The sequence below is a fragment of the Streptomyces sp. CBMA152 genome, assembly GCF_014596475.1.
In the GTDB taxonomy this organism is placed as follows: domain Bacteria; phylum Actinomycetota; class Actinomycetes; order Streptomycetales; family Streptomycetaceae; genus Streptomyces.
In genome coordinates this window covers 1-56,438 of the sequence record NZ_MECJ01000029.1, presented here as the reverse complement: position 1 = coordinate 56,438, position 56,438 = coordinate 1, and the positions used below count along the sequence as shown (strand labels likewise).

Annotated in this window: 53 protein-coding genes, 1 pseudogene and 1 riboswitch (1 of these 55 running past the window's edge); of the genes and pseudogenes, 23 read left to right on the top strand and 31 right to left on the bottom strand. The window is 70.5% G+C overall.

Annotated elements, in window-relative coordinates:
• The 4 genes from BG418_RS27255 to BG418_RS27240 form a co-directional block, all read right to left on the bottom strand.
• On the bottom strand, positions 1-64 hold the start of the coding sequence (locus BG418_RS27255; RefSeq protein ID WP_188276652.1) for an NUDIX domain-containing protein. It extends 419 nt beyond the left edge of the window; 64 of the gene's 483 nt are visible here — the first part of the coding sequence; the start codon lies at positions 62-64; its stop codon lies off the left edge, out of view.
• Positions 65-125: 61 nt separating this feature from the next.
• Positions 126-1,022 (bottom strand): LysR family transcriptional regulator, encoded by an 897-nt coding sequence (locus tag BG418_RS27250; protein WP_188276651.1) that lies wholly within the window; start codon positions 1,020-1,022, stop codon positions 126-128.
• Positions 1,023-1,231: 209 nt separating this feature from the next.
• Positions 1,232-2,380 (bottom strand): cystathionine gamma-lyase, encoded by a 1,149-nt coding sequence (locus BG418_RS27245; RefSeq protein ID WP_317453771.1) that lies wholly within the window; start codon positions 2,378-2,380, stop codon positions 1,232-1,234.
• Between the two features lie 3 nt (positions 2,381-2,383).
• Positions 2,384-2,764: a phage holin family protein gene (locus BG418_RS27240; protein ID WP_188276650.1), complete on the bottom strand. Its 381-nt coding sequence runs from the start codon at positions 2,762-2,764 to the stop codon at positions 2,384-2,386.
• A 49-nt stretch (positions 2,765-2,813) separates the two neighbouring features.
• On the opposite strand from BG418_RS27240, the gene BG418_RS27235 reads away from it, so the two are divergent.
• From BG418_RS27235 to BG418_RS27220, 4 genes are all read left to right on the top strand, one after another.
• Positions 2,814-3,131: a cupin domain-containing protein gene (locus tag BG418_RS27235; protein ID WP_188277230.1), complete on the top strand. Its 318-nt coding sequence runs from the start codon at positions 2,814-2,816 to the stop codon at positions 3,129-3,131.
• Between the two features lie 151 nt (positions 3,132-3,282).
• A complete protein-coding gene (locus BG418_RS27230; protein ID WP_188276649.1) occupies positions 3,283-3,501 on the top strand; it encodes a DUF5326 family protein in 219 nt (72 codons plus the stop codon).
• Between the two features lie 188 nt (positions 3,502-3,689).
• Positions 3,690-4,460, top strand: coding sequence for an IclR family transcriptional regulator (locus BG418_RS27225; RefSeq protein WP_188276648.1), 771 nt, complete (start codon positions 3,690-3,692; stop codon positions 4,458-4,460).
• Positions 4,461-4,560: 100 nt separating this feature from the next.
• A complete protein-coding gene (locus BG418_RS27220) occupies positions 4,561-4,998 on the top strand; it encodes an SsgA family sporulation/cell division regulator (RefSeq protein WP_188277229.1) in 438 nt (145 codons plus the stop codon).
• A gap of 16 nt (positions 4,999-5,014) precedes the next feature.
• On the opposite strand, the gene BG418_RS27215 is transcribed toward BG418_RS27220, so the two are convergent.
• Positions 5,015-6,349 carry a YibE/F family protein gene (locus BG418_RS27215; RefSeq protein ID WP_188276647.1) on the bottom strand — a complete coding sequence of 445 codons (1,335 nt, stop codon included), beginning with the start codon at positions 6,347-6,349 and terminating at the stop codon, positions 5,015-5,017.
• A 71-nt stretch (positions 6,350-6,420) separates the two neighbouring features.
• A riboswitch (TPP riboswitch) is annotated at positions 6,421-6,555 on the top strand.
• Between BG418_RS27215 and thiC the strand changes: the two genes are divergently transcribed.
• Complete coding sequence (thiC, locus tag BG418_RS27210; RefSeq protein ID WP_188276646.1) at positions 6,548-8,326, top strand: phosphomethylpyrimidine synthase ThiC; 1,779 nt, start codon at positions 6,548-6,550, stop codon at positions 8,324-8,326. (Overlaps the previous riboswitch by 8 nt.)
• Positions 8,327-8,403: 77 nt before the next feature.
• On the opposite strand, the gene BG418_RS27205 is transcribed toward thiC, so the two are convergent.
• From BG418_RS27205 to BG418_RS27195, 3 genes are all read right to left on the bottom strand, one after another.
• On the bottom strand, positions 8,404-9,249 hold the full coding sequence (locus tag BG418_RS27205) for a hypothetical protein (protein WP_188276645.1): 846 nt from the start codon (positions 9,247-9,249) through the stop codon (positions 8,404-8,406).
• Between the two features lie 170 nt (positions 9,250-9,419).
• Positions 9,420-10,604 carry a metallophosphoesterase gene (locus BG418_RS27200; RefSeq protein WP_399000896.1) on the bottom strand — a complete coding sequence of 395 codons (1,185 nt, stop codon included), beginning with the start codon at positions 10,602-10,604 and terminating at the stop codon, positions 9,420-9,422.
• A gap of 160 nt (positions 10,605-10,764) precedes the next feature.
• Entirely contained in the window at positions 10,765-11,943 is a 1,179-nt protein-coding gene (locus tag BG418_RS27195; protein WP_223185514.1) for a LacI family DNA-binding transcriptional regulator, read from the bottom strand.
• Positions 11,944-12,347: 404 nt separating this feature from the next.
• On the opposite strand from BG418_RS27195, the gene hisC reads away from it, so the two are divergent.
• Entirely contained in the window at positions 12,348-13,427 is a 1,080-nt protein-coding gene (hisC, locus tag BG418_RS27190; RefSeq protein ID WP_188276643.1) for a histidinol-phosphate transaminase, read from the top strand.
• A gap of 16 nt (positions 13,428-13,443) precedes the next feature.
• Here hisC and BG418_RS27185 read toward each other — a convergent pair whose 3' ends face one another.
• Positions 13,444-13,812, bottom strand: coding sequence for a cyclophilin-like fold protein (locus BG418_RS27185; protein ID WP_188276642.1), 369 nt, complete (start codon positions 13,810-13,812; stop codon positions 13,444-13,446).
• Positions 13,813-14,062: 250 nt separating this feature from the next.
• Between BG418_RS27185 and BG418_RS27180 the strand changes: the two genes are divergently transcribed.
• The 5 genes from BG418_RS27180 (at position 14,063) to BG418_RS27160 (ending at position 23,262) form a co-directional block, all read left to right on the top strand.
• Positions 14,063-15,571, top strand: coding sequence for a cytochrome ubiquinol oxidase subunit I (locus BG418_RS27180; protein WP_188276641.1), 1,509 nt, complete (start codon positions 14,063-14,065; stop codon positions 15,569-15,571).
• Between the two features lie 18 nt (positions 15,572-15,589).
• Positions 15,590-16,591 (top strand): cytochrome d ubiquinol oxidase subunit II, encoded by a 1,002-nt coding sequence (cydB, locus tag BG418_RS27175; RefSeq protein ID WP_188276640.1) that lies wholly within the window; start codon positions 15,590-15,592, stop codon positions 16,589-16,591.
• 63 nt (positions 16,592-16,654) lie between these two features.
• The gene (gene cydD, locus BG418_RS27170; RefSeq protein ID WP_188276639.1) at positions 16,655-20,170 is read left to right on the top strand and encodes a thiol reductant ABC exporter subunit CydD; all 3,516 of its coding nucleotides are present in this window, start codon (positions 16,655-16,657) and stop codon (positions 20,168-20,170) included.
• Positions 20,171-20,281: 111 nt separating this feature from the next.
• A complete protein-coding gene (locus BG418_RS27165) occupies positions 20,282-22,012 on the top strand; it encodes a GAF domain-containing sensor histidine kinase (protein WP_188276638.1) in 1,731 nt (576 codons plus the stop codon).
• Between the two features lie 143 nt (positions 22,013-22,155).
• Positions 22,156-23,262 carry a M23 family metallopeptidase gene (locus BG418_RS27160; protein WP_188276637.1) on the top strand — a complete coding sequence of 369 codons (1,107 nt, stop codon included), beginning with the start codon at positions 22,156-22,158 and terminating at the stop codon, positions 23,260-23,262.
• 22 nt (positions 23,263-23,284) lie between these two features.
• On the opposite strand, the gene BG418_RS27155 is transcribed toward BG418_RS27160, so the two are convergent.
• Complete coding sequence (locus tag BG418_RS27155; protein WP_317453770.1) at positions 23,285-24,154, bottom strand: Cof-type HAD-IIB family hydrolase; 870 nt, start codon at positions 24,152-24,154, stop codon at positions 23,285-23,287.
• Positions 24,155-24,244: 90 nt separating this feature from the next.
• On the opposite strand from BG418_RS27155, the gene BG418_RS40605 reads away from it, so the two are divergent.
• Together BG418_RS40605 and BG418_RS27150 are read left to right on the top strand one after the other, a co-directional pair.
• Entirely contained in the window at positions 24,245-24,379 is a 135-nt protein-coding gene (locus BG418_RS40605) for a hypothetical protein (RefSeq protein ID WP_262928615.1), read from the top strand.
• 50 nt (positions 24,380-24,429) lie between these two features.
• Entirely contained in the window at positions 24,430-25,326 is an 897-nt protein-coding gene (locus tag BG418_RS27150) for an LLM class flavin-dependent oxidoreductase (protein WP_188276635.1), read from the top strand.
• Positions 25,327-25,376: 50 nt separating this feature from the next.
• Here the strand turns inward: BG418_RS27150 and BG418_RS27145 are convergent, their stop codons facing one another.
• The 3 genes from BG418_RS27145 to BG418_RS27135 all read right to left on the bottom strand — a co-directional run bounded on the left by BG418_RS27145 (position 25,377) and on the right by BG418_RS27135 (position 27,122).
• Positions 25,377-25,838, bottom strand: a complete 462-nt coding sequence (locus BG418_RS27145) for a hypothetical protein (RefSeq protein ID WP_188277228.1) — start codon at positions 25,836-25,838, stop codon at positions 25,377-25,379.
• Between the two features lie 100 nt (positions 25,839-25,938).
• Positions 25,939-26,517, bottom strand: a complete 579-nt coding sequence (locus tag BG418_RS27140) for an RNA 2'-phosphotransferase (protein WP_188276634.1) — start codon at positions 26,515-26,517, stop codon at positions 25,939-25,941.
• Positions 26,518-26,606: 89 nt separating this feature from the next.
• A complete protein-coding gene (locus tag BG418_RS27135) occupies positions 26,607-27,122 on the bottom strand; it encodes a PadR family transcriptional regulator (RefSeq protein ID WP_188276633.1) in 516 nt (171 codons plus the stop codon).
• 110 nt (positions 27,123-27,232) lie between these two features.
• Here BG418_RS27135 and BG418_RS27130 point away from each other — a divergent pair, with 110 nt between their 5' ends.
• The gene (locus tag BG418_RS27130; RefSeq protein WP_188276632.1) at positions 27,233-27,787 is read left to right on the top strand and encodes a hypothetical protein; all 555 of its coding nucleotides are present in this window, start codon (positions 27,233-27,235) and stop codon (positions 27,785-27,787) included.
• 73 nt (positions 27,788-27,860) lie between these two features.
• On the opposite strand, the gene BG418_RS27125 is transcribed toward BG418_RS27130, so the two are convergent.
• From BG418_RS27125 to BG418_RS27110, 4 genes are all read right to left on the bottom strand, one after another.
• The gene (locus BG418_RS27125) at positions 27,861-28,781 is read right to left on the bottom strand and encodes a MerR family transcriptional regulator (RefSeq protein ID WP_317453809.1); all 921 of its coding nucleotides are present in this window, start codon (positions 28,779-28,781) and stop codon (positions 27,861-27,863) included.
• A 169-nt stretch (positions 28,782-28,950) separates the two neighbouring features.
• Positions 28,951-29,880, bottom strand: coding sequence for a metal-dependent hydrolase (locus BG418_RS27120; RefSeq protein ID WP_188276631.1), 930 nt, complete (start codon positions 29,878-29,880; stop codon positions 28,951-28,953).
• The gene (locus BG418_RS27115) at positions 29,877-31,661 is read right to left on the bottom strand and encodes an SDR family oxidoreductase (protein WP_317453769.1); all 1,785 of its coding nucleotides are present in this window, start codon (positions 31,659-31,661) and stop codon (positions 29,877-29,879) included. The genes BG418_RS27120 and BG418_RS27115 overlap by 4 nt, the downstream gene beginning before the upstream one ends.
• Positions 31,658-32,506, bottom strand: a complete 849-nt coding sequence (locus tag BG418_RS27110) for a M24 family metallopeptidase (RefSeq protein ID WP_188276630.1) — start codon at positions 32,504-32,506, stop codon at positions 31,658-31,660. The genes BG418_RS27115 and BG418_RS27110 overlap by 4 nt, the downstream gene beginning before the upstream one ends.
• A 269-nt stretch (positions 32,507-32,775) precedes the next feature.
• On the opposite strand from BG418_RS27110, the gene BG418_RS27105 reads away from it, so the two are divergent.
• From BG418_RS27105 to BG418_RS27085, 5 genes are all read left to right on the top strand, one after another.
• A complete protein-coding gene (locus BG418_RS27105; protein ID WP_188277225.1) occupies positions 32,776-33,792 on the top strand; it encodes an ABC transporter ATP-binding protein in 1,017 nt (338 codons plus the stop codon).
• Positions 33,785-34,669, top strand: a complete 885-nt coding sequence (locus tag BG418_RS27100) for an ABC transporter permease (protein ID WP_188276629.1) — start codon at positions 33,785-33,787, stop codon at positions 34,667-34,669. The genes BG418_RS27105 and BG418_RS27100 overlap by 8 nt, the downstream gene beginning before the upstream one ends.
• A 49-nt stretch (positions 34,670-34,718) precedes the next feature.
• The gene (locus BG418_RS27095) at positions 34,719-35,630 is read left to right on the top strand and encodes an ABC transporter ATP-binding protein (protein ID WP_188276628.1); all 912 of its coding nucleotides are present in this window, start codon (positions 34,719-34,721) and stop codon (positions 35,628-35,630) included.
• Positions 35,631-35,647: 17 nt separating this feature from the next.
• Positions 35,648-36,367 (top strand): ABC transporter permease, encoded by a 720-nt coding sequence (locus BG418_RS27090; protein WP_188276627.1) that lies wholly within the window; start codon positions 35,648-35,650, stop codon positions 36,365-36,367.
• Between the two features lie 77 nt (positions 36,368-36,444).
• The gene (locus tag BG418_RS27085) at positions 36,445-37,119 is read left to right on the top strand and encodes a rhomboid-like protein (RefSeq protein ID WP_188276626.1); all 675 of its coding nucleotides are present in this window, start codon (positions 36,445-36,447) and stop codon (positions 37,117-37,119) included.
• A 138-nt stretch (positions 37,120-37,257) separates the two neighbouring features.
• On the opposite strand, the gene BG418_RS27080 is transcribed toward BG418_RS27085, so the two are convergent.
• From BG418_RS27080 to BG418_RS27040, 9 genes are all read right to left on the bottom strand, one after another.
• On the bottom strand, positions 37,258-38,076 hold the full coding sequence (locus tag BG418_RS27080; RefSeq protein ID WP_188276625.1) for an HAD family hydrolase: 819 nt from the start codon (positions 38,074-38,076) through the stop codon (positions 37,258-37,260).
• Entirely contained in the window at positions 38,073-39,362 is a 1,290-nt protein-coding gene (serS, locus tag BG418_RS27075; RefSeq protein ID WP_188276624.1) for a serine--tRNA ligase, read from the bottom strand. Before serS ends, BG418_RS27080 begins: the two co-directional genes overlap by 4 nt.
• A 561-nt stretch (positions 39,363-39,923) precedes the next feature.
• Entirely contained in the window at positions 39,924-40,859 is a 936-nt protein-coding gene (gene pheA, locus BG418_RS27070) for a prephenate dehydratase (RefSeq protein ID WP_188276623.1), read from the bottom strand.
• Positions 40,860-40,909: 50 nt separating this feature from the next.
• Positions 40,910-42,166, bottom strand: coding sequence for an iron uptake transporter deferrochelatase/peroxidase subunit (gene efeB, locus BG418_RS27065; protein WP_188276622.1), 1,257 nt, complete (start codon positions 42,164-42,166; stop codon positions 40,910-40,912).
• Positions 42,167-42,177: 11 nt separating this feature from the next.
• Positions 42,178-44,097, bottom strand: a complete 1,920-nt coding sequence (locus tag BG418_RS27060) for a copper resistance protein CopC (RefSeq protein ID WP_188276621.1) — start codon at positions 44,095-44,097, stop codon at positions 42,178-42,180.
• A gap of 21 nt (positions 44,098-44,118) precedes the next feature.
• Positions 44,119-44,577 carry a copper chaperone PCu(A)C gene (locus BG418_RS27055; RefSeq protein ID WP_188276620.1) on the bottom strand — a complete coding sequence of 153 codons (459 nt, stop codon included), beginning with the start codon at positions 44,575-44,577 and terminating at the stop codon, positions 44,119-44,121.
• Complete coding sequence (locus tag BG418_RS27050) at positions 44,574-45,233, bottom strand: SCO family protein (RefSeq protein WP_188276619.1); 660 nt, start codon at positions 45,231-45,233, stop codon at positions 44,574-44,576. The genes BG418_RS27055 and BG418_RS27050 overlap by 4 nt, the downstream gene beginning before the upstream one ends.
• A 39-nt stretch (positions 45,234-45,272) precedes the next feature.
• A complete protein-coding gene (locus BG418_RS27045) occupies positions 45,273-46,007 on the bottom strand; it encodes a YcnI family protein (protein WP_188276618.1) in 735 nt (244 codons plus the stop codon).
• Between the two features lie 144 nt (positions 46,008-46,151).
• Positions 46,152-47,000, bottom strand: coding sequence for a hypothetical protein (locus BG418_RS27040; RefSeq protein WP_188276617.1), 849 nt, complete (start codon positions 46,998-47,000; stop codon positions 46,152-46,154).
• A 283-nt stretch (positions 47,001-47,283) separates the two neighbouring features.
• On the opposite strand from BG418_RS27040, the gene BG418_RS27035 reads away from it, so the two are divergent.
• Entirely contained in the window at positions 47,284-47,748 is a 465-nt protein-coding gene (locus BG418_RS27035; protein WP_188276616.1) for an ATP-binding protein, read from the top strand.
• A 41-nt stretch (positions 47,749-47,789) separates the two neighbouring features.
• Here the strand turns inward: BG418_RS27035 and BG418_RS27030 are convergent, their stop codons facing one another.
• Positions 47,790-49,256 (bottom strand): aminopeptidase P family protein, encoded by a 1,467-nt coding sequence (locus BG418_RS27030; RefSeq protein ID WP_188276615.1) that lies wholly within the window; start codon positions 49,254-49,256, stop codon positions 47,790-47,792.
• A gap of 101 nt (positions 49,257-49,357) precedes the next feature.
• Complete coding sequence (locus tag BG418_RS27025; protein ID WP_188277224.1) at positions 49,358-50,857, bottom strand: PP2C family protein-serine/threonine phosphatase; 1,500 nt, start codon at positions 50,855-50,857, stop codon at positions 49,358-49,360.
• 422 nt (positions 50,858-51,279) lie between these two features.
• Between BG418_RS27025 and BG418_RS27020 the strand changes: the two genes are divergently transcribed.
• Positions 51,280-52,002, top strand: a complete 723-nt coding sequence (locus BG418_RS27020) for a bifunctional DNA primase/polymerase (RefSeq protein ID WP_188276614.1) — start codon at positions 51,280-51,282, stop codon at positions 52,000-52,002.
• Between the two features lie 230 nt (positions 52,003-52,232).
• Entirely contained in the window at positions 52,233-52,865 is a 633-nt protein-coding gene (locus BG418_RS27015; RefSeq protein WP_188276613.1) for a hypothetical protein, read from the top strand.
• A 217-nt stretch (positions 52,866-53,082) separates the two neighbouring features.
• On the opposite strand, the gene BG418_RS27010 is transcribed toward BG418_RS27015, so the two are convergent.
• From BG418_RS27010 to BG418_RS27000, 3 genes are all read right to left on the bottom strand, one after another.
• Positions 53,083-54,072 (bottom strand): DUF5926 family protein, encoded by a 990-nt coding sequence (locus BG418_RS27010; RefSeq protein WP_188276612.1) that lies wholly within the window; start codon positions 54,070-54,072, stop codon positions 53,083-53,085.
• A gap of 180 nt (positions 54,073-54,252) precedes the next feature.
• Entirely contained in the window at positions 54,253-54,888 is a 636-nt protein-coding gene (locus BG418_RS27005) for an anti-sigma regulatory factor (protein WP_188276611.1), read from the bottom strand.
• A 98-nt stretch (positions 54,889-54,986) separates the two neighbouring features.
• Positions 54,987-55,814 (bottom strand): glycerophosphodiester phosphodiesterase, encoded by an 828-nt coding sequence (locus BG418_RS27000; RefSeq protein WP_399000441.1) that lies wholly within the window; start codon positions 55,812-55,814, stop codon positions 54,987-54,989.
• Between the two features lie 315 nt (positions 55,815-56,129).
• On the opposite strand from BG418_RS27000, the pseudogene BG418_RS26995 reads away from it, so the two are divergent.
• Positions 56,130-56,438 (top strand): annotated as a pseudogene (locus BG418_RS26995) (protease); the annotation flags it as partial.

The window sequence follows — 56,438 nt, the reverse complement described above, 5'->3', positions numbered from 1 at the left end:
TCAGGTCGTCGCCGTCCAGGAGGACGGCTCGTGCGGTGCGCTTGACCACGGGTCGGACGGTCATGGGAGGAATGTGGCCCGTGACGACGGCCGCGAAACTTGCTCGGCTCCGGTCAGTACGTCGCTCAGCTCCAGTCGACCGCGGCGCGCAGCAGCCACTCCTGCGCCCGGGCGATGTGCGGCCGGGCCAGTGTGCCCGCCCGCACCGCCAGGAAGTACGTCCGCAGCGGTGGCACCGGCGGGTCGAGCAGCGCCACGAGCTCGCCCCGCTCCAGTGCCCCCTCGCACAGATAGCGCGGCAGTACGGCCAGCCCCGCGCCCGCGATCACCGTCTCCAGGACCGCCCGCAGGTCGGGTGCGACGACCGTGCCCGCGGTGGTCGGTTTGGTGTCGAAGACGGCGGCCCAGTAGCGCGACACCAGCGGCAGCGACTCGTGCACCTCCACCACCGGGATGTGCTCCAGTACGCCGGGGCCCCCGCGCCGCAGCGCACCCGGCGCGAGCCGTCCGGCCCAGCGCACACCCGCGACCAGCACATGCTCCTCGTCGCACAACGGGGTCGAGCTGAGCAGCCGGCCGCGCGGGCGGGCGGTGGCGATGGCGAGGTCGTGGTGGCCCGCGGCCAGGCCCTCCAGGGTCTCCTCGGCGTTCCCGAAGGAGGCGCGCAGGGCCAGACCCTGCGGGACGAGTGCGGTCAGCGCGGGCAGTGCACGCAGCGAGGTGAACTCGGGCGGCCCCGCGAGGTGCAGGGTGCGTATCCCCGAGTCCTCGTACACCCCCGACTCGGCGATCTCGACCAGCGCGTCCAGATGCGGGGCGGCCCGCTGCGCCAGCTCGTCGCCGATGGTCGTGGGGGTCACGCCCCGGGCCTGGCGCAGGAAGAGCGGGCGGCCCAACTGCCGCTCCAGCGTGCGGATCTGGCTGGTCACAGCGGGCTGCGAGAGGCCGAGCAGAGCGGCGGCCCGGGTGAAGGAACCTGCCCGGTGCACCGTCACGAACGTACGCAGCAGGGCGAGGTCCATGGGCGCCCTCCCGTCCCGAACTGCCTCACACCGTCTCCGGCCGGACACAACTATAAATATGTCGATAGGTCTCTGTCGCTACCGTGATTGGACACTGACACAGAGTCAACTAGCCTTGGTGGCGCGGTTCTTCGCGCGTGGAACCGGGGCGGTCCGAGCCAGGAGGGGGGAGGCTCGGACCGTCCGCCGCCGCTGCGGCGCGCAGCCCACTACGAGACAGCCGCTTCGTCCAGCGCACGGCGTACGTCCGCGACCAGGTCGGCGGTGTCCTCGGCTCCGGCGGAGAAGCGGATGAAGCCCTCCGCGACCTTGTCACCGCCCCAGCGACCGCGCCGCTCGGCCGTGGAGCGCACCCCGCCGAAGCTCGTGGCGTCGTCCACCAGCCGCAGTGCCGCGAGGAACCGCTCCGCGTGCGCGCGATCGGGCAGGTCGAAGGAGACGACGCAGCCGAAGCGGCGCATCTGCGCGGCGGCCCGGCGGTGCGAGGGGTCGGACGGCAGCCCGGGATGGCGCACCCCCGAGACCTCGGCCCGATCGGACAGCGCCTGGGCGACGGCCAGCGCGTTCGCCGACTGGCGGTCGGCGCGCAACTGGAGGGTGGCCAGCGAGCGATGGGCCAGCCAGGCCTCCATCGGCCCGGGGATCGCGCCGACGACCTTGCGCCATTTCCGTACGCGCGCGGCGAGCTCGGGATCGCGGCACACCACATAGCCGAGCAGCAGATCGCCGTGGCCGGTCAGGCCCTTGGTGCCGCTGGCCACCGCGAAGTCCGCGCCCAGTTCCAGCGGGCGCTGGCCGAGCGGGGTGGCCAGGGTGTTGTCGACCGCGACCAGCGCGCCCGTCTCGTGCGCGGCCCGGGCGAGCCGGCGGATGTCGCAGACGTCCAGGCCAGGGTTGGACGGCGTCTCGATCCACAGGAGTGCGGCGCCCTCCAGGACGTCCAGCTGGGCGTCGCCGGCGGTCGGCGCGGTGCGCACCTCGACGCCGTACGCCGCCAGCTGCTCGCGCACCAGCGGCAGCGCCTGATAGCCGTCGTCCGGCAGCACCACGGCGTCGCCCACGCGCGCGTGGGAGAGCAGTACCGCCGAGACGGCCGCCATGCCGGAGGCGAAGACGATCGCCTCGGCGGGCTCGTCCGGCGACTCCAGCTCGGCGAGGGCCCGCTCCAGACGGGTCCAGGTCGGGTTGGTGTCGCGGCCGTAGGTGTAGGGGCCCACCGCCTCGCCCGGGAGGTGGAAGTGGGCGGCGAACACCGGCCCGGGCAGCGAGGGTTCGTACGCCACCGGATCGGGAAGACCGGCCCGCACCGCTCTGGTGCCGTCGCCCGGCGCGTCCGGGGGATTCACACCCGCGCTCACGGATCAGTCCTCGTCGTCGGGCAGGACCATGTGCATGGCCCACGACACGATCGAGATGATCAGGCCACCGAGGACGGCCGTCCAGAACCCGTGGACGTGGAAGTTCAGGTTGAGCTTTCCGGCCAGCCACGAGGTGAGAAGCAGCATCAGGGCGTTGATCACGAAGGTGATCAGGCCGAGCGTGAGGATGAACAGCGGGAACGACAGGAACTTCACGACGGGCTTGACGACGAAGTTCACCACGCCGAAGACCAGCGCGACCAGGACCAGCGTCAGGGCCTTCTTGCCCGTGTTGTCGCCGGTCAGGGTGATGTCCTTAACCAGCCAGATGGCGACGGCCAGGGCCGCCGCGTTGGCGATCGTCTTGACTACGAAATTCTTCATGTGTCTGATCGTGGCAGACGTGATCGGTACCAGGCAGGGGCGGACGGCGATGAGGGAATTCCGGCTTGACGAACTGGAGGCGGAGCGCGCCGCCAACGACGGCGCGTATCTGCAGTTTCTGCGCGAGCGGAACATGTCGGCGGGGCTGTACGCCCTGGACGCGGGGGACCACGACCCGCAGAAGCCGCATGCCCAGGACGAGATCTACTTCGTGGTGAGCGGCCGCGCGTCGATCACCGTGGGCCTGGAGACCACGCAGGTGGCGCGCGGCAGCGTCGTCTACGTACCGGCCGGAGTGGCCCACCGTTTCCACCATGTGGTCGAGGACCTGAGGGTTCTCGTCGTCTTCTCTCCCCCTGAGAGCTGAGGGTCGACCCCGGTTTTCCCTAGGGGTCCGGTCAGGGGAGTCCAAGGGCTGCGAGGCCCCCGTTCGGTACCCCCTCGCCCCTAGCATCGGATGTGTCGAAGGCAGCAGCCCAAGACTCCAGGAGCTTCAGAGAGCGAAAGAGGTAAGGACGATGGCCACACGGGAGATATTCGCGGGGATGCCCTGGTGGGTGAAGTGGGTCGCCGTGCCCGTCATCGCCCTCGCGGTGTTCGGCGGTCTGATCGCCAGCGTGGTCGGCTTCCTGTTCGGGCTGCTCTTCAAGGCGCTGATCTTCGTGGCCCTGGTCGGCGGTCTGATCTACGTCGTACGGAGGTTCATGTCCTCCTCGTCCTCGCGCGGCGACTGGTAGACAGCGGGCCGAGTGCGTACGGGCCCGGGTCCATCGGGCGCCGCGCTCGTACAACAAGCACAGGGATTAGCCCGGCTGAGGGAACGGATCCGTCCGGACCCCCGTGGCGCCGGAGGCGGCCGTTAAGGTGAAAAACCTCTGCTGCCTCGGGCGGGCCTCTCGCCCGTCAGCACGCCTGGGGGTGACCCGTGGCCACGGCTGCGAACGCCGCTGTCCCTACCCTGATCGGCTCGGTCCAGCGGGCGTTGCGCCTGCTGGAGGCCGTGGGCGCCCATATGGACGGCGCTCCCGCCAAACAGCTGGCGCGCGAGGCGGGGCTGCCGCTGCCCACCGCGTACCACCTGCTGCGCACGCTCACCCATGAGGGCTATCTGCGCCGGGAGAACGGGGTGTTCGTCTTCGGCGAGGCGGCCGAGCGGCTGGCGCACGGCGGAGCTCTGCAGAATCGTCGCAGCAAGATCATTCAGTCGCTCGCGCAGTGGCGCGACGCCATCGGCGTCCCCGTCTATTTCGCCGTCTACCGCGAGGGCGAGATCGAGCTCGTCGCGGTGGCCGACACGCCGTCGGCGCCCGCCGTCGAGGAGTGGGCCGACTTCCGCGAGACGGGCCACGCGCACGCGATCGGGCAGTGTCTGCTGAGCCAGCTCGACGAGAAGTCCCGCGAGGACCATCTGGACCGGCATCCGGTCCGCGCGGTCACCCCGTATTCCGTACGGGACCGCCGCGCCCTCCTTGACCGTCTGGCGGCTACGGAGCGTATGCGTCCGGTGGTCGAACGGCAGGAGTACGCGCTGGGCACGGTGTGCGCGGCGATCCCCGTCACGGCCGGTTCCGGGGCCGCCACCATGGCCATCTCTCTCCCCCTTGACCAGCAAGAACGCCTGCTTCCTGCGATCGAGCAGCTGCGCGGCGAAGTGGGGAGACTGCTCGGCTCCCTCGCGTTCTCTATCAGTATCTGAAATCTCACTCCTTGTGATCTGCTAGCGCTTACAGCACGATTGCGTCAAGAGGGCCAGGGGGGATCATTCCTGGCCAGATCCGGATACAGCGGGGTACATGATGCGTGGGTCGGTCGAGGCAGAGGTCATGATGAAGTTCCTCGTCTCCGAGGAGCTCTCGTTCAGGATCCCGGTGGAGCTGACCTACCGCGCCGTCGATCCGTACGCGATCCGGATGACGTTCCATCTGCCCGGCGACGCGCCCGTGAGCTGGGCGTTCGGGCGGGAGTTGCTGCTGGACGGCATCAACGCGCCGAGCGGCGACGGGGATGTGCACATCGCGCCGACCCGCCCCGAAGAGCTCTCCGACGTCCACATCCGGCTCCAGGTCGGCGGCGAGCGGGCGCTGTTCCGGGCCGGTGCGGCCTCGCTCGTGGCGTTCCTCGACCGCACCGACAAGCTCGTACCGCTCGGACAGGAGCGCGCGCTCGGCGACTTCGACGGGAACCTGGACGAGGCGCTGGGCCGGATCCTGGCCGAGGAGCAGAACGCGGGCTGAGCGCCCGCCTCCTGCGCTACTTCTTGCGGCGGCGCCCGCGCCCGCCGCGCATCGGGCCGCCGGCCGAGGCCGCCGGGCGGTCCGCCGAGACGACCAGGGCCGCCAGCAGCGTGGTCACCGGGACCGAGGCCACCAGACCGATCGAGCCCACGAGCGTGCGGACGATCTCCTCCGCGACGAGCTCGCTGTTGGCTACCGTCCCCACACTGCTCTGCGCGATCGAGAAGAGCAGCAGCAGCGGCAGCGCCGCGCCCGCGTACGCCAGGACCAGGGTGTTGACCACGGACGCGATGTGGTCGCGGCCGATCCGGATGCCCGCCCGGTACAGGCCGCGCGGCCCCATCGTCGGGTTCGCGTCGTGCAGCTCCCACACCGCCGAGGTCTGGGTGACCGTCACGTCGTCGAGCACACCGAGCGAACCGATGATCACCCCGGCGAGGAGCAGACCGGACATGTCGATGTTCGGGTAGAGGCCGTGGATCAGCCCGGTGTTGTCGTCGGTGTTGCCGGTCAGCGAGGCCCAGCCGATGAAGATCGAGCCGAGCAGTCCGATCAGGACGAGCGAGACCAGCGTGCCGAGCACGGCGACCGACGTACGAGCCGAGAGGCCATGGCACATATAGAGCGCGATCAGCATGATGGCGCTCGCCCCGACCACCGCCACGAGCAGCGGATTCGAGCCCTGCAGGATCGCCGGGAGGATGAACAGCGTCAGCACCGCGAACGAGACGACCAGCGCGACCAGCGCCATCACCCCGCGCAGCCGGCCCACGACCACGACCGCGAGGGCGAAGATCCCCGCGAGCAGCGCCATCGGGAACCGGCGGTTCACATCGGTCACCGAGTACTGGAGATCGTGGGGCGCGTCGGGGGCGTAGGCGACGATCACGCCCTCTCCCTTGTGGAGTTGGCGCGGGGCGTCGGGCTGGACGATCTCGGTGAACGTGCGCCCCTTCTCCTTGCCGCTCGTGAGCTCGATGGTGGCCTTCGCGCACTGGCCCTGCTGGGCGCGCTTGGCCTCCTGGCCCTCGGCCGTCGAGGTGTCGCCGTTGGACGGGGTCTGACCGGCGTTGACCGTCTTGCAGTCGACCTTCTGGATGCCGACGACCTTGGCCTGCTGGGTCTGGCGGTCGAATCCGACTCCGGTGCGCTGGTGCGGCGGGGCGCCGCCGGGCCACAGGACGGCCAGGCCGACCACGACGGCCACCGAGAACGGGATCAGCACAGCGGCGATCACCTTGCGGAGGTGCTTCGAGACAGGCGCCGCCGGGCCATGGCTGTGGGAGTGCCCATGGGCCTGGCCGTGCGGGTGTCCGTGGGCGTCTTCGGGTGGGTGCTGTGTTGACGTCACCGCCAGATCATCGCAAGAACAGGGGGGTCCCTCTGTTCAGCGCGCTCGATATGACGCTAGCGTGGTGACACCTTTGCACACGCGGGAGCTCGGAGCACCGGGCTGAGAGGGCGCTGAAATCCGTACGAACGGTACGGAAACGGCTGCGCCGACCGCTGAACCTGTTACCGGGTAATGCCGGCGTAGGGAGTAGGTCTCATGACCATTCAGGACGCACGCACGCCTGCCTCGAACCAGAACGAGGCCGGGAAGTCCATCGGCTGGCACAAGGGGTACGTCGAGGGTTCGCGCCCCGACCTCCGGGTGCCGGTCCGTCAGGTGCACCTCACCAACGGCAAGGACGTGACGCTGTACGACACGTCCGGGCCGTACACCGACCCGAACGTCGAGACGGACGTCCGCCGCGGCCTCGCCCCGCTCCGGGAGAACTGGATCATCGCGCGCGGTGACACCGAGGAGTACGCGGGCCGTCCGGTCCGCCCCGAGGACGACGGCATCAAGCACACCTCGCCGCGCGGGGGCCTGAAGAACCTCGACGCGGTCTTCCCGGGCCGCCCGCGCCAGCCGCGCCGGGGCCGGGCCGGCCAGGCCGTCACCCAGCTCGCGTACGCCCGCCGGGGCGAGATCACCCCGGAGATGGAGTACGTGGCGATCCGCGAGAACGTCTCACCCGAGGTCGTCCGCGAGGAGATCGCGGCCGGGCGCGCGGTGCTGCCCGCCAACGTCAACCACCCGGAGATCGAGCCGATGATCATCGGCAAGCGGTTCCTGGTGAAGGTCAACGCCAACATCGGCAACTCCGCCGTCACCTCCTCCATCGAGGAGGAGGTCGACAAGATGACCTGGGCGACCCGCTGGGGCGCGGACACGGTCATGGACCTCTCCACCGGCCGCAACATCCACACCACCCGCGAGTGGGTGCTGCGCAACTCCCCCGTCCCGATCGGCACGGTGCCGCTGTACCAGGCCCTGGAGAAGGTCGACGGCAGGGCCGAGGAGCTGACCTGGGAGGTCTACAAGGACACGGTCATCGAGCAGGCCGAGCAGGGCGTCGACTACATGACCGTCCACGCCGGTGTGCTGCTGCGGTACGTGCCGCTGACCGCCCGCCGCAAGACGGGCATCGTCTCGCGCGGCGGCTCGATCATGGCCGCGTGGTGCCTGGCGCACCACAAGGAGTCGTTCCTGTACGAGAACTTCGAAGAGCTCTGCGAGATCCTCGCGGCGTACGACGTGACGTACTCCCTCGGTGACGGCCTGCGGCCCGGCTCCATCGCGGACGCCAACGACGAGGCGCAGTTCGCGGAGCTGCGTACGCTCGGCGAGCTCAACACCATCGCCAAGCGCCACAACGTGCAGACGATGATCGAGGGCCCGGGACACGTCCCGATGCACAAGATCAAGGAGAACATCGACCTCCAGCAGGAGATCTGCGAGGAGGCGCCGTTCTACACGCTCGGGCCGCTGACCACCGATGTGGCGCCCGCCTACGACCACATCACCTCCGGCATCGGCGCCGCGATGATCGCCTGGTGGGGCACCGCGATGCTCTGCTACGTCACGCCCAAGGAGCACCTGGGGCTGCCCAACCGGGACGACGTGAAGACCGGCGTCATCACGTACAAGATCGCGGCGCACGCAGCCGACCTCGCCAAGGGGCACCCGGGCGCACAGGAGTGGGACGACGCGCTGTCGGACGCCCGCTTCGAGTTCCGTTGGGAGGACCAGTTCAACCTGGCCCTCGACCCGGACACCGCCCGGGAGTTCCACGACGAGACGCTGCCCGCGGAGCCCGCGAAGACCGCGCACTTCTGCTCGATGTGCGGTCCGAAGTTCTGCTCGATGAAGATCTCGCAGGACATCCGGCGCGAGCACGGCGGGGATCTGGCGACCGACGACATCGAGGCCGGGATGGCGGAGAAGTCCAAGGAGTTCGCCGCGTCCGGCAACCGGGTCTATCTGCCGATCGCGGAGTGACGTACGGCCCGCCTGTTTCACGTGAAACGTACGGATGTTTCACGTGAAACAGGCGGCCGCGATGCCTTGATGCCTTGTCACTCCGGCTGGTGCTCGGGGCCCCCGAAGTCGGGGCTGGTGAAGTCCGGGCTGGTGAAGCTCGGGCGGGTGTCCGAGGACGGGTCGCCGGGGCTGTCGAAGTCGGGCCGGTCATAGCCGAGCGTGGGGATCCGGCGTGCCGGGCGCCGGGCAGGCGCACCCGGGTCGGTGCTCGGGTCGGCCAGTGCCTCCCGCAGGAACGGGTAGATACCCCGCTCCATCAGGGCGTGGCGCCAGGCCTCGCGGGCCCGGGAGACCTCCTGGGCCTTTTCGTCGCCCTCTTCGCCTTCCTCGGGGTCGGCGACGACCTGGGTGGCGCCGTTGCGCAGCGCGGTGAGCAGCAGGCCGATCGCCGCGGCGAGTATCGCGGCAGCGGTCAGCGCGCCGAAGAACCAGCCCGCGGTGAGCATGGTGTCGGCGAAGGCGGGCTCAGGGTTGAGCATCTTCAGGATGTAGCCGACCAGCAGGAAGATGGCGGCGGCGGTCCCCGCGAGGACGGGTGCCAGCACCGCGACGACCGCGCCGATGCCCGCGCCCGAGGTGGAGTCCGGGCTGTCGACGACGGGCGGTGCGAGAACCGAGCCGCGGTCGGATGCGAGCGCGGTGGTGGAAGGCGCGCGCATCTCCTCGCGCGCCCTGACGTAGTGGTCGTACTCGGCCGCCGCGGCCGCCGAGACGAGGGCACCGGCGTTGAGCACCATGGTGCGCAGCTGCTCGGTGTTGAGCCGTACTCCTACGCCGGCCAGCTCCGGCCGGTCGGGCGCGGTGCGCAGTGCGTCGTCGAGGATCCGCTCGAACTCCGGGCGGTCCTCGGTCAGCAGGTGCGGAGCGCTGTTCATGTGCATCCCCCGATGCTCCGTAGCCGCGAAGCCCGGCTGTCGTACGGGCGATTGGGCGGAAACGGAGGAGAGCCTGCTACGGATAAGCCGATGGTAGAGCGGTTACGGCACGGGGTGACAGGGTGTTTCCGAAATCACCTTGCTACCGCCCGAGCCGACGCTTTCCCGATTACGCGTCAGTCATGCAGAGGCAACTGCACGACCAGCAGTTTTCCGGCCATGGTCACCCCACCGTCCATCGCGATGGCCAGGCCGTCCGCGTACACGTGCGGACCCTCCACTACCGGACGTGAGTCCTCCTCGCCGTCCTCGGTGCCGACTTCGCCCAGCAGGTATGGGATCGGGCTGTGGCCGTGGACCACCCGCTGTCCGCCGTATGCCGAGAGCAGTTCGCGCGCGGCCTGCGAGCCGCCCTCGTCCCGGAACGCGAAGCGCTTGGTGAACTTCCGGAACAGGTCCCAGCACTCGTCGGCGTCGTTGCGGGTGAGCAGCGCGTGGACGGTGTCGTTCACGGCCTCGATGGAGTCGCCGTACTCCAGATAGGCGGTGGTGTCGGAGTGCATCAGCAGATGGTCGTCCTCCTGCTCGATCGCGTCGAGGCGGGACATCCACTGGAGGTGGACGTCCTGGAGGCGGTCCATGTCGGCCTTCTGGCCGCCGTTGAGCAGCCAGGCGGCCTGGAAGGTGGCGGTGCCCGCACCGGAGTTGACCGGGGTGTCGCCGAACCGCTTGGCGCCGATCAGCAGCAGCTCGTGGTTGCCCATGAGGGCCTTGCAGTAGCCGCCGGCGGCCGCGGCTTCGGCGGACAGCCGCATCACCAGGTCGATGACGCCGATGCCGTCCGGGCCGCGGTCGGTGAAGTCGCCGAGGAACCAGAGGCGGGCGTTGCCCGCGGCCCAGTTCCCGTCGATGTCGATCAGCCCCTGCTCGCGCAGGGCGGCCAGGAGTTCGTCGAGGTAGCCGTGGACGTCGCCCACGACGAAGAGCGGCCCGAGGCCGTCGGCGACGGGCGCCGAGGCCGGGTCCGTCTCGATCCGCACCTGCACGGTGTCCCCCCGGTTGATCACCGGGAGGTCGCGCGCGGTCGGGGTGTAGCCCTCCGGCGGCTCGTCGTCCGCAAAGGCGTTCCCCGGGTGGATGTCCGCGGGGTACGCCTCGGCCGGGTGCGTGGCCACGACGGGGTGCGCATCCACCGCCGGGTGGATGTCGACGGGTGATGGCATGCCGACAGGCGGGGGCGGCGCGGGAACCTGCGCGGGATGCGCGGGATTCTGCGCGTACGGAGGCACCCGGAAGTCACGCAACGTCTCCGTCCGCACGGGTCCCTGACCGGCCCCCTGAGTCATCGACCCCTCCACCACCGTCGCGCCGCCGTACACCGGGGGACCCCCCTGGTCGGGCAGGGATCCTTGATGTCGTGCGCCCATCATAGGAATGCGGCCCGTGCTGTGTGACGCACCAGGGGTGGTGAATCGGGGCGCGGCCGGGGTTCACCGGTTGTTATGTCCCCAATGTGTTGGTCTAGTCCTTGTCCGCATCGCTCTCGGTGCTCCTGTCCGGCACGTTCGGGTCCTGGCCATGGCCCCTTCGGGGCTCCGCGACGGGTGAGCGCGGCGGGCTGACCGTCGTACGCGGCGGACGGCGCTGCGACGACGTACGGATGATGAGTTCGGTCGGTATCACCTGCTCGATCGGGTGACCGTGGTCGATGCCTTCGATGGCGTCGATGAGCAGTTGGACCACGGCGGTGCCGATACGGCGGGGTTTGAGCGAGAGGGTGGTGATGGGCGGCTCGGTCGTCGCGTACACCGTGGACTCGCTGCAGCAGACGAGCAGCAGGTCCTCGGGCACGCGCAGCCCGTACCGCCGGGCGGCCGCGAGCAGATCGGTGCCGTTGGGGTCGAACAGGCCGTACACGGCGTCGGGTCGGTCGGGGCGGGCGAGCAGCCGGTCGGCCGCGACGGCGCCCGCGCACGGGTCGTGGGCGGGATAGGACTCGTAGACCGGATCCTGGCCGACCCGCTCGCACCAGCTGAGGTACGCCTCGGTGGAGAGCCGGGTATAGGTGTCGGTGGTGGTGCCGGTGAGCAGACCGATCCGGCGGGCGCCGGCGGCGGCTAGATGGTCGAGCAGTTCCAGTACGGCGGCCTCGTGGTCGTTGTCGACCCAGGCGGTCACCGGCAGCGAGCCCGCCGGTCGGCCGTCGGAGACCACCGGCAGCCCTTGGCGGACGAGCTCGGTGACCACGGGGTCCTGGTCGGAGGGGTCGATCACGACGGTTCCGTCGAGGGCGACGTTCGACCAGACGTCCGCGGGGCTGCGGCGTGAGGTGGCGGGCAGAATGACCAGGGCGTAGCCCCGGGCGAGCGCCGCGGAGGTCGCGGCCCTCGCCATCTCGGCGAAATAGGCGAATTCGGTGAAGGTGAAAGGTTCATCCCCGTACGTCGTCACGGTCAGCCCGATCAAGCCGGACTTCCCGGTACGGAGCGTGCGGGCCGCTGCGGATGGGCGGTAGCCCAGCCGGTCTGCGACCTCGCGGACGTGGCGGCGGGTGGCGTCGGGGAGCCGGCCCTTGCCGTTGAGCGCGTCTGAGACGGTCGTGATGGAGACGCCGGCGGCGGCGGCCACGTCCCGAATGCCCGCCCGCCCCAGCCGGCGACCGGTTGACCGGCTCACCTGGTGCTTCCCTGCTGCTGTCATGGCGAGCCGATAGTAGGGCGAGGGGAGACAGTTGGCCCGGGTGCATATGCACGCGTTGACAGGTACGTTTCTGCATGATCGTAAATCGTTAATGCCCTTGGTTTGCAAGGGAGTTGGTGGTCATCGCGTTGTGGTGACGGTTGTCGATTGGCGGGCGGCTGCCGAATGCCCGAAGTTTCGAAGAGGTCTCAACTCACCTGCACGAGGGATGCGCGCCACGGCGCGAGCCACCGGCGCGCGGACCTGCAGGGAGCGCTCCCCCTCCGCGTGCGCCCGTGGGCAGCCGGATCCGCGCAGGTGCGGCGGGCTGTGCCGGGCGGAGGCCCACGGCTCTTCGCAGGGGCGCCGAATCCTCATAAGGTGAGCAGTATTCGGATGGATGGAACGGTCGAGGAGGACCTGCGGTGAGCGAGACGAGCCCCAAGCTGCGCGCCGAGCTGGACGGCATCCCCACCTACAAGCCCGGCAAGCCCGCGGCCGCCGGCGGCCCGGTCGCGTACAAGCTGTCCTCCAACGAGAACCCGTACCCGCCGCTGCCGGGTGTGATGGAGAGCGCGATCGCCGCCGCCGGGAGCTTCAACCGCTACCCGGACATGGCCTGCACCGAACTGATGAACGAGCTGGCCGACCGGTTCGGCGTGCCGGTTTCCCACATTGCCACCGGTACGGGCTCGGTCGGCGTCGCCCAGTCGCTTATCCAGTCCACCTCGGGCCCCGGCGACGAGGTGATCTACGCCTGGCGCTCCTTCGAGGCGTACCCGATCATCACCCAGATCAGTGGTGCCACGTCCGTCCGGGTGCCGCTGACCTCCGGCGAGGTGCACGACCTCGACGCGATGGCCGACGCGATCACCGACAAGACCCGGCTGATCTTCGTCTGCAACCCCAACAACCCGACCGGCACGGTGGTGCGCCGGGCCGAGCTGGAACGATTCCTCGACCGCGTGCCGTCCGATGTGCTGGTGGTCCTGGACGAGGCGTACCGCGAGTTCATCCGCGATGCCGACGTGCCGGACGGGATCGAGATCTACCGGGACCGCCCGAACGTGGCGGTGCTGCGCACCTTCTCCAAGGCGTACGGGCTCGCCGGGCTGCGGGTCGGCTTCGCGGTCGCGCATGAGCCGGTGGCGGCCGCGCTGCGCAAGACGGCCGTCCCGTTCGGCGTGAGCCAGCTCGCCCAGGACGCGGCGGTCGCCTCGCTGCGGGCCGAGGACGAACTGCTCGGCCGCGTCGGCGCGTTGGTGGGCGAGCGCGCCCGGGTCTACGAGGGCCTGGTCGGCCAGGGCTGGACCGTGCCCGAGACGCAGGCGAACTTCGTCTGGCTGCGCCTGGGCGAGCGTACGGTCGACTTCGCCGCGGCCTGCGAGGCGGCCGGTGTGGTGGTCCGGCCGTTCGCGGGCGAGGGCGTGCGCGTCACGATCGGCGAGACCGAGGCCAACGACCTTTTCCTGAAGGTCGCCGAGGGCTTCCACAAGGCGAACTAGCAGGTCGTACGAGGTTCTAGACCCGGTCCACCCGGATCGGGTCTCCCGGGCGGACCGTGGCGAGCACGCGCGGATCGCCGTCGATCCGGCCGACGACATTGCACGGGCTCGCCAGGCGGCACTCCTCGCCGCGCGAGATGGGCGTCGGGCCGAAGGGCAGCGCGAGCGCGTCGCCCTCGGTCCAGAACGCGACCGTGCCCGCCTCCACCACCTGCCGCGCGTCCGCCTCAAGGGCGGGGGAGACCGGCGTGTCGAAGTAGACCTCTTCGCCCCAGGTGTGGGCGGTGGAGACGATCGGGAGTGCCCCCGCGAGCGCCGTGCTCGTGGGGGTTTCGTCGAGAGTGGCGGTCAGCCGGCCTGCGGGCCATGAGATCCGTATCTGCATGACCCAGGATTCAACAATATGTTGAAAGTGCTGGGAAGGGGCGTCTCACAGGGTGTCGGGCGACCTGGTCCGCGGCTGCCGACCCTGTGGAGTCAAAAGGGGTACCCCCGATTCAAGGTCGCGAAAGCGTGTGCGACATAATGCTTGTGAATGTGAACGCGTTCACAAGCGCGCCCTGATTGATCCCGTAATCAGTGGGATTGGAGGGGCAGACTGCCGCTGTGATCACGGCGATGTAAGGAGAAGCGACGTGGATCTGGCTCTGGCGCCGGAAACCCTGGCGCGATGGCAGTTCGGCATCACCACCGTCTATCACTTCCTCTTCGTCCCCCTGACGATCTCGCTCGCCGCGCTCACCGCGGGCCTGCAGACCGCCTGGGTGCGCACGGAGAACGAGAAGTACCTCAGAGCGACGAAGTTCTGGGGCAAACTCTTCCTGATCAACATCGCGATGGGTGTCGTCACCGGCATCGTCCAGGAGTTCCAGTTCGGCATGAACTGGTCCGACTACTCGCGGTTCGTCGGCGACGTCTTCGGTGCGCCACTCGCCTTCGAGGCGCTGATCGCGTTCTTCTTCGAGTCGACCTTCATCGGGCTGTGGATCTTCGGCTGGGACAAGCTCCCCAAGAAGATCCATCTCGCCTGCATCTGGATGGTCTCGATCGGCACCGTCCTCTCCGCGTACTTCATCCTGGCCGCCAACTCCTGGATGCAGCACCCGGTCGGCTACAAGCTCAACAAGGCCACCGGGCGCGCCGAGCTCACCGACTTCTGGCACGTCCTGACCCAGGACACCACCCTGGTCGTCGTCTTCCACACGCTCACGGCGGCCTTCCTCACCGGCGGCGCGTTCATGGTCGGCATCTCCGCCATCCATCTGCGCCGCAAGAAGCACATCCCGGTGATGCGTACGTCGCTCCGGCTCGGCCTGGTCACCCTGGTGATCGGCGGGATGCTCACGGCCGTCAGCGGCGACCAGCTCGGCAAGGTGATGTTCAAGCAGCAGCCCATGAAGATGGCCGCGGCCGAGGCGCTGTGGGACGGCGACAAGTCGGCGCCCTTCTCGATATTCGCCTACGGAGACGTGGCCAAGGGCCACAACAGCGTCGAGATCTCGGTCCCCGGGCTGCTCTCCTTCCTCGCCGACAACAACTTCTCCTCGTACGTTCCCGGCATCAACGACGTGAACAAGCAGGAGCAGCAGAAGTACGGGCCCGGCGACTACCGGCCCAACATCCCGGTCACCTTCTGGGGCTTCCGCTGGATGATCGGCTTCGGCATGGCATCCTTCGCGATCGGCGTCGTGGGCCTCTGGCTCACCCGCAAGAAGTTCATGCTGGCGCCCGGGCTGAGGACCGGTGACGACGAAGTGCCGCATCTGGTCCTCTTCAGGAACAAGGTGCTCGGCTCCCGGCTGACCCGGTGGTACTGGTTCGCCGCCGTCTGGACGCTCGGCTTCCCGCTGATCGCCAACTCCTGGGGCTGGATCTTCACCGAGATGGGCCGTCAGCCCTGGGTCGTGTACGGCGTCCTGCGCACCAAGGACGCGGTCTCCCCCGGTGTGTCGCAGGGCGAGGTCCTCACCTCGATGATCGTCTTCACGCTGCTGTACGCGGTCCTCGCGGTGATCGAGGTCCGGCTGCTCGCGAAGTACGTCAAGGCCGGACCGCCCGAGCTCACCGAGTCCGACCTCAACCCGCCCACCAAGATCGGCGGGGACGACCACGACCCCGACCGGCCGATGGCCTTCTCGTACTGAGGCTGAGGAGACAGAGGCATGGAACTCCACGACGTCTGGTTCGTACTCATCGCCGTCCTGTGGACCGGCTACTTCTTCCTGGAGGGCTTCGACTTCGGGATCGGGATCCTGACGAAGCTGCTGGCCCGCGACCGCAAGGAGAAGCGGGTCCTGATCAACACGATCGGGCCCGTCTGGGACGGCAACGAGGTGTGGCTGCTGACGGCCGGCGGCGCCACCTTCGCCGCCTTCCCCGATTGGTACGCCACGCTCTTCTCCGGCTTCTATCTGCCGCTACTGATCATCCTGGTCTGCCTGATCGTGCGCGGAGTCGCCTTCGAGTACCGGGCGAAGCGGCCGGAGGACAAGTGGCAGCGCAACTGGGAAGAGGCCATCTTCTGGACCTCGCTGATCCCGGCGTTCCTCTGGGGCGTCGCCTTCGGCAACATCGTGCACGGGGTCAAGATCGACGCGCACAAGGAGTACGTGGGCACCTTCTGGGACCTGCTGAACCCGTACGCGATCCTCGGCGGACTGGTGACGCTGTTCCTGTTCACCTTCCACGGCACGGTCTTCGCCTCGCTGAAGACCGTCGGTGACATCCGGGAGCGCTCGCGGGCGCTGGCGCTGAAGCTCGGCCTGGCCACGGCCGTGCTGGCGCTCGGGTTCCTGATCTGGACGCAGGTCTCGCGCGGGGACACCAAGAGCCTGGTCGCGATGGTCGTGGCGGTTCTCGCCCTGGTCGGTGCGATCGGGGCGATCAAGGCGGGCCGCGAAGGCTGGTCGTTCGCGCTGTCGGGGATCACGATCGCCGCCGCCGTGGCGATGCTGTTCCTGACGCTCTTCCCGAACGTCATGCCGTCCTCGCTGAACGACGGATGGAACCTCACGGTCTCCAACGCCTCGTCCACTCCGTACACCCTGAAGATCATGACCTGGTGCGCGGGCATCGCGACGCCGGTCGTGCTGCTCTACCAGGGCTGGACGTACTGGGTGTTCCGCAAGCGGATCGGTACCCAGCACATCGCCGACGCGCACTGAGTCTGAAAGGGGGGCATGTTTCACGTGAAACATGCCCCCTGGCCCTTCGAGGGGATGTTTCACGTGAAACCGATCGACCCGCGACTGCTCCGATACGCCCGTGCCACCCGGCTCTTCCTCGCGGCCGTCGTCGGCCTCGGCCTGGTCGGGGCCGGCCTTGTCGTCGCCCAGGCGATGCTCATCGCCGAAGTGGTGGTGGGGGCGTTCCAGCACGACCTCGACGCGGCCGGGCTGCGGACTCCCCTGCTGCTGCTCGCGGGGGTCGCGGTCGGACGGGGGCTGGTGTCCTGGCTGACCGAACTCGCCGCGCACCGGGCGAGCGCGGCGGTCAAGTCGGAGCTGCGCGGGCGACTGCTTGAGCGGGCGGCCCAGCTGGGGCCGGAGTGGCTGAGCGGGCAGCGGACCGGTTCGCTGGTCGCGCTGGCCACGCGGGGAGTGGACGCGCTCGACGACTACTTCGCCCGCTATCTGCCGCAGTTGGGCCTAGCGGTCGTGGTGCCCGTGGCGGTGCTGGCGAGGATCGTCACCGAGGACTGGGTGTCGGCCGCGACCATCGTGGTCACTCTCCCGCTGATCCCCCTGTTCATGGCCCTCATCGGCTGGGCGACCCAGGCGCAGACGGATCGCCAGTGGCGGCTGCTGTCCCGGTTGTCGGGGCACTTCCTGGATGTGGTCGCCGGGCTGCCGACGCTGAAGGTGTTCGGCCGGGCCAAGGCACAGGCCGAGTCGATCCGGACGATCACCTCGCAGTACCGCCGGGCCACGCTGAAGACCCTGCGGATCGCGTTCCTGTCGTCCTTCGCGCTTGAGCTCCTTGCGACCCTGTCGGTGGCCCTGGTCGCCGTCGGCATCGGCATGCGGCTGGTCCACGGGGATCTCGACCTCTACACGGGCCTGGTGATCCTGGTCCTCGCCCCCGAGGCGTATCTGCCGCTGCGGCAGGTCGGGGCGCAGTACCACGCGGCCGCGGAGGGTCTTGCGGCCGCCGAGGAGATCTTCGGGGTGCTGGAGACCCCGCTGCCCGAGGGCGGTACGGGAGAGGTGCCGGCCGGTCCCGTCCGGATCGAGGTCGACGGGGTGACGGTTCGTCATCCAGGCCGTACGCAGCCGTCGTTGGACGCCGCCACGCTGGTGGTGGAGCCGGGCGAGACGGTCGCGCTGACCGGGCCGAGCGGGGTCGGGAAGTCGACGCTGCTCGGTGCGGTGCTGGGGTTCGTGGCACCGGACGAGGGCCGGGTGCGGATCTCCGGTGCCGATCTCGCCGCGCTGTCGCTGGAGCGATGGCGGGAGCGGGTGGCCTGGGTCCCCCAGCGGCCGCATCTGGTCGCGGGGACCATCGCGGAGAACGTACGCCTTGCACGGCCCGACGCGGACGACGCGGCGGTCCGCGAGGCCCTGCGGGAGGCCGGGGCGCTGGAGTTCGTCACCGCGCTGCCCGACGGAGCCGAGACGGAGCTCGGGGAGGGCGGCGCGGGGCTGTCGGCCGGACAGCGCCAACGGCTCGCGCTGGCAAGGGCGTTCCTCGCGGACCGACCGGTCCTGCTGCTCGACGAGCCGACGGCGGCGCTGGACGGCGAGACCGAGGCGGGCATCGTCGAGGCGGTACGGAGGCTGTCGGCGGGCCGCACGGTACTGCTCGTGGTGCATCGTCCTGCGCTGCTCGCGGTCGCGGACCGGGTGGTGGAGCTGCGGCCTGCGGAGGTTACTGAGGGTGCGACGGCGCGGGCTGCGGCGCCGAGTCCGGCCGGGGAGCGGGCCGCTGTGGCAGCCCCGACGGCATCGGGCGACGGTCCGCTGCCGGACCCGAGCGGGGAAGGCGCCTCCCGGGACGTGCTCGCCCGAGTGCGCGAAGCCGCACGCGGTCTGCGCGGGCGCCTCGCCCTCGCGCTGCTGCTGGGGGCCTTGGCGCTCGGGTCGGCCGTGGGACTGATGGCCGTGTCCGGGTGGCTCATCTCACGGGCCTCCGAACAGCCGCCAGTGCTCTATCTGATGGTGGCCGTGACGGCGACGAGGGCGTTCGGCATCGGGCGGGCCGTCTTCCGGTATGCCGAGCGGCTGGTGTCCCACGACGCGGTGCTGCGGATGCTCGCCGAGGTGCGGGTCGCGGTCTACCGCAGGCTGGAGCGGATCGCCCCGGCCGGACTGCGCACCACTCGGCGCGGCGATCTGCTGTCCCGACTGGTCGCGGACGTGGACGAGTTGCAGGACTACTGGCTTCGCTGGGCGCTGCCCGCCGCCGTGGCGGTCGTCGTGTCGGTGGCCGCCTCGGGGTTCACCGCCTGGCTGCTGCCGGAGGCGGGGGCTGTGCTGGCGGCTGGGCTGCTGGTCGCCGGGGTCGCGGTGCCGATGGTCAGCGGTGCGTGCGCACGCCGGGCCGAGCGTCAACTGGCGCCCGCACGCGGCCTGCTGGCCACCCGGGTGGCCGATCTGCTCACCGGAACAGGCGAGTTGGCGGTGGCGGGCGCGCTCGGCCGCCGCACCCGGGAGGTCAAGGACGCCGACTCGGCACTGACCCGGATCGCATCGCGCGGCGCCGCCGCCACCGCGCTCGGCAGCGGGCTGTCCGCGCTGGTCTGCGGACTGACGGTGGCATGCGCCGCCCTGGTCGGGGTGCAGGCGGTCGGTGCGGGACGACTGGACGGGGTGCGGCTGGCCGTCGTGGTGCTGGTGCCGCTCGCCGCGTTCGAGGCCGTCAGCGGCCTGCCCCTCGCCGTACAGGCACGCCAGCGCGTGCGGCGGAGCGCTGAACGTGTCTACGAAGTGCTCGACGCTCCCGTACCCGTACGAGAACCGGAGGCGCCGGCCGCCGCGCCGACGTCGCCGTTCCCGCTGGAGGTGCGCGGGCTGAGCGCCCGGTACGAAGGGCAGAACCGGGACGCGCTGAGCGACTTCGCGCTGACGCTCACCCCGGGCAAGCGCGTCGCCGTCGTCGGGCCGTCCGGCTCCGGCAAGACCACCCTCGCCCAGGTGCTGCTGCGCTTCCTGGACGCGCGGGAGGGCTCCTACCGGATCGGCGGCACGGACGCGACGACGCTGGCGGGCGACGACGTGCGCCGTGTCGTCGGGTTGTGCGCCCAGGACGCCCACATCTTCGACAGTTCAGTACGGGAGAACCTGCGGCTCGCCCGTACCGGGGCCGGGGAGGAGGAGATGCGGGACGCGCTGGCGGCGGCCCGGCTGCTCGACTGGGTGGACGGCCTGCCGGACGGTCTCGACACGCTCGTCGGCGAGCACGGCGCCCGGCTCTCCGGTGGCCAGCGCCAGCGGCTCGCGCTGGCCCGCGTGCTGCTCGCCGACTTCCCCGTGCTCGTCCTGGACGAACCCGCCGAGCATCTGGACCTGGCGACGGCGGACGCGCTCAGCGCGGACCTGCTGCGGGCCACTGAAGGCCGGACGACCGTGCTGATCACCCACCGCCTGCGCGGCCTGGACGCGGTCGACGAGGTCGTCGTGCTCGACGAGGGCCGGATCGTGCAGCGCGGGGCGTACGACGAGCTCGCGCTGGTCGACGGGGAGCTGCGACGGATGCTGGAGCGGGAACGCGACAGCGACCTCCTCCAGGAGGCCAGGACGTCCTGAGCGCCCTCTCCCCGTACGGGCATGGGATTTCGGGTGACGAGCCCTCCGCTCGACGCGGCCGCCGCGTGGCCCGACTTTCCCCGCCAAATGGGACTTACTAGGCTCAAGGGCATGTCAGTGCCGGATCCGAAGGACCCCCAGGACATCGAGGACCATGACGCGCTCGAAGCGGCGACCCGGGCCACCCGAAGTCTGCAGGGCCTGTCCACCGAGCTCACCGCGCGCGTGCCGCAGCTTCTGGAGGCGATGCGTTCCGTCGGCACCGGCCTGGAACTGCACCCCACGCTCGACCGGATCTGCGGGACGGCCGCCGAGCTGGCGGACGCCCGGTACGCCGCCATCGGAGTCGTCGACGAGACGCGGCAGGGCCTGTCGGACTTCGTGACGTACGGCATTGCGCCCGAGGACGACGCCGCGATCGGCCGCCGCCCCGACGGTCACCGGGGGCTGCTCGGCTGGCTGATCCACCACCCCGAGCCGCTGCGGCTCGCCGAGATCTCCGCCGATCCGCGCTCGGCGGGCTTCCCCCCGAACCATCCGCCGATGCGGACCTTCCTGGGCGTCCCCATCCGGGTGCAGGGCGAGATCTTCGGCAACCTCTATCTGACAGAGAAGCGCAACGGCGCCGAATTCAACGACTACGACCTGCACATGGTGCGGGTGCTCGCCACGGAGGCGGGGATCGCGATCGGCAACGCCCGGCTGTACGAGGCGGCGCGCCAGCGCGAGCGGTGGATCGACGGCTCGGTCGCCGTCACCACCGCTCTGCTCTCCGGCGGGGACGCGGACGACGCCCTGGAGGTCGTCGCCGAGCAGGCCCGTCACCTCGCCGACTCGGCCGCCGGGATCGTCCTGCTGCCCGCCGAGGAGGGTGGTCTGGAGATCGTCGCGGTCTCCTCGGACGACCCCGGCGCGTCGCTGGGCGTGGTGATCCCCCCGGAGAGCCCGGTCGTGGCGACGCTGCTCGACGGCGAGGCGGTCTTCGTGGACGACGCGGCCACCGACCCCCGGATGATCACCAAACTGGCCCAGCGGTACGGGCCGAGCATGATGCTGCCGCTGCACAGCGGAGGCCGGGTGCTGGGCGCGCTGGCCACGCCCCGCGCGCGTGGCGGCCGCCCGTTCACCGAGGCCGAGCGGACGCTGGCCACCCAGTTCGCCTCGCAGGCGGCGCTCGCGCTGATGATGGCGGAGGCGCAGCGCGACCGGGAGCGGCTCGCGGTCTACGAGGACCGCGACCGAATCGCGCGGGACCTCCATGACCTCGTCATCCAGCGGCTGTTCGCCACCGGGATGATGCTGGAGGGAGCCCAGCGCAAGTCGGTCGTGCCCGAGGTGCAGGTCGGCGTCGGCAAGGCCGTCGACGAACTGGACGTCACCATCCAGGAGATCCGCACGGCGATCTTCGCGCTCCAGCAGGGACCCGCCGAGGCGCCGTCCGGTCTGCGCACCCGGGTGCTGCGGGAGATCAACATGGCGGCCGTGCCGCTCGGCTTCAAGCCCGCGCACCGGTTCGTCGGGCCGGTCGACGCCCTGGTGGGCGAGCTCACCGGCAAGAACCTCATCGCGGCCCTGCGCGAGGCACTGTCCAACGCGTTCCGGCACGCCGATGCCTCCCGTATCGAGGTCGTCGTGGACGCCACCGCCGAGCTGCCGGACGGCACTGCGGGCGTACGTCTGACGGTCGCCGACGACGGCGTCGGCATCCCGGAGGGCGGCCGCCGCAGCGGACTGCGCAACCTCGGGCGGCGCGCTGAGGCACTGGGCGGATCGAGCACCTACGGACCCGGCACCGGGGAGGACGGCCGGGGCACGACGGTGGTGTGGGAGGCCCCGCTCTAGGGCCTGTCCGGCGGATCCGGCCGGCTTCGGTGCGGGCTGCGACCTCGCCGTAAGCCCGGTGTTTGTACGCCACTTGGGGGCGGCACCTGGGTCGAGAGGTGTGTTTCACGTGAAACATGTCCCGGCCGCGCGACGATCCGGACATGCGTCTCGGACACCGGTGCAGGGCCCTCGCGCTGGTCCTGTGTGTCCTCGGCGGCCCGCTCGCCCCCGCCGCCACGGCCGACGACGGACCCGATGTGCCGAGTACGAGCGCTGCCCCGGATGTGCCCAGTACGAGCGTGGCCGTCGCGCGGCTGTACATGGATGCCGCCAAGGCGACCACCGCGTACGAACAGGGCAGACGTGCGGCCGAGGCGCAGCGGATGAAGGCGGAACACTTCGACCGGCTCCTCGCGGACCGGCGCCACGATCTGGACCGGCTGCACGCCGACATGGGACGGGTGGCTCGGGCCCAGTACCGCACCGGCGGCAGCATCGCGTACACCGCGCAGCTGCTGCTCGCCGACGATCCGGAGGAGCTGATGCGCGGTCAGCGGCTGGCCTGGCAGGCCGAAATGGCCGTGACGCGGCTGTACGGGAAGGCGCGGCGGGCGGAGAGCCGCCTCACCTCGGCGGAGAGGCGGGCGCAGGCCGCCTGGCGCGACCTGGCGGATCGCAGGGACCAGCTCGAACGCATCAAGAGGTCGGTCGCCGCCCGTCTGGAGGAGGCGCGCTGGGAGCTCCAGGGCGAGGCCGACCGGAGCGTCGTGGCAGGACAGTGCCGTGGTGCGGTACGCCTTGAGGATCCGCCGGAATCCCGTCCGACTGGCGCATGGGTGGCTCCTGTTGAGACGTACCAGCTCTCGGCGGGATTCGACAGCGCGGGCGACCACTGGGCGCAGCGCCACACGGGCCAGGACTTCGCGGTGGACATCGGGACGCCGGTGCGGGCGGTCGGCGCGGGCCGGGTCGTCTCGGTCTCCTGTGGCGGCGGCTTCGGGATCGAGGTGATCATCGCCCACCCCGGCGGCTACTACTCCCAGTACGCGCATCTGGCGGCGGTGACCGTGGACCAGGGCGACCGTGTGAGCACCGGCCAGTGCATCGGCCAGGCCGGTACCACCGGCAACTCGACCGGGCCGCACCTCCACTTCGAGATCCGGCTCACCCCCGAGATGGGGTCGGCGGTCGATCCTGTCCCGTGGCTGAGTGAGCGCGGGGTGACGCTGCGGAGCACTCCGGTCGAGGGGGAGCCGGACGGGTCGTGAAGCTATGTGGGCCAGGGGTGGCTCAGAGCGAGTCGAGGATCCGCTCGATGACGACCGCCACGCCGTCGTCGTTGTTGGCGACGGTGTGGCCGGAGGCGGCGGCGAGCACGTCCGGGTGGGCGTTGCCCATGGCGTACGACGTACCCGCCCAGGTCAGCATCTCGACGTCGTTGGGCATGTCGCCGAAGGCGACGACCTCGGCGGGGGTGATGCCGCGCTCCACACAGCACAGTTCGAGCGTGGACGCCTTGGAGACGCCCGGGCCGCTGATCTCCAGGAGCGCGGTCGGGCTGGACCGGGTGATCTCGGCGCGGGGGCCCACGGCCGTACGGGCGAGGGTGAGGAAGTCGTCGGGCGCCAGCTCGGGGTGGTTGGCGAGGACCTTGAGGATGAGGTCGTCGGCGGCGTAGGCGTCCTCGGCCAGCAGCTTCTCGGCGGGCCCGATGCTGGTGGCGTCGGCCATGAACATCGGCGGATAGGCGGGCTCATGGTGTATTCCGCCGGTCTGCTCGATGGCGAAGGAGGTCCCAGGGGCGGCGGCGCGGAGAATCTCGACGACCTCCCGGGCGGCGGCGCGCTCCAGCGGGCGGACCTTGACGAACCGGTGCTCGCCGGGCCCGCCGTGCAGATCGACGACGGCCGCGCCGTTGCCGCAGATGGCCAGGCCGTGGCCGTGCACATGCGCACTGACGACGTCCATCCATCGGGCGGGCCGGCCGGTGACGAAGAAGACCTCGATACCCGCCTTCTCGGCGGCCGCGAGCGCGGCGATCGTACGGTCCGAGACGGTCTTGTCGTCGCGCAGCAGGGTGCCGTCGAGATCGGTCGCGATGAGGCGGGGGACGGCGGGGGCGGGGCGCTCGGCAGGGGCAGGCTCGGTAGCTGAGGTCACGAATTCATTGTCCCGTACACCAGCGCACGGGCGTGCGACTGAGCGCACATCTGAGAGCACGCGCCGGGTCGGGTGAGGCGCAGGGGGCGCATGAGGCGTACGGGTGGGCGCTCGGGCCCGGCGCCGCCGATGCCGGGTGCGTTCGGGCTCGACCTCGCGGTCCTGTCCGCGCTCACGGGGCTCTACGCACCGACCCCGCCCGTCAGCGGCCTCGGAGCCTCGTGAGCCTCGTGACGGCTCCATGAGTGTCAGAGCGAGACGTTAGTGTCGTACGTATGCGTCTGAGCACTGTGATTCTTCCGGTACGCCGCTGGCACGACGGCGGTCGCGACGAGTGGCTGCGAGCCGAGGAGCTGGGCTTCCACACCGCGTACACCTACGACCACCTGTCCTGGCGGACGTTCCGCGACGGGCCGTGGTTCGGCGCGGTGCCGACGCTGACCGCCGCTGCCGCTGCGACCTCCCGGATGCGGCTCGGCACGCTGGTCACCTCGCCGAACTTCCGGCACCCCGTGACCCTCGCCAAGGACCTGATCACCCTCGACGACGTGTCGAACGGCCGGATCACGCTCGGCATCGGCGCGGGCGGCAACGGCTTCGACGCCACCGCGCTCGGGCAGGAGGCGTGGACTCCGCGCGAGCGGGCCGACCGCTTCGCCGAGTTCGTGCCGCTCCTCGACCGGCTGCTGACCGAGGACGCGGTGACGCACGAGGGCGCGCTGTACTCGGCTGTCGAGGCGCGCAACATCCCGGGCTGTGTGCAGCGGCCCCGGCTGCCGTTCGCGGTGGCGGCGACCGGTCCGCGCGGGCTGAAGCTGGCGGCGCGGCACGGCCAGGCGTGGGTGACGACGGGCGACCCCAAGCTCTTCGAGTCGGGCACGCCCGAGCAGTCGGTCGAGGCCATCCGCGGTCAGATCAAGAAGCTCGGCGAGGCCTGCGACGACATCGGCCGCGACGTGGACGAGCTGGACAAGATCCTGCTCACCGGCTTCACTCCGGAGCCCGGCCGGGTCCTGGAGTCGCTCGACTCCTTCGTGGACTTCGCGGGCCGGCACTTCGAGCTCGGCATCACGGAGATCGTCCTGCACGCGCCGATCCCGGACTCGGACTTCGCCGCCGACCGGCAGGTGTTCGAGCAGATCGCCCTGGAGGGGCTGGCGCAGCTGCGCTGACGCGGAGACCCCGGGCCGCTGATCAGCTCTTTTCGCGCGTCCGCCTCCGCTCAGCTCTTCGCGCGCACGCGCCCGCTCAGCCAGGGCGTGAGCGTGCCGCCGAGGACGATCTCCTTGTACGTCTCGTCGCCGGGCAGTGGCACGACCAGCCACCAGCCCGGCGGGAGGAAACGACCCTTCACGTACGCGAGGCCGCCGTAGACCGAGCGGAGGAAGGCGGGGACCGCGTCGCGCGGTACGTCGTTGAACTCCACACCGTCGACGGTGATCTTCGCGTCGTCCTCGGCGAAGACCTGCACGGTGACGGCGGGCGAGCCGCCCAGCTCCACGAACGCCTCGTGCGGCAGCGAGCCGTCCGGGTCCAGTACGGCGAAGGCGCCGGCCGAGGTGCGGCGCGAGGAGCGGTCGGCGCCGATGTCGTCGGTGACCTCGACTTCGAGGTTGTACGTGCGCGCGACCTCGCGGATCGCGGTGACCGCGCTCTCGGTGCTGGGCAGATGCGGATGGGCCATGCCGTCGATCATGTCAGCCGATACGGTGGAGCGGCGGTATGGAAAGTCGATTACTTCGGGCGGGGAAGCTGACCGCGCCAGCCGGTGAAGTCGATCAGGTTCAGCCGGGAAAGCGGAGATAACCCGGCGGTACGGAGTCGGTGAGCCAGACCCCGTTGGCGCTGACCCGGAAGACATGGCCGTCCCGGCGCATCGCCGCGGCGTCCACGCTCAGCACGACCGGACGGCCGCGTCGGGCACCGACCCGGGTCGCGGTCTCGCGGTCGGCCGAGAGATGGACATGGTGGCGGGCCATGGGCCGCAGGCCCTCGGCCCGGATCGCGTCCAGGCTGCGGGCCACCGTGCCGTGATAGAGGTACGCGGGCGGTTCGGCGTCCGGGAGAGCCAGGTCGACCTCGACGGTGTGCCCCTGGCTGGCCCGGATCCGGTCGCCCTCGACCGCGAACCGGCGCTTGTCGTTGACGGCGACGACATGGTCGAGCTCGGCGCGGGTGATGGGGAAGTGGTGCGCCGCCGCAGCACGCAGCAGAGTGTCGATGTCCACCCAGCCCTGCGGATCGAGGGCGATGCCGATCCGCTCGGGCTGATGGCGCAGGTGTTTCGACAGGTACTTGGACACCTTCACGGTGCGTCTGTCGTCAGGTGTTCGGTCCGGTGTTCCGTCCGGTTTTTCGGTCATGCGGACAGGGTGCCGGGACGGCCGGGCCCCGGCACCCCAATTTCCCGCGTGCGCCTGGCGCTCCGCCCCGCGTCCGAGAACGCCTCGCGTCACGTCTTTATCTGATCGGCGGCCCAGCGGGCCCACTCCTCGTGCATCGCGCTGAGCCGCTTGCCGTACTCCAGGGCCAGGCGGCCGTGCAGCGCGATCGGGCCGTCGTCCCACTCGATCTCCGCCTCCGCCTCCTTGAGGCCGGCGAGCTGGCGGGACGAGCGCTCGGCCTCGGTGAGCAGATACGTCTGCGCCTCCAGCGGGGTGAGGACGCCGAGGAAGAAGACGCGCAGCAGAGAGTCGCTGCGGCGGGCGCGGGACGGCTCGGTCTCGGTGAGCCAGTGGTGCAGCTCGACACGCCCCGGCTCGGTGATCGCGTACTCCTTTCTGCCCCGGGGCCCCTCGGCCGCCACTTCGACCAGGCCGGAGTCGGCGAGCTTGCCCAGCTCGCCGTAGACCTGGCTCTGGGTCGCCGACCAGACGTGGGCGAGCGAGGTCTCGAACAGCTTCATCAGGTCATAGCCGCTTGCCTGTCGTTCGGCGAGCAGCCCCAGGACTGCGTGTCGGAGGCTCATGACTTCACTCTACCTTCCACTCTTGACACGTCAATGCTGGAACCTCTACTTTTGACATGTCGAGGTTGGAATGTGGAGCGGGCGAAGGCCCGGGACAGAGGGGGACTCCCATGAACTACCTGCGCGGCTTCATCCCATGGATCGTCTTCGCCGCCGCCGGTACCTCGCAGTGGCAGTGGGGGGCGCTCGGCGCGCTTGTGGTGAGTGCCTGGTTCTTCTACAACGACCGCAAGCGCGGTGCGGCGGCCGACTCCCTGATCCTGGAGCAGTCCACGATCGCGTTCTTCGGCGTGCTGAGCGTCATAGCCTTCGTGGCACCGGACGGCAGGCTGCGCGAGTACGGCGGGGCGCTGGCGACCGGATGGCTGGCGCTGACCGCCTGGGCGACGCTGGCCGTCCGGCGCCCCTTCACCACCGGCATAGCCAAGCGGCAGGCGCCGCGCGAGGTGTGGAACCACCCCGTGTTCCTCCACATCAACGTGGTGCTGACCGCCACCTGGGCCGCCGCGTTCACGGTCACCGCCGTCGGGCTCGCCGTCATCTACGCCGAGGCGCTGGGCAGTGTCGCAGCGATAGCCGTGCAGGTCGCCGGGTTCGCCGTCCCCGCCTTCATCACCGCCAAGTACCCGGAGCGCGCCCGCGCCGCCGCGCGGCTCGCGAAGTGACACCAATCACGCTGCGATGACGGTCAGTTAGGTTTGATCCACAGACAAGTGCAGTTATCCACAGGGCTTGTGGCTAATCTGTGGACAAGTGGTGGGCTGTGAGGGCATCCAACGTACGGGCCTGGACCTCGCGTTGGGCGGCAGCGGAGATGAACGCCGTGACGTTCTCGGGGCCGACCAGGGACTCGACCGCGCTGACCGTGTCCGCCGGAAGTGTGACCGGGCGGGGGTCGGGGCCGCTCTGGGCGACCGGGTCCGCGGCGCCGAGATGGCGCTGGAGATGACGAGTGGCGAACAGGCGCATGGCACGGGCGAGTTCGGCGTCCACGGTCTGCTGCGCCAGGGGCCGCAGTCGGCGTACGAGCCCGGCGGCCTCGGCGGCGTCGGCGTCGGTCGGTGGGCGGTGGCCCAGATAGCGGGCGAAGACGTGTTCCGTGGTGAAGTCGAGGAAGCGGGCCGCTATGTGCTCGACCTGGCCGCGCAGTTCGCGCAGATGCCCGGAGATGGCGTCCAGCGGCACACCGGCGGCGTACAGCTCGGCGGCCACCGCGAGCTCCTGGGGGCTGGGGACCAGGAACTCGCTGTCGTTGCCGGGGATGCGTTCCAGGATGCCTAGTTCGACCGCGTCGTGGACGGCCTCCTCGTCGGGCACACCGCCGAAGGTGGCGTCCAGATCGGCCCGGGAGATCCGGGCGGCCTCCTCGTCGGTCCAGGGGCCGCTGACCTCGGCGACCAGACCGAGGACGCCGCCGAGACCGCGTCCCGCGTCCCACGCCTCCAGGAGTTCCTTGATGGAGGCGAGGGTGTAGCCGCGGTCCAGCAGATCGGCGATCTGGCGCAGTCGGGCCAGATGCGTGTCGCCGTACACATTGGACCGGCCGCGCCGCTCGGGCCGGGGCAGCAGACCCCGGTCCTGGTAGGCCCGGATCGTACGGACCGTGGCACCGCTCGCATGCGCCAGATCCTCGATCCGGTACTCGGCGGAGGAGTGAATGGACGAGGGAACGGAGGGCTGGACCGAGGACTGAACCGAGGACTGAACTGAAGGCTGGAGTGACGAATGCGTCAATGACTGGACCGGCGACTGAGCCGTCACCTGGGCCGGCATGTGGACCGACGACGTGGACGACTGTGGTGCTGGCTGCCCGGACAAACCGTCTCCCTTACCCCAGGGCGGCGCGGCCTACCGCACCCGCCGCCGCGCGGGCCGCCGACGAGGTCGCGAGATATTCGACGGCCTTGCGCAGGGAGCCCTCCTGCGAGGGATGGTACGACCGCCGGAAGTAGCGGGGTATGGCCGTGCCGAGGTCCTTCCAGCTGGGCAGCAGACCCTTGCGGACGGCCCGGTTGTGCTCACGCAGTGAGTAGCGCAGCCGACCGGCGAGTTGGGGGTCGTGGCGGATGAGGTAGTGGGCGCCCCAGCCCCAGAGCCAGAGCAGCACCGGGGCGGCCCAGGCCATGCCGAAGACGCTGCGGGCGTACAGGGACAGGCCGTCGCCGCCGCAGTGCTGGTACATGTCGAAGGCGACGGCGCGGTGTTCGACCTCTTCGGCGCCGTGCCAGCGCAGCAGGTCGAGCATGACGGGGTCGCAGTCGGCCCGGTCGAGGGATTCGGCGTGCAGGACCCAGTCCCCCAGGACCGCCGTGAACTGCTCGATCGCGGCGATCAGCGAGAGGCGGAAGCGCAGCCACTCCTGGGTCGGTATCGGCGCCCCGAACGGGGGCCGCTCGCCGAGGAGTTTGTCGAAGAGGAAGTCGACGTGCCGGGTGTAGGAGGTGGTGTCGAGCTGCTGCTCGGCGAGGTGGTCGAGGACATGGGCGTGCTGGACGCTGTGGGTGGCTTCCTGGCCCATGAAACCCTTGACGTCCTTGAGCAGCACCGGGTCGGTGACCAGGGGAAGGGCTTCCTTGAAGACCTTCACGAACCAGCGCTCGCCCGCCGGGAGCAGCAGGTGGAGCACATTGATCACATGGGTGGCGGTGGGCTCGTCCGGTATCCAGTGCAGCGGGGTCTCGTGCCAGTCGAACGAGACCCGGCGCGGAGTGATCCGGTAGTGGTCCGGGCCCGCGCCGTCGAGGCGTTCGGTGCTCACAGCGGCGGCTCCAATCGGGCTATCGCGCGCAGGGTGCGGGGGGTGAAGCGGGACATGAGGTGGGCGCCGCGGGCCTCCGGTGTCACCGGCACCACGGCCTGGTTCTTCACCACCGCGCGCAGGATCGCCGAAGCGACCTTCTCCGGCGGGTAGTTGCGCAGGCCGTAGAGCCGGGCGGACTTCTTCTGGCGGCGCTTCTCCTCCGCCTCGTCGGTCCCGGCGAAGCGTGCGGTGGAGGTGATGTTGGTGTTGACGAAGCCGGGGCAGATCGCGCTGACGCCGATGCCCTGCCCGGCCAGTTCGGCGCGCAGGCACTCGCTGAGCATCAGCACCGCGGCCTTGGTCGTCGAGTACGCGGGCAGGGCCTTGGAGGGCTGGTAGGCGGCGGCCGAGGCGGTGTTGACGATGTGGCCGCCCTGGCCGCGCTCGGCCATCTGCTTGCCGAAGATCCGGCAGCCGTGGATGACGCCCCACAGATTGACGTCGAGGACCTTCTTCCAGTCCTCGGTGGTGGTGTCGAAGAACGAGCCGGACAGGCCGATCCCGGCGTTGTTCACCAGGACGTCGACGATTCCGTACTCGGCGGCGACCTTTTCGGCGAGCTTCTCCATCGCCTGCTCGTCGGCGACGTCGACCGTCTCGGCCCAGGCCTGGGGGGCGCCGATCAGCCGCGACATCTCGGCGGTCCGGGCCGCGCCCTCGGCGTCCCGGTCCACGGCGACGACGCGCGCGCCGGCCTCGGCGAACGCGAAGGCGGTGGCCCGGCCGATGCCGCTGGCCGCGCCGGTCACCAGGACCAGCTGGCCGCCGAAGCGGTCGGCATAGGGCCCGCTGGCGACCGCGTCCTGCGCGCTGACGCCGTCCTCGTTGGCGGTGATGAACTCGGTGATCCAGGCGGCCAGCCGGTCGGGCCGGGTGCGGGGGACCCAGTGCTTGGCGGGCAGGGTGCGGCGCACCAACTGGGGCGCCCAGAGCTCCAGTTCGTCGTAGAGCCGCTCGGAGAGGAACGCGTCGCCGGTCGGGGTGATCAGCTGGACCGGCACATGGGCATACGCGTCGGTGCGCGGGCGGCGCAGCCGGGCGCGGATGTTGTCCCGGTAGAGCCAGGCGCCGTGCGCCGCGTCCTGGGGCAGGGACGCGGTGGGGTAGTCGCCGGAGGGGACCTTCTCGACGCGCTCCAGGATCTTCGGCCACCGCTTGCCGAGCGGGCCGCGCCAGGCGAGCTCGGGGAGCACCGGGGTGTGCAGCATGTACACGTACCAGGACTTGGCGCCCTGGCCGAGCAGTTGGCCCACCCGGCGGGGGGTCGGGCGGGTCATCCGGGTCTTGATCCAGTGCCCGAAGTGGTCCAGGGACGGGCCGGACATCGAGGTGAAGGAGGCGATCCGGCCCTCGGTGCGCTTGACCGTCACGAACTCCCAGGACTGCACCGAGCCCCAGTCGTGGCCCACCAGGTGCACCGGCTTGTCGGGGCTCACCGCGTCGACGACCGCCAGGAAGTCGTCGGTCAGCTTCTCCAGGGTGAAGCCGCCGCGCAGCGGGGAGGGGGCGGTGGATCTGCCGTGTCCGCGTACGTCGTACAGCACCACATGGAAGCGCTCGGAGAGGCGGACTGCGACCTCCGACCACACCTCCTTGCTGTCCGGGTAGCCGTGCACCAGCACGACCGTCGGCTGCCGCGTGTCGCCGAGCTCGGCGACACACAGCTCGATCCCTCCTGTGCGCACCCAGCGCTCGCGCGCGCCCTCGATGCCGCTGCCCGCCCGGTCTCCCACGCTCACGCCGCCTTCTCCTCGGCCCAGCGCCGCACATGCGGCAGGTCGTCGTCCAGCCAGAACGCGCTCTGTTCGGGGTCCTTGGAGTCCGTGACGACCAGGATCTCCTCGAACTTCGCGCCCGTACCCCGGAATCCGAGGTGCGGCTCGACCGCCCACAGCCCCGGCCGGGGCGGGTGGTCGGAGAACTTGTAGGGGCTCCACAGCGGGGACCAGCCGTCCCGGTGGCCGTGCAGCGCGTCGCTCGCGAGGCCCTTCAGGGCCTGGGTGCCGAAGCCGAAGACGGTCGGCGACCAACGGCGCTCCCTGACCTCGTGGATCTTGTGCGCGATCACGCCGAACGGATACGCGCGATGCCGGTTGGCGTACCCCTGGCGGACCATGAGGCGGTCCACGTCCTCGTAGATCTCGCGCAGCGGGCGCTTCTCGCGGACCTCGCGCAGGATCAGCTCCCGGTGCGCCTCCAGATCGGCGAGGAGCCGGTCGTGCACGGGGTTGAGGCCCAGGCAGCCCGAGTAGCCGATGTCGGCCGTGAAGCCCTTGTGGACCGGGGCCATGTCGAGGATGAACGGCATCCCCGCCTCAAGGCGCCGGCCGGTCGGGAAGAACTGGAGCGGGATCTTGAAGTCCACGAACGCGGTGCGGTCCCCGAACCAGGCGAACGGCAGGTGGAACCAGTCGCGCACCCCGCGCTCGTGCAGCCACCGTCGCTGCATCCGCGCCGCCTCGCGCTCGGTCACACCCGGCTTGAGCTGGGCCGCGACGGCCTCCGCGCACTCGTACGCGAGACGCTGCACTTCCCTGAACCCGCTGAGCCGCCTGTCGAGTTCAGCATTGACCGCCGTTGGCATCGCGCCCACACCCCTGTCGTCGTACGCGTGCGTAACTTGACACTGATGAATGTGACAATGCCCGGCGGCTACGTCAAGGGCTGTGCGCCCGCCTGTGGACAAGTAGTCGGATGTGAACAACTCCGTGCCCCGTTCGAGGCGCTTCTCAGGGTCCTGTCACTCTTCCGTATGGCTTCCCCTACGGGTCCGTACCTCTCTGGTCGGACACGGATCCAACCGCCTGGTCTGACGATCGATGTGGTCTGCGCCACTACCGTCGAAGTGTGAATGTGATCGCGACCGAAAGCCTGAGCAAGCGGTTCCCCCGGGTGACCGCGCTTGACCGGCTCTCCTTGGACATCGGGCCCGGTGTGACCGGCCTGGTGGGTGCCAACGGAGCCGGCAAGTCGACGTTGATCAAGATCCTTCTCGGCCTCTCGCCCGCCACGGAGGGCAGTGCCGCGGTGCTGGGTCTCGACGTCGCCACCAGCGGCAGTGCGATCCGCGAGCGGGTCGGCTACATGCCGGAGCACGACTGCCTGCCACCCGACGTCTCGGCCACCGAGTTCGTCGTGCACATGGCGCGCATGTCGGGGCTTCCGGTGACCGCCGCCCGAGAGCGCACCGCCGACACCCTGCGCCACGTCGGGCTCTACGAGGAGCGCTACCGCCCGATCGGCGGCTACTCGACCGGCATGAAGCAGCGGGTCAAGCTCGCCCAGGCGCTCGTCCACGACCCCCAGCTGGTCCTGCTCGACGAGCCGACCAACGGCCTCGACCCGGTCGGCCGCGACGAGATGCTCGGTCTGATCCGGCGCATCCACACCGACTTCGGCATCTCGGTCCTGGTCACCTCGCATCTGCTCGGCGAGCTGGAGCGCACCTGTGACCACGTAGTGGTCATCGACGGCGGCAAGCTGCTGCGGTCCAGCTCCACCAGCGACTTCACCCAGATGACCACGACCCTCGCGGTCGAGGTCACCGACTCCGACGCGTACCCCGACGGTGCGCAGGCCCTGCGCGGCGCGCTCGCCGAGGCCGGACTCACGCTCCACGCGGGCGTGGAGGACGGTCTGCCGGGCGCCGGGCACATCCTGCTGATCGAGGCGGCGGGCGAGGAGACGTACGACGTCGTGCGCGACACCGTCGCCGGGCTCGGGCTCGGGCTCGTACGGATGGAGCAGCGCCGCCACCACATCGCGGAGGTCTTCAAGACCCCGGCCCAGGCACCGGAGCCCGTCTCCGAGCGCGCCGCCGCCTGGGCAGCCACCGCCGCACGGCAGAACGGAGGCGGCAGCCATGGCTGAGGCCACACAGACCCGGATCCACAACATCGGCTACCGCAACTACGACGGGCCGCGCCTGGGACGGGCGTACGCACGGCGCTCGCTCTTCTCGCAGTCGCTGCGCGGCGCCTACGGACTGGGCCGCAGCGCCAAGTCCAAGGTGCTGCCGATGCTGCTCTTCGCGGTGATGTGCGTGCCGGCCACCATCATGGTCGCGGTCGCCATCGCCACCAAGGCCAACGACCTGCCGGTGGACTACACGCGCAACGCGGTCCTCATGCAGGCCGTCATCGGCCTCTACATCGCGGCCCAGGCCCCCCAGACCGTCTCGCGCGACCTGCGCTTCCGCACGGTGCCGCTGTACTTCTCGCGGCCCATCGAGCGCGTGGACTACGTCCTCGCCAAGTACGCGGCGATGGCCTCGGCGCTGTTCATCCTGACGGCGGCGCCCCTCGTGGTCCTCTACGTGGGCGCGCTCCTCGCCAAACTCGACTTCGCGGACCAGACCAAGGGGTTCGCACAGGGACTGGTCTCCGTGGCGCTGCTCTCGCTGCTCTTCGCCGGCATCGGCCTGGTGGTCTCGGCGCTCACCCCGCGCCGCGGCTTCGGTGTCGCCGCCGTCATCGCCGTGCTGACCATCTCCTACGGAGCGGTCTCCGCGGTCCAGGGCGTCGCCTTCGACCAGCAGTCCACCGGGGTCATCAAGTGGCTCGGGCTCTTCTCCCCCATCACGCTCATCGACGGGGTGCAGACCGCCTTCCTCGGCGCCACCTCCGCCTTCCCGGGCAAGGCGGGGCCGGACGCGGGCGTAGGCGTCGTGTACCTGCTCGTCGTCCTCGCGCTGATCCTCGGCTCGTACGCCGTCCTGATGCGCCGCTACCGGAAGGTCGGGCTGTGACCGCCCACCCGTCGCCCACCACCACCCTTCTAAGGAATGGGCTGCGCCCATGAGCACGATTCACATCGACCACACCTCGCGCTGGTTCGGCAATGTGGTGGCCGTCAACGACGTCACCATGTCGATCGGCCCCGGCGTGACCGGACTGCTCGGCCCCAACGGCGCCGGAAAGTCCACGCTCATCAACATGATGGGTGGTTTCCTCGCCCCCTCGACGGGAAGCGTGACGCTCGACGGGCGCCCCATCTGGCGCAACGAGGAGGTCTACCGCCAGATCGGCATCGTCCCCGAGCGCGAGGCGATGTACGACTTCCTCACCGGGCGCGAGTTCGTCGTCGCCAACGCCGAACTGCACGGGCTCGGGGCGAAGGAGGCCCAACGGGCGCTGGCCACGGTCGAGATGGAGTACGCGCAGGACCGTAAGATCCAGACGTACAGCAAGGGCATGCGCCAGCGCGTGAAGATGGCGTCCGCGCTGGTCCACGACCCGTCCGTGCTGCTGCTCGACGAGCCGTTCAACGGGATGGACCCGCGCCAGCGCATGCAGCTGATGGATCTGCTGCGACGGATGGGCGCCGAGGGGCGCACGGTCCTGTTCTCGTCCCACATCCTCGAAGAGGTCGAGCAGCTCGCCGCGCACATCGAGGTCATCGTGGCCGGGCGGCACGCGGCGAGCGGTGACTTCCGCAAGATCCGCCGGCTGATGACGGACCGCCCGCACCGCTATCTGATCCGCTCCAGCGACGACCGCGCGCTCGCCGCCGCGCTGATCGCCGACCCGTCCACGGCCGGGATCGAGGTGGACCTCAAGGAGGGCGCGCTGCGCATCCAGGCGGTCGACTTCGGTCGGTTCACGACCCTGCTCCCGCAGGTCGCGAAGGCGCACGGGATCCGGCTGCTGACGGTCTCGCCGTCCGACGAGTCGCTGGAATCCGTCTTCTCCTACCTCGTAGCGGCCTGAAAGGAGCTGTGAGCGTCATGTACAACCCCACAGTCGCCCGGCTCACCTACCGGGCCCTGCTCGGCCGGCGCCGGGCCGCGATCCTCTGTGTGCTGCCGGTGCTCCTGATCGTCATCGCGGCGGCCGTACGGTCGTTCAGCGGCGCCGACGACCAGGTCGCGGCCAATCTGCTCGGCGGGTTCGCGCTCGCCACGATGGTGCCGCTGATCGGCGTCATCGCGGGCACGGGCGCGATCGGGCCCGAGATCGACGACGGCTCGATCGTCTATCTGCTGGCCAAGCCGGTGAAACGGCCGACGATCATCTTCACCAAGCTGATCGTGGCGATCGCGGTCACCATGGCCTTCTCGGCCATTCCCACCTTCATCGCGGGAATGATCCTCAACGGCAACGGCCAGCAGATCGCGATCGCCTACACGGTCGCGGCCCTGGTCGCCTCCATCGCGTACGCGGCGGTCTTCCTGCTCCTGGGCACCGTCACCCGGCACGCGGTGGTCTTCGGCCTGGTCTACGCGCTGGTGTGGGAGAGCCTGTTCGGCAATCTGGTGCCGGGCGCGCGGACCCTGAGCGTGCAGCAGTGGTCGCTGGCCCTCGCGGAGCGGATCGGCGAGAACGACATCATCACCTCGGACGTCGGCCTCCCGACCGCCGTGGTCCTGCTGACGGCGGTGACGGTCCTGGCGAGCTGGTACGCGGGGCAGAAGCTGCGGACGCTGAAGCTGGCCGGCGAGGAGTGACTCGCGCGGCGGAGTGACGCGCGTGGTGACCCGGCCCCGTCCGGCAGCGGCGACGGGGTTCGGGTCATCATCGAGGAATGACGACGTTGCACAGTCCCGGTACGCGCCGGGCGCCCGAGCCGGCCCGGCCGGTGCGGGCCTGGGTGCTCTCCTCGCCGGGGACGCACATCTGGTTGCTGATCATCGCGATCACCAGCATCGTCATCGAGCTCTCCACCGAGGGCCTTGAGCACTATCTGCTGCACCGCAACAGCAGCAACATCCACGAGCTGACCAAGCACCCCCTGCAGTCGCTGTTCACCAGCGCCTTCTGGATCGAGAACCCGTCCTCGTTCCTGCTCTACTTCGTGCTCTTCGAGATCGTCCACGCTCCCCTGGAGCGCTGGGTCGGCACCCTGCGCTGGCTCTTCACCGTCGCCGTCGCCCATGTCTCGGCCACCCTGGTCAGCCAGGAGTTCGTGCTCTGGAGCATCCAGAACCACCAGGCGCACAAGCGGATGGCGCATGTCGTCGACATCGGCGTCAGCTACGGGCTGGCCGCGTCGGCCGGGCTGCTGGTGTACCGGCTGCCCCGGCCGTGGCGGTGGCTCTACCTCGCGGGCGTGGTGTCGTTCTTCGGGATTCCGCTGCTGACCGGTGGCACGTTCACCGACATCGGACACGCGGTCGCGCTCACGATCGGGCTCGCCTGCTGGCCGCTGACCAGGGGAAAACCACTGGCCGTGAAGAGGCGCTCCGGGCACAGTGGTTGAGGAGGGCGGCCGCTTCGAGCACGCGAGAGCGTGGGCCGTCCGGGCGCACAAGTAAGGGGCGTCCGCCATGGCGGACGCCCCTTACTTCGTACCTCTTCAAGACACCGGACTACGTGCCCCGCACCCGAGCCGAAGCCCTTACGGCATCAGCTGTTCCAGCACCACGGCGATCCCGTCGTCCTCGTTCGAGGCCGTGATCTCGTGGGCGACGGCCTTCAGCTCGTCGTGGGCGTTGGCCATGGCCACGCCGTGCTGGGCCCAGCCGAACATCGGGATGTCGTTGGGCATGTCGCCGAAGGCGATCGTGTCGGCCGCCCGGCAGCCGAGACGGCGCGCGGCCAGGGACAGCCCCGTCGCCTTGCTCAGACCCAGCGGCAGCAGCTCCACCACGCCCGCGCCCGCCATCACCACGTCGACCAGACTGCCGACCACCTGGCGCGCGATCCGCGCCAGGTGGTCGTCGTCGAGCCGGGGGTGCTGGATGTAGACCTTGTTCAGCGGCGCCGACCACAGCTCGGCGATGTCCTCGAACGCGACGACCGGCAGCGGGCCCTCCTGGACCGTGTAGCCGGGGCCGACCAGCACCTCGCCGTCGAGCCCGTCGCGGCTCGCGGCCAGCGCCAGCGGGCCGACCTCCGCCTCTATCTTGGAGAGCGCCAGACCCGCCAGCTGACGGTCCAGGGTCACCGACGTCAGCAGTCTGTGCTCGCCGGCGTGGTAAACCTGCGCGCCCTGCCCGCACACCGCGAGTCCCCGGTAGCCCAGGTCGTCCAGGATGTGCCGGGTCCAGGGCACCGCCCGGCCGGTCACGACGATGTGCGCCGCGCCCGCCTGGGTGGCGGCGGTGAGCGCGGCACGGGTGCGCTCCGAGACGGTCTCGTCGGAGCGCAGCAGCGTCCCGTCCAGATCGGTCGCGATCAGCTTGTACGGGAACGGGCTCCGCTCGGTGGTGCTCACTTGGCGATGGGCTCCAGGACCTCGCGTCCGCCCAGGTACGGGCGGAGCACGGCCGGGACCCGCACGGAGCCGTCGGCCTGCTGGTGGTTCTCCAGGATCGCCACGATCGTGCGCGGCACCGCGCAGAGCGTGCCGTTCAGCGTCGCCAGCGGGGTGACCTTGCTCTTGCCGTCGGCGGTGTCGCGCATGCGCACGGACAGGCGGCGGGCCTGGAAGCCGTCGCAGTTGGAGGCCGAGGTCAGCTCGCGGTACTTGCCCTGCGTCGGGATCCACGCCTCGCAGTCGTACTTGCGCGAGGCGGAGGCGCCCAGGTCGCCGGTGGCCACGTCGATCACCTGGAAGGGCAGCTCAAGACCGGTCAGCCACTGCTTCTCCCAGTCCAGGAGCCGCTTGTGCTCGGCCTCGGCGTCGTCCGGGTGGACGTACGAGAACATCTCGACCTTGTCGAACTGGTGGACCCGGAAGATGCCCCGGGTGTCCTTCCCGTACGTACCGGCCTCGCGGCGGAAGCACGGGGAGAAGCCCGCGTAGCGCAGCGGCAGCTTCTCCGCGTCCAGGATCTCGTCCATGTGGTACGCCGCGAGCGGGACCTCGGAGGTGCCGACCAGGTAGTAGTCGTCCTTCTCCAGGTGGTACACGTTCTCGGCGGCCTGGCCGAGGAAGCCGGTGCCCTCCATGGCGCGCGGGCGGACCAGCGCGGGGGTGAGCATCGGGATGAAGCCGGCCTCGGTGGCCTGCGCGATCGCCGCGTTGACCAGGGCGAGCTCCAGGAGCGCGCCGACGCCGGTCAGGTAGTAGAAGCGCGAGCCGGAGACCTTGGCGCCGCGCTCGACGTCGATGGCGCCCAGCGCCTCGCCGAGCTCCAGGTGGTCCTTGGGCTCGAAGCCCTCGGCCGCGAAGTCGCGGACGGTGCCGTGCGTCTCCAGGACGACGAAGTCCTCCTCGCCGCCGACCGGCACGTCCGCGTGGACGATGTTGCCGAGCTGGAGCAGGAGGTGCTTGGCCGCCTCGTCCGCCTCGTTCTGCTCGGCCTCGGCGCTCTTCACGTCGGCCTTGAGCTGCTCGGCCTTCTTCAGGAGCTCTGCGCGCTCCTCGGGAGAAGCCTTGGGGATGAGCTTGCCGAGCGCCTTCTGCTCGGAGCGCAGCTCGTCGAAGCGGACGCCGGACGACCTGCGCCGCTCATCGGCGGAGAGCAGGGCGTCGACGAGGCCGACGTCCTCTCCACGGGCGCGCTGGGAGGCGCGAACACGGTCGGGGTCCTCACGGAGCAGGCGAAGGTCAATCACCCCTCCAGGCTACCGGTGCGGATCCCTGGCACCCCACCGGATATCCCTGCCACGCTCGTTCCGCGTGTCGGTTTGCCCGAATTGACCGTATTGAGAAATGTGGTGGAGAAATTCCAGGACGGACATCGGTGCGGGCGTCAATAAAGGCCGTGCTTTTCCCTGAAAAGGGGTGGTTTCCGGACTTTCGTTGACTGGAATCCCTTGTGGCTCAAGGGACTTGTCCACAGAGGTGTGTGGGTCGGGAAAGTTATCCACAGGGTGTGGGGAGTCCCTGTGGACCGCCTGGAAGATCCACCCCGTATGCGGATGCGCGGCCAAGGATTCCCCGTTCGAAGCTCTTCCACGCACTCATTCGGGTGGGAATTGCTCGCTCTAAAGAGTTGATCGAGGGAATTGGGCTGACATCGCCCGTCCCGGTCTTCTGTGGACGGATGCGTCGTCACTAGAGGTATTTGTCGACTCTGTCCGGTTGCGTTGTCGACTTACCCACAGGTCGAGAAGCGTGCCTGTGGATAACTTTGTGGACAACGAAAATCAGCAGGTAGGACCAGCCAGTCCGACTCAGGCGCGGCCGTCCTGGCTGCGTGCCAGCCACTCCGCCGCCGCCACGAACTCGGTGTCCGAGGTCCCGGGCCGCAGCTTCCGTACGTCCGCGGCCGTGACACCCGCGCGCGGATACGACCCGAGGAAGCGCACCTTCGGGCAGATCCGCTTCAGGCCCATCAGCGCCTCGCCGACCCGCCGGTCCGAGATATGGCCCTCGGCGTCCACCGCGAAGCAGTAGTTGCCGATGCCCGCGCCGGTCGGCCGCGACTGGATGAGCATCAGGTTGACCCCGCGTACGGCGAACTCCTGGAGCAGTTCGAGCAGCGCGCCCGGGTGGTCGTCGCCCAGCCAGATCACCACGGACGTCTTGTCCGCCCCGGTCGGTGCGGCGGGCCGGGCCGGGCGGCCCACCAGCACGAACCGCGTCTCCGCGTTCTCCGCGTCGTGGATCTCGGTGACCAGCGCTTCGAGCCCGTACGTCGCCGCCGCGAACTCGCCCGCGAACGCCGCGTCGAAGCGGCCCTCCTGGACCAGGCGCGCGCCGTCCGCGTTGGAGGCGGCCGACTCCCACAGCGCCTCGGGCAGATGCGCGCGCAGCCAGTTGCGCACCTGCGGCTGGGCCACCGGGTGCCCGGTCACCGTCTTGATGTCCGACAGCTTGGTCCCGGGCCGCACAAGCAGCGCGAACGCGATCGGCAGCAGCACCTCGCGGTAGATCATCAGCGGCTCGCCGCCGGCCAGCTCGTCCAGGGTCGCGGTGACCCCGCCCTCCACCGAGTTCTCGATGGGCACGAGCGCGGCCGCCGCGTCCCCGTTGCGTACCGCGTCCAGGGCGGCGGGGACGGACACCATCGGGACCAGCTCGCGGGTCGCTGCCTCGGGGAGCGTACGCAGGGCGGCCTCGGTGAAGGTGCCTTCGGGACCCAGATAGGTGTATCGCGTGGCGGACATACTCGTCACCCTAATGCGCCGCCGTCACGCGCGAAGGGCGTTGCGGCGGCTCATGACTCCAGCAGCAGCTGGCCCACGTACTCCCCGGCGCGCGGCCCGCCGGGCACCGCGAACAGACCGCTCGACTCGTGCCGGATGAACGCCGACAGCGCGTCCCCCCGGTCGAGCTTGCGCTGGACGGGCACGAAGCCGCGCAGCGGATCGGCCTGCCAGGCGACGAAGAGCAGGCCCGCGTCCGGCGCCCCGTCCTCGGCGAACCCGTCGTGGTACGAGAAGGCGCGCCGCAGCATCGCCGCGCCGCCGTTCTGCTCGGGCGCCGAGATGCGCGCGTGCGCGTTGTCGGGGATGACCACCTTGCCGTCCGAGCCGAACTTGTCGAGCTGCATCGGGGTCGTCTCCGTACCCCCCGAAAGAGGTGCGCCGTTCGCCTTCCGGCGGCCGATCACCTGCTCCTGCTGGGCGAGCGGCACCTTCTCCCAGTCGTCCAGCAGCATCCGGATCCGGCGCACGACCGCGTACGAGCCGTTCGCCATCCACGCCGGCTTTCCGCTGTCGGGGACGAAGATCCGCTTGTCGAAGTCGCGGTCGGAGGGCTTCGGGTTGCCGGTGCCGTCGATCTGGCCCATCAGATTGCGGGCCGTCATCGGCTTCTTGGTGGCGCCCGGCGTGCGGTTGAAGCCGTTCATCTGCCAGCGCACCCGGGCCGCCGACCCCGCGTCCTTCTGCACCGCGCGCAGCGCGTGGAAGGCGACCAGGGCGTCGTCCGCGCCGATCTGCACCCACAGATCGCCGTTGGAGCGCTTGGGGTCGAGCCGGTCGGAGGAGAAGTCCGGCAGCGGGTCCAGCTCGGCCGGGCGCTGCGCCACCAGGCCCGTACGGTCGAAGAAGGTGCGCCCGAAGCCGAAGGTGACGGTCAGCGAGGAGGGACCGGCGTCCAGCGCGACCCCGGTGTCATTGCCCGCCGGCTCGCCCGCCATCAGCGCCTTCGCGGTCGCCGACCAGCGCCGCAGCAGCGCCGCCGCCTCCTTGCGCCCGGCGCCCGGCGCCAGGTTGAAGGCGATCAGATGCCCGCACGCCTGAAGCGGAGTGGAGATCCCCGCCTGATGTTTCACGTGAAACGGGACCTCGGTGGAGCCGACGGAGCTCAGTTCGGAGGCGTCCGAGGGGGATTCGACGGCGGCGTGGACGAGCGCGCCGCCCGTCGCGCCCAGCGCGACACCGGCCGCGCCCGCCGCGCCGACCGTGCCGAGGAGCCGCCGCCGGGAGATGTCCAGGGTCTCGGGGGTGGAGGGGGTGCTCTCGCTCATGTGGTCCGTACTCAGCCGATCTTGATCTTCTTGTCGACGGTGGTCTGGTCGATGTCGGAGGTCCGCACGGTCACGGACACCTGCCAGTCGCCTGCCATCGGGAGCTGGACGCCGCTCGCGCTCCAGTGTCCCTTGGTGATGCGCTCGGGCGTGACGGGCAGCGGTCCGACCGCCTTGGCGGGCAGCGTGAAGGACACCTTCACCTCGGGCGCGTCCAGCGGCTTGGCCTCGGCGTCGTCCGTCCAGACGTGCATGTCGTTGGCGCCGGTGCGGCCCGGGTCGAGCGTGAGGCGGACGGTGCCCTTGCCGTTCTTGCCACCCGTGTCGAAGGGGATGCGGATGCTGATCGGCCGGTCCGGCACGGCCACCTGCGTGGTCGCCTGCGCGGCGGCCGCCGCCTCCTGCGTACGCCCCGGCTCGGTCGACGACAGGATCGTCGCCACGGCGAGCACCGCCACCGCGATCCCGGCCTCGGTGAGCACCGAGCGCCGCAGCCCGGAGCGCTCCGGGTCGGCGTCACGGATGCGCTTCTCGCGGGCGACCGTCATCGCGGCCTGCTGCCGGGCCAGTTGACGGGCCCGCTTGGGGTCGGCGGAGTCGTCCGGCACGGTGACGGGCTCGGGCTCTTCTTCCAGCTCCGGTTCGGCCGCGAGTTCCTCGACGACGGAGGCGGCTTCGGCCTCCGGCGCGGCGTGCTCCGAGAGCCGGCCGGTCCAGCGGCGCGAGATGTACGCGGCGGAGAGCAGCACCGCGATCAGGCCGAGCTTGACGAGCAGCAGCTGCCCGTAGCCGGTGCCGGTGAGCGCGGACCAGGAACCGAGCTGGCGCCAGGCCTGGTAGACGCCGGTCGACACCAGGACGACCACGCACCAGAACGCGATCCGTGAGAACCGCCGCACCGCCGTCCGTTCGACGGCAGGGGTGAGATGGAGCGCCATGAGCAGTGTCGCGAGGCCGCCCAGCCAGGTCGCCATCGACAGCAGGTGCACCACCGCGACCGGCATCGCGAGCGCGGTCTGGATGCCGGTCGAGGCGTGCTCGGCGAGCGCCCAGGTCGCGGCGATTCCGGCCGCGACCACGAATCCGCCTATGGCGAGCCCGTACGTGAGGTCCTTCTTCTCCTCGTCCTCGCGCTTGGCGTACGCGCCGAACAGGACCGAGATGAACAGGGCGGCGGCGCTGAGCAGCAGCAGCCGGGAGCTCAGCGCGGCACCCGACTTGGTCTGCAGGACCGCCTTCAGCCCGTCCAGGTCGAAGGCGTCGGAGAGCTGGCCCGAGGTGGTGTACGGAGTGCGCAGGAGCAGCAGCGCGATGGTGGCCGCGGTCATCGCGAGCCAGCCGCCGACGACGAGGCGCTGCACCGGACGCACGGTGGCGCCGCGCTGCCAGCAGCCCAGGATGAAGACGCCGCCGCCGGTGAACAGGATGAAACCGGCGTACGAGGCGTAGCGCATGGTGTCGTACAGGGTCCCGACGAGACCGCCGCCGACGTCCGGGGACGACAGCGAGACGGTGGTCTTGGAGGGGGCGCCGATGGAGAAGGTGAAGGCGCCCGCGACCGGGTGGCTGTCCGCCGAGACGGCCTGCCAGGCCACGGTGTAGGTGCCCTTGGGCAGCCCGTCGCGCAGGCCGACGCCGTACTTCACGACGGAGCCGGCGCACAGGTTGAGCAGTTCACCGGTGTCGGCGCGCTTGCCGGTCGGGTCCAGGACGCGGATGGACTTGTTGTCCATCGCGACCTGCTCGGAGAAGGTGAGGTCGACGTCCTTGGGGGCGGTGGCGACCACCGCCCCGTCCTTCGGGTTGGTCGCGGTGACCGCGGCGTGCGCCGAGGCGGGGGCCGCGGTCGCGAACAGCGCGCCGAACAGGGCGGCCGCGATCAGCAGCAGCCGGGTCAGCGCGGTTCCGAAGCGTGGGGCGGTGGCCGTCATCGTCTGTCAGTCCCTCATCCCTCAGTGGTGCTTCGGGTTGTAGGTGGTTTCCTTCACCGGGAGCTCGACCTTGACCGGGTCGGCCTTCTCGAAGTGCAGCTCGATGGAGACCTTCTCGCCCTGCTTCGGCTTCTTCTTGAGAGCCATGAACATGATGTGGCTGCCACCGCGTTCGAGGTTCAGCTGGCCGTTGGCGGGGATGTCGAAGGACTTCACCTCCTGCATCTTCTGGTTCTTGGTCTCGTGGATCGTGACGTCGTCGGAGATGTCACTGGTGACCTTGGTGAGCTTGTCGGCGGTCTTGCTGTCGTTCTTCACGACGAGGAAGCCACCGGCCATGTCGGCGCTCACCGGCTCCGGCATGAAGGCCTGGCTGACCTGCAGGCTCGGCTTGCTGTCGGAGCTGTCGGACGAGCAGCCCGTCATCGCGAGCCCGGCGGTCAGGGCTATCGCGGCGGCGAGGGTGGTGCGGCGGTTCACGGGTTTTCTCCAGTAATGATCTTCGGCAGGTCTTTGGTGTAGTCCTCGGCGGTGGCGGTGTCGCCGTAGAGGACGTATCCCTGGTCGGTCTTGGGCGAGAAGGCGATGACCTGGGCGCCGTGCATCGACACGACCTTGCCGTCCTTGTCCTTCGTCGCCGGGTCGATCCCGATGCCGATCGAGCGGGCCCCGGCCTGGATGGTCGGGAAGTCGCCGGTCAGACCGATGAACGACGGGTCCTGCGCCTTGAGCCACTTGCCGAGCGACTCGGGGGTGTCCCGCTCGGGGTCGGTGGTGACGAAGACGACCTGGAGCTTGTCCTGGTCGGCCTTGGGCAGCCGCTTCTTGGCGATGGCGATGTTGCTCATCGTCAGCGGGCACACGTCGGGGCAGTTGGTGTAGCCGAAGTAGATGAGGGTCGGCTTGCCCTTGGTCCGCTCACGGAAGTCGAACTTCTTGCCCTGGGTGTCGGTCAGGACGAAGTCCGGCTTGGTGAACGGCCGGTCGAGCACGGTGCCGGCCTTGTTGCTGTCGGCGGCGGTGGAGACGTCGGTGACAGGGCTCTTGGCCTTGTCGTCACCTCCGCCGCACGCGGTCAGGGTGAGCGCCGCCGCCACCGCGAATGCGATGGCAGCCGGCGCGTACTTGGTGCGCATGGGGGAATTTTTCCGTTCGAGGACGGGTCTTGGGCGGGATCACGCGGCCCGGCGGCGTCCGGCGAGGACACCGAAGGCCACACCGGCGACACCCACGACGATGCCCACGATGCCGAGCACCCGGGCCGTGTTGTCGCTGCTCTTGGAGTCGGACGAGGCCTCGGTCTTCTTGTCGTGACCGGCCATGTCGTCCGTCTTCTTGTCGTCGGACGCGGTGGCCGCGCCGCCGTGGTGGTCGCCGGTCGCGGCGGAGAGCGCGAGCACCGGGGCCGGGTTCTGCGGCTCCTCGGCGCCCGGCTTCTGATCCTCGATCCAGCGGACGGTCTCACCGTTGCTGTACGTCTGGACGGCCTTGAAGACCAGCTGGTCGGTGTCGGTGGGCAGCGCGCCGATGGAGAGCGGGAACTTCTGGAAGTAACCGGACTCAATCTTGCCGCCGCTCCAGGTCACCTTGGTGACGGCCTCGTTGATCTGCTTGCCGTGCATGGTCAGCGGCTTGTCGAGCTTGGACTTGGTGACCTCGACGGTCCAGCCGGGCAGCGCCTCGGGCTGCACGGACGCCAGCGGGTGGTCGGCCGGGAAGTTGACTTCGAGCTTCACGGTCTGGGCGTTGTCGCGCTCGTTGGGGACCTTGAAGTTGACGACGGCGTAGCCGCCCTTCGCGGCCGAGCCCTCGGGCTGGACGCTGACGTGCGCGAAGGCCGGGCCGGCGAGGACCAGGACGGACGAGGCGGCGACGGCACCGGCGACGGCGAGGCGACGGGAAACGTTCATGGCGGAAGACACTCCAGTGAGCAGGAAGGTGTGTGGGGACGGCCCACGCGCGCGATGCGCTGGGCTCCACGGCACCACTCCTGCGACAGGTGTCGTCGGATGTACGGGACGTGAGTCGTCCGGTCGTACGGGGAGTGGGCCGCGTCAGGCTGCGAGGGCGAACGCCGAGGGCGGCCCGCGCCTGATCACCGAGTGCTGGAGTGCGTCCCCGGCCGGCGGCAGGGGGACGGCGAGCTGCGCCAGAGGAACGCGCGGGCCGTGCCCGGGCGCGCCCGGCAGACCGGCGCGCAGCGCCCGTACGAGCGCGAGAGCGGCGCGCAGGGAACGTACGCACGCGCCGTGTGCGGCGGCGGTGGCCGCTTCGGCGGAGAGCCGCGCCAGGCGGAAGAGCGCGGCCTCGCCGCGCCGCATCAGCCAGCCCGTGAGCAGCGCGGCCAGCAGGTGGCCGAGCAGCATGGGCAGCGACGGCAGCAGTCCGGCGACGACGGTGTGCGCCGAGGCCTGACCGGTCATCCCCGGCATGGAGGCCATGCCCGTCATCGACTCGTGCGCGGGCGCGGCGGCACCGGGCGGCGGGCGCAGGCCCGCGTCGGTGACGATCCGCCGGGCGTCCGACGCCGTCAGCTGGGCGGCGGCCGTGGGGCCGCAGACGAGCTTGGCGGCGAGCCGCAGCAGCGACATGTCGCCGGTGGACCCGTCGCCGGAGACGGCCGCGGTGTGCTGGCCGATGCCGAAGAGGCTGTGCAGAGCGAGCTGTCCGGCGGCCAGCGCGCCCGCGATGGACGCGAGCGAGCGCTCCCGCCCGGCGAGCGGTGCGGCGACCGCGAACACCCCGAGGAACCCGGCGAGCACCGTCCACCACGGGACGGTCGCGCAGGCGGCCAGGACGTGCCCGAGCGCGGACAGCACGACGCAGACCGCGGCGAACAGCGCGGCCCTCAGCAGCCGGAGACCGGCGCCTGCGTGTGTGTGTCGAGCGTGTCGGGCAGACATGGCGGGGCCATCATCGCACTGGGCTTACCGGCTCCATACGGCAGGTCCACAAGGTTCCGTATTCCTGTGATGATCACATCCGTGCCGAGTGTCCCGGTCTCGGTGGGCGCGCGACGGCACCCTGGTGGGGCGGCCGCTACTGCCCCTCGCACGGCGCCCATACACCGGCGCATTGGGTGTTCGCATCCGCCGAATGAGCGCTATCACGTCAAGTTCGCGCTTACGACCCACGGGTTGCGGCAATACGTAGGGGTATGTCGAGCCGCAGCCAGGAGGCTGGAGCATGAGCATCTGGTGGTCACTCCATTTGCGGCGCGAGGCCGCGAGCGTTCCGCTCGCACGTCGCCTTCTGCTCGGCACCATGGAGACCGCTGGGGTCGATCCGGACATCTCCTACGACCTGTCGGTCGCGCTCGGTGAAGCGTGCGCGAACGCGGTCGAGCACGGCGGGGACGACGGATCCGGCACCTCGGCGGCCTACCGGGTGACCGCGTATCTGGACGGCGAGAAATGCCGTATCGAGGTCGCCGACTCGGGGCCGGGCTTTCCCGTACGACGAGGCCGTCGCACCGCAGCGCGGATGAACAGCACATTGGGCAGCAGCATGGCCGAGAACGGCAGAGGGCTCTGTCTGATCGAACAGCTCGCCGATCACGTCCACTTCGGCAACCGCCCGGGCAGAGGCGCGGTGGTGAGCTTCGACAAGATCCTGAAATGGCGGGAAGGGGCGCTGCTCAAGGTGTCCTGAGCGGCGCCCCTTCCGGCGGGACCACGAGGTGATCAGGCTGGTCAGCCCTGCTTGACCCGCGCCATCCACGCCTCGATCTCGTCGGCCTGACGCGGCAGCGAGGCCGACAGGTTCTCGTTGCCGTCCTCGGTGACGAGGATGTCGTCCTCGATGCGGACGCCGATGCCCCGGTACTCCTCGGGCACGGTCAGGTCGTCGGCCTGGAAGTACAGACCGGGCTCGACGGTCAGGCACATGCCCGGCTCCAGGTCGCCCGCGACGTACGTCTCGGTGCGCGCGGCGGCGCAGTCGTGGACGTCCATGCCGAGCATGTGGCCGGTGCCGTGCAGGGTCCAGCGGCGCTGCAGGCCCAGCTCCAGGACCTTGTCGACGTCGAGGTCGCCGCACAGGCCCCACTCGACGAGCTTCTCGGCGAGCACGCGCTGGGCGGCGTCGTGGAAGGCGCGGTAGGGGGCGCCCGGCTTGACCGCCGCGATGCCGGCCTCCTGGGCCTCGTACACCGCGTCGTAGATCTTGCGCTGGAGCGGCGAGAACGTGCCGTTGATCGGCAGCGTGCGCGTCACGTCGGCGGTGTACAGCTCGGTGGTCTCGACGCCGGCGTCGAGCAGCAGCAGCTCGCCGGAGCGGACGGCGCCGTCGTTGCGCACCCAGTGCAGGGTGGTGGCGTGCGGGCCGGCGGCGCAGATCGAGCCGTAGCCGATGTCGTTGCCCTCGACGCGGGCGCGCAGGAAGAACGTTCCTTCGATGTAGCGCTCGCTGGTCGCCTCGGCCCGGTCCAGGACCTTGACGACGTCCTCGAAGCCGCGCGCGGTCGAGTCGCACGCCTTGCGCAGCTCGGCGATCTCGAACGCGTCCTTCACCAGGCGCGCCTCCGAGAGGTAGACGCGCAGCTCCTCGTCGCGCTCGGCGGTGACCTTGTCGGTCAGCGCCGCCTCGATCGACGCGTCGTGGCCGCGCACGGCGCGCACCGGGCCGGTGGCCTCGGTGAGCGCGGCGGCCAGCTCGCGGACGTCCTTGGCGGGCAGCCCGAGCAGCTGCTCGGCCTCGGCCAGCGAGTGACGCCGGCCCACCCACAGCTCGCCGGTGCCCGACAGCCAGAACTCACCGTTCTCGCGGTTGGAGCGCGGCAGCAGGTAGATGGTCGCCTCGTGACCGTCGCCCTTGGGCTCAAGCACCAGCACGCCGTCCTCGGACTGGTCGCCGGTGAGGTACGCGTACTCGGTCGAGGCGCGGAAGTGGTACTCGGTGTCGTTCGAGCGGGTCTTCAGGTTGCCCGCGGGGATCACCAGACGCTCGCCGGGGAAGCGCGCGGAGAGCGCGGCACGCCGGTCGGCGGTGTGGGCGGCCTGGGCGATCGGCGCGAGCCCGCGCAGCTCGGTGTCGGCCCAGCCGGACTTCATGTTCTCGGCCAGCTCGTCGGACACGCCCGGGTACAGGCCGTTCTTGCGCTGCTGGATCGGCTGCTCTTCCGACTCTTCCGGGGTCTCCGGCGTGAGCTGCTCGGCCACGGGTCTGCCTCCACTTAGTACGACATTGGACCTCCTCCATCGTACGGGCGGGCGGAAAGCCGTCCAGGGCCCTAGGGCCCGTTACGGGGCGTACGCGCGCGTCACTCGAATCGGGCCGCGAGCAGGACCACGTCGTGGTCGCCGTCGGCCGTGTCCAGGCCGTCGGGGAGCACGGTTCGCAGCACGTGGTCGGCGATCGCGCCCGGGTCCTCGCGGGCCGCTTTCGGGACGCTCGCGGCGGCCGCGTGGAGGCGGGCGAAGGCGCGGTCCATGGGTTCGCCGGTGCGGTGGAGCAGCCCGTCGGTGTACAGCAGCACCGTTTCTCCGGCCGCGGGCTGGAGCTCCACGCTGGGCGCTTCCCAGCACGCCAGCATCCCCAGGGGCGCGGAGAGCGAGGTTTCCACGTACTCGGTGCGGCGCTCGCCGATGATCAGCGGCGGCGCGTGCCCGGCCCCGGCCAGCACGATCTTGCCGCGCGCGGGCTCGCAGTAGGCGAAGAGCGCGGTCGCCGAGCGGGCCGGCTCGGTCAGCCGCAGCAGCAGTTCGAGGTCGGAGAGGACGGCGACCGGATCCTCGCCCTCCATCACCGCGTACGCCCGCAGGCTGGCCCGCAGCCGGCCCATCGCGGCGACGGCGCTCGGCCCGGACCCGGTGACGGACCCGACCGCGAGGCCGAGCGCGCCCTCGGGCAGCGGCAGCGCGTCGTACCAGTCGCCGCCGCCGCGCGGCCCGGTGCGATGGCGCGCGGCCAGCTGCACCCGGGCCACCCGAGGCAGTCGGCTCGGCAGCAGCTCCTCGGCGACGGTCGCAAGGCGCGTCCGCGCGCGTTCCAGCTCGACGAGCCGGGCCAGATGCTCGGAGGCCTGGCGCAGATAGAGGCCGACGAGGTGGCGGCGGCGCTCGTCGGGCTCGGCGGGCTCGTCGTAGAGCCAGACCGCCGCGCCGAGGCGGCCCGCCGTGTCGGTGGCGAGCGGCAGGGCGTAGCTGGCGGCGTAGCCGAGCCGGGCGGCGACCTCGCGGTGCCGGGGATCGGGCCCGTCCGTTTCTACGTCGCCGACCAGGTCGCAGCCGCCGTCGGCGTCCGGGAGTCCGTCGAGGATCCGGCCGTACGGGGTGGCGCTGCGCGGGACGGTCTCGATGTGGCCGAGGTCGGCGTGGGCGAGGCCGAGGCCGGTGGTGACGGCGGGGCCGAGCCCGTCGGCGGGTTCAAGTGCGACCAGGCCGCGACGGGCGCCGACCAGCGCGGCACCGGCCCGCAGCAACTCGTCCAGGGCCTCGTCGAGGACGTTGGTGCGGGAGAGGCGTTCGGTGAGTTCGTGCAGCGTGGTGAGGTCGGAGACCCAGGCGGCGAGCCGGTCCTGGATCACCGCGCCGGGGGCGGCGGGGGCGACGGAGGCGGATGTGGGCAGAGACGCGGCAGTCTGCGCGGGAGGCGGAACGGATGGATCGATTCCAGCCACTTTCGGCAGGTGCGGGGCGCTCATGGCAGCCGACTGTCTGACCGGCTGATTTCGCTCAATAGCATCGCAAACCCCCATGTCAATCTGCGCCGCCATCAATGCATCCAGATGTACACGCACAAGTAAGGGGATGTCCAGCATTGTCATAGCGGGATTGTTGGTGTCCATGGGGTGTTCAACTTGGCGGAAAATTGCCCCCTATGGCCCATCTCTGGGGTCGACTGAGGGCGTTCAAGAGCGCGTCATATCGAGCGTGCGGGGTACGTACTCGGTGATGGCCAGGGGCAGTTGACGGTGTCCCGGAACCCGGCGGCGGGCCAGGGCGTCTCAACAGTCGACGGTCGCGCCCCATCCCCGAGTGGCGGGGTTTTTGCACAAGGGTCGGCAAGCGCCAGGCGCACGCCACCCCTCGCCATGCGTTTAATGGTCACAGCCCACGCTCGATCCTGACGGGTTACCCGTACCGCAGGCTCGCAGAGCTCATAGAGCATGTACGCGCAGTGAAGTGATGCACACATGGTGTGATGTGGACCTCGGCGTTCAACGGAAAGGAACGAGCGCTCATGCGCGAGATCCTCGGAAGGCGACGCAGGCTCCGGTTCCGGCGCAGTGAAAGGGCTGCTCAGCTTGGCGCCGCGCTGACCTGCGCGACCGAGTGGAAATGGCCCGTACTCCCAGGTGTGGGACTGAAAGCGGCCGGTGGCCGTGGTGACCGGGGCCGTGGCTGTGCCTGTCCCGACCCCGAGTGCGCCGTTCCGGGCGCGCACCCCTTCGACCCGGGACTGCTCGCGGCGTCGACGGACGAGCGCCTGGTGCGCTGGTGGTGGACCAACCGCCCCGGCGCGCCCGTACTCCTCGCGACCGGCGGCAGGGCGCCGTGCGCGCTGAGCCTCCCGGCCGTCGCCGGGGCGCGGGCGCTGGTCGCGCTCGACGAGATGGGCGTCCGGCTCGGCCCGGTGGTGGCGACCCCCACCCGGTGGTCGCTGCTGGTGGCTCCGTACTCGCTGGAACGTCTCGGTGACCTCCTCTACTCCAAGGACTGGGTGCCCAGTTCGCTCCGCTTCCACGGAGAGGGCGGGTATCTGGTGCTGCCCCCGTCCGAGACGGGCAAGGGGCAGGTGCGCTGGGAACGGGCTCCTCACTCGGGCCCGCGGTCTCGTACGAGCGGGACGGACCCGCGGCCCGGCTCCGCCGCGCCCTGGCTGCCGGACGTGGAGGCGGTGGTGGACGCGCTGGTCGCGGCCTCGACCAGCGCACCGGACGGTGGGTCGCGGCTCGCTTACTGAGCCCGCTGGTGGATCGGTCGGTACTCGGCGAGCGGGGAGGCGGAGGCCCTGCTCGTGTACTGAGTCAGCGAATGGGACGGACGCCGGGTTCCCCAGGGAGCCCGGTGTCACTCGTTCGGGTGTGAGAGCGCCCGACTTGCAGGGGAAATGGGCGCGCGGAGAACCGGGCGCCCGGTTCCCGTCGATATCTTCGGCTGACCGCAGGAATTCCACGTGAGGGGCCGGCAGCCATGAACCTCCGCATGATCGGTATCGGCGCCGTGGTGGTGTGTTCGGTGCTGCTGCCATTGGTGGCCTCGGCCGGTCCCGCCGACGGGCCCGAGCCCGAGCCCGCGCGGTCCAAGGGACCGGGTGACCCGGAAGCCGCGCCCGGTGGCCGCGGAGTCGTACGGAATGGCGGAGCAGCCGGACTGGCTGATGCGAAGCCGTCGCCACGCGCGCGTGGGGGTGGCCTGGCGGGGCCGGCCCTGCGACAGGGCGGGTCGGCCGTGCGTGAGGCCGCCGCGCGGTGCGGGCCCGAACTCGTCTCGCCCGAGGGCGTCGAGGCGCAGACCTGTGTGCTCACCGAGGGCCGGGACGCCTGGGCGCGTACGTATTACCGCAACGCCACGGGCGGGCGGTTGCGTTCGGTGCTCACGCTGATGGGGCCGCGCGGCCACACCGTACAGACGAACTGTGCCGTGTCGGCGGGGGACCAGCCGGGGACATGCGAGACGCCGAGGGAACCGGCGCGGGGAAAACCTGGCGCGTACTCGGCGGTCGCGGAGTTCGCCGAAGAGGGCGACGACGCGCCTCTGCTGCTGAGATCCGGCTCCAACGCACCCGACGGGGCGGCCAACTCGGCGGCGGCCTCGGCTCGTTGAGCGGGCGGCCCGCGCGTGGACGCGGCGGGGAACCGGCAGAAGAAATGGAAGGGCCCGATCGCTGGCGACGGGGGATGCACCAGCGACCGGGCTCTTAGAACGGTAACAAGAGATCTGTCATTCGCAAATTCGATCTCGGTAATTCGGACACCGATTTATCTGCGACTACCGGGAGTTGTGACGCGGGTCACCCATCCCGTGACAGGACTGGTCACTCTCAGCTGAGGGTCACCTGGCGGTTGGTGAGACCGCCGCGCGCCCTGCGCTCCTCGGGCGTGAGCGGCGCGTCGACCGCCAGCGCACCCGCCAGACGCTCCGCGAACGCAGCGGCCGGCTTCTCGCAGTCCTCGGCGGTCATCGCACTCGGCAGGTCCCAGACGGGCACGGTCAGGCCGTGCGCCCGGAAGGAGCCGACGAGGCGGGTGCCCTCGCCGAGCGAGGAGGTGCCCGCCGCGTGCAGCCGGGCGAGCGCGTCCAGAAGCCGCTCCTCGGGGTGCGGCATGACCCACCGGAGGTGGTTCTTGTCGGGCGTCTCGCACCAGTAGGACGAGTCGACCGACGTGAGCCGTACGGTCGGGATCGCGGCCGCGTTGGCGCGCTCCAGGGACGCGGTCACCTCGGGGGTGGCGTTCTCGGAGTCCGGCACCCAGAACTCGAAGCCGCTGTGCACGGCGGGTTCGAACGGGGCGGTCGCGTCCAGCAGGTCCTGGAGGCGGGGGCCCTGCGGGTCGACGCGCTGGGCGGCCACCGGAGTACCCGGCTCCGCGGCCAACGCGCGCGTGAGCGTGTCCGCGAGGTCGCGGCTGATGTCACCGGACGGCGTGTCGTTCTGCAGTCCGAGCAGCACCGAGCCGTCGTCTCGGCGCAGCGCGGGCCACGCCATCGGCAGGACGGTCGCGAGCGCGACGGACGGCACGCCCTCGGGCAGCCCGTCCTTGAGGGTCAGCTCGACGGTCGCGGCCGGGACGAGCTCGCGCAGCGCGACCCAGTCGCACTCGCCCGCCAGGCCCTCGAACGGGCGCTGGACCAGCTCGGTCACGGCGTGCGAGGCCTCGCGGCCGTGGCAGGCCTTGTAGCGGCGGCCGGAGCCGCAGGGGCAGGGCTCCCGGGCGCCGACGACCGGAATCTCACCATCGATGAGCTGGGCCCGCCCCGGAGGGGCTGACTGACGCTGAGCGGCCTTGGTCTGGGGGCGCTTCTTGGCCATGGTGTGGCTCTCTCCCGACTGCGGTGGTGCGGTGTCGCTGTGTCGGGCGCGAGCCTAGCCGTACGGGATGGCCCACGGCGTACGGCACAGTCGGAGACGGGTGGCGCGGAGCCCTTGGGTACGGCTCGGGCGCAGTCGCCCGGCCCGGTGCGGGACCCGGTCGCGTACCCGGCCTGCGGCTCAGTCGCGGTCGTCGAACGCGTCCGCGAAGTCGAAGCCGAGCGGCGCCACGCGCGCGACGAGGCCGTCCGTGGTCGGCGCGTGCCCGTTGTCACGGCCGTGGCCGTGTCCCGGTCCGACGGTGATGATCACCCAGACCGTGACCTCTCCGGACGCGCTGTCCCGTACGCCCCAGTCCTGGGCGAGTGCGCTGATGATGTTGAGCCCCCGGCCGCCACGTGCGGTCACCGAAGGCGTGGCCGGAATGGGTCGGGTCGGGCCGCCGCCGTCCGTCACCTCGACGGTGAGGCGCCCCGCCTTGTCGATACGCCAGGCCGCCCGCACGTCGCCGTCGCCGACGTCGGCTCGGCCCAGTGGCCTGCCGTGCCGGCAGGCGTTGCTGAGCAGTTCGGAAAGGACCAGTACGGCATCGTCCACGACGGGCTCCGACACGCCGCTGCCGAGCAGGTGCTCCCGCATCCGGTGTCTCGCCTTGCCCACGCCCGCAGGGCCGTGGGGCACGGCCATGCTCGACGACGTGGGCACCTCCTGTGCCACCACCAACGCCACCCCCGAGACCTCCTTCACCCCACGCCACGGTGTGGATGCCCCAATGGACTGGACCGGAAACCGGCCAACCGACGTCTGGTGACGCACTCGTAACGATCGAATACGGACCGAACGCGCCGGTGCACTCCCTGTCACCAGTTTTACTGGTGACGTGGGTGGGGAAACGGACGCCTATAGAGGCGCTTTCAGAGGCGTCCGAGCTGCTGGAGCACCTGCTTCGGGCGGTTGGTGATGATCGCCTCCACCCCCAGGCGTACGCACAGCTCGACGTCCTCCGGCTCGTTCACCGTCCAGACGTGCACCTTGTGGCCCGCCGCGTGCAGCCGTGCGATGTAGCCGGGGTGGTTGCGTACGATCCGCATCCCCGGCCCCGCGATCCCGGCGCCCGCGGGCAGCCGTCCGTCGCGCAGCCGGGGCGAGAGGAACTGCATCAGGTAGACGGTCGGGATGTCCGGCGCGGCCGCCGCGACCCGGTGCAGCGAGCGGGCCGAGAAGCTCATGATGCGTACGGGCGAGCTCTCGCCGGCGGGCGGCGGATCGGTGAGGCCGAACCGCTTCAGCAGATGCAGCAGCCGCTCCTCGACCTGGCCGGCCCAGCGGGTGGGGTGCTTGGTCTCGATGGCCAGCTCGATGCGGCGGCCCGCGTCGGCGACGAGTTCGAGCAGCCGCTCCAGGGTGAGGACCGAGGTGAACGACGGGTCGCCCCAGTCCGGGCTCTCCTCGCTGTCCTTCCAGGAGCCGAAGTCCAGGGCCGAGAGCTCGGAGAGCTCCAGGGCGGAGACGGCGCCGCGGCCGTTGGAGGTGCGGTTGACGCGCCGGTCGTGGACGCAGACGAGGTGGCCGTCGGCGGTGAGCCGGACGTCGCATTCGAGGGCGTCGGCGCCGTCCTCGATGGCCTTCATGTACGCGGCCAGGGTGTGCTCGGGCGCGTCCTCGGACGCGCCCCGGTGGGCCACCACCTGGATGGAGGCCCGGTGGGAGGAATGCCTGTCGTGCTGCCGTGCTTGGGTCACCGCGTCATCGTGCCACTGCGCGGGTGCGTACGGGCGACCGGTGACGGGGGCACGGACACGGCGGAGGGCACGGATACACAGGTCCTGCTTACAGTGGCCTGACAGGTCGTGGGAAAAGCTGAGCCCTGACATGTGCACATGTCCGCACAGTCGAACTACGCGATTGTCGGACCCCTGGCGCACCATGGTCGGTGGCGCCGTCCCCACGCCGCGACGTAGCGACCGTACCGAGCGACGCAGCGACCGTACGAGCAACGGAGCGACCGTACCGATCATGCCGACCCCGAGACCGAGTGGAACCGAGGAGAGAGAGCTGTGAGCACCGAGAACGAGGGCACCGCGGCCCCTGCCGTCCCGCCTGCCCCGTCGTCAGCACCGCCCGCGCCTCCCGTCCACGCCGTGACGTCCGAGGAGCCTGTACGGGCCGAGGGCCAGCCCGCCGCTCAGCCTGCCGCCCAGGCCGGGAGCGAGGCCGAGACCGCGGTCCAGGCCGCGGTGGGCCCGGAGCAGACCGCGGTGCAGCCCGCGCAGGAGGCGGCGCCGGAGACGGCCGCCACGCACGCGCAGGAGCCCGTCGCCGCGCAGGTGCCGGGCGAGGAGCACGCCGGGGCTCCCGCCGCGCAC

What these genes read in the sequence shown, in the direction of transcription:
- BG418_RS27250 (WP_188276651.1), bottom strand. Translation starts at nt 1,022, where the DNA reads ATGGACCTCGCCCTGCTGCGTACGTTCGTGACGGTGCACCGGGCAGGT.
- BG418_RS27240 (WP_188276650.1), bottom strand. Translation starts at nt 2,764, where the DNA reads ATGAAGAATTTCGTAGTCAAGACGATCGCCAACGCGGCGGCCCTGGCC.
- BG418_RS27235 (WP_188277230.1), top strand. Translation starts at nt 2,814, where the DNA reads ATGAGGGAATTCCGGCTTGACGAACTGGAGGCGGAGCGCGCCGCCAAC.
- BG418_RS27230 (WP_188276649.1), top strand. Translation starts at nt 3,283, where the DNA reads ATGGCCACACGGGAGATATTCGCGGGGATGCCCTGGTGGGTGAAGTGG.
- BG418_RS27220 (WP_188277229.1), top strand. Translation starts at nt 4,561, where the DNA reads ATGCGTGGGTCGGTCGAGGCAGAGGTCATGATGAAGTTCCTCGTCTCC.
- thiC (WP_188276646.1), top strand. Translation starts at nt 6,548, where the DNA reads ATGACCATTCAGGACGCACGCACGCCTGCCTCGAACCAGAACGAGGCC.
- BG418_RS27205 (WP_188276645.1), bottom strand. Translation starts at nt 9,249, where the DNA reads ATGCACATGAACAGCGCTCCGCACCTGCTGACCGAGGACCGCCCGGAG.
- BG418_RS27195 (WP_223185514.1), bottom strand. Translation starts at nt 11,943, where the DNA reads ATGACAGCAGCAGGGAAGCACCAGGTGAGCCGGTCAACCGGTCGCCGG.
- BG418_RS27185 (WP_188276642.1), bottom strand. Translation starts at nt 13,812, where the DNA reads ATGCAGATACGGATCTCATGGCCCGCAGGCCGGCTGACCGCCACTCTC.
- cydB (WP_188276640.1), top strand. Translation starts at nt 15,590, where the DNA reads ATGGAACTCCACGACGTCTGGTTCGTACTCATCGCCGTCCTGTGGACC.
- BG418_RS27165 (WP_188276638.1), top strand. Translation starts at nt 20,282, where the DNA reads ATGTCAGTGCCGGATCCGAAGGACCCCCAGGACATCGAGGACCATGAC.
- BG418_RS27160 (WP_188276637.1), top strand. Translation starts at nt 22,156, where the DNA reads ATGCGTCTCGGACACCGGTGCAGGGCCCTCGCGCTGGTCCTGTGTGTC.
- BG418_RS40605 (WP_262928615.1), top strand. Translation starts at nt 24,245, where the DNA reads ATGAGGCGTACGGGTGGGCGCTCGGGCCCGGCGCCGCCGATGCCGGGT.
- BG418_RS27150 (WP_188276635.1), top strand. Translation starts at nt 24,430, where the DNA reads ATGCGTCTGAGCACTGTGATTCTTCCGGTACGCCGCTGGCACGACGGC.
- BG418_RS27145 (WP_188277228.1), bottom strand. Translation starts at nt 25,838, where the DNA reads ATGGCCCATCCGCATCTGCCCAGCACCGAGAGCGCGGTCACCGCGATC.
- BG418_RS27140 (WP_188276634.1), bottom strand. Translation starts at nt 26,517, where the DNA reads ATGACCGAAAAACCGGACGGAACACCGGACCGAACACCTGACGACAGA.
- BG418_RS27135 (WP_188276633.1), bottom strand. Translation starts at nt 27,122, where the DNA reads ATGAGCCTCCGACACGCAGTCCTGGGGCTGCTCGCCGAACGACAGGCA.
- BG418_RS27130 (WP_188276632.1), top strand. Translation starts at nt 27,233, where the DNA reads ATGAACTACCTGCGCGGCTTCATCCCATGGATCGTCTTCGCCGCCGCC.
- BG418_RS27110 (WP_188276630.1), bottom strand. Translation starts at nt 32,506, where the DNA reads ATGCCAACGGCGGTCAATGCTGAACTCGACAGGCGGCTCAGCGGGTTC.
- BG418_RS27100 (WP_188276629.1), top strand. Translation starts at nt 33,785, where the DNA reads ATGGCTGAGGCCACACAGACCCGGATCCACAACATCGGCTACCGCAAC.
- BG418_RS27095 (WP_188276628.1), top strand. Translation starts at nt 34,719, where the DNA reads ATGAGCACGATTCACATCGACCACACCTCGCGCTGGTTCGGCAATGTG.
- BG418_RS27090 (WP_188276627.1), top strand. Translation starts at nt 35,648, where the DNA reads ATGTACAACCCCACAGTCGCCCGGCTCACCTACCGGGCCCTGCTCGGC.
- BG418_RS27085 (WP_188276626.1), top strand. Translation starts at nt 36,445, where the DNA reads ATGACGACGTTGCACAGTCCCGGTACGCGCCGGGCGCCCGAGCCGGCC.
- pheA (WP_188276623.1), bottom strand. Translation starts at nt 40,859, where the DNA reads ATGTCCGCCACGCGATACACCTATCTGGGTCCCGAAGGCACCTTCACC.
- efeB (WP_188276622.1), bottom strand. Translation starts at nt 42,166, where the DNA reads ATGAGCGAGAGCACCCCCTCCACCCCCGAGACCCTGGACATCTCCCGG.
- BG418_RS27060 (WP_188276621.1), bottom strand. Translation starts at nt 44,097, where the DNA reads ATGACGGCCACCGCCCCACGCTTCGGAACCGCGCTGACCCGGCTGCTG.
- BG418_RS27050 (WP_188276619.1), bottom strand. Translation starts at nt 45,233, where the DNA reads ATGCGCACCAAGTACGCGCCGGCTGCCATCGCATTCGCGGTGGCGGCG.
- BG418_RS27045 (WP_188276618.1), bottom strand. Translation starts at nt 46,007, where the DNA reads ATGAACGTTTCCCGTCGCCTCGCCGTCGCCGGTGCCGTCGCCGCCTCG.
- BG418_RS27040 (WP_188276617.1), bottom strand. Translation starts at nt 47,000, where the DNA reads ATGTCTGCCCGACACGCTCGACACACACACGCAGGCGCCGGTCTCCGG.
- BG418_RS27035 (WP_188276616.1), top strand. Translation starts at nt 47,284, where the DNA reads ATGAGCATCTGGTGGTCACTCCATTTGCGGCGCGAGGCCGCGAGCGTT.
- BG418_RS27025 (WP_188277224.1), bottom strand. Translation starts at nt 50,857, where the DNA reads ATGCTGGACATCCCCTTACTTGTGCGTGTACATCTGGATGCATTGATG.
- BG418_RS27020 (WP_188276614.1), top strand. Translation starts at nt 51,280, where the DNA reads ATGCGCGAGATCCTCGGAAGGCGACGCAGGCTCCGGTTCCGGCGCAGT.
- BG418_RS27015 (WP_188276613.1), top strand. Translation starts at nt 52,233, where the DNA reads ATGAACCTCCGCATGATCGGTATCGGCGCCGTGGTGGTGTGTTCGGTG.
- BG418_RS27010 (WP_188276612.1), bottom strand. Translation starts at nt 54,072, where the DNA reads ATGGCCAAGAAGCGCCCCCAGACCAAGGCCGCTCAGCGTCAGTCAGCC.